Annotated in this window: 49 protein-coding genes and 2 tRNA genes (2 of these 51 only partly in view); 41 read left to right on the top strand and 10 right to left on the bottom strand. The window is 61.6% G+C overall.

What is annotated here, in order from left to right; all coding sequences use genetic code 11:
• The 6 genes from HU719_RS13715 to HU719_RS13690 form a co-directional block, all read left to right on the top strand.
• Positions 1-2,027, top strand: partial view of an AsmA family protein gene (locus HU719_RS13715; RefSeq protein ID WP_186535661.1) — the 3' portion only. Its footprint begins 223 nt before the window's first position; the window shows 2,027 of its 2,250 coding nt (coding positions 224-2,250); its start codon lies off the left edge, out of view; it ends in the stop codon at positions 2,025-2,027.
• Positions 2,024-3,091 (top strand): A/G-specific adenine glycosylase, encoded by a 1,068-nt coding sequence (mutY, locus tag HU719_RS13710; RefSeq protein WP_186535662.1) that lies wholly within the window; start codon positions 2,024-2,026, stop codon positions 3,089-3,091. The genes HU719_RS13715 and mutY overlap by 4 nt, the downstream gene beginning before the upstream one ends.
• Complete coding sequence (locus HU719_RS13705) at positions 3,088-3,360, top strand: oxidative damage protection protein (RefSeq protein WP_186521282.1); 273 nt, start codon at positions 3,088-3,090, stop codon at positions 3,358-3,360. Before mutY ends, HU719_RS13705 begins: the two co-directional genes overlap by 4 nt.
• A 90-nt stretch (positions 3,361-3,450) precedes the next feature.
• A tRNA-Phe gene (locus HU719_RS13700) sits at positions 3,451-3,526 on the top strand.
• Positions 3,527-3,700: 174 nt separating this feature from the next.
• Positions 3,701-4,702, top strand: coding sequence for a polyphosphate kinase 2 (gene ppk2 / locus HU719_RS13695; protein WP_225917228.1), 1,002 nt, complete (start codon positions 3,701-3,703; stop codon positions 4,700-4,702).
• 68 nt (positions 4,703-4,770) lie between these two features.
• The gene (locus HU719_RS13690; protein WP_186535663.1) at positions 4,771-5,214 is read left to right on the top strand and encodes a hypothetical protein; all 444 of its coding nucleotides are present in this window, start codon (positions 4,771-4,773) and stop codon (positions 5,212-5,214) included.
• A gap of 206 nt (positions 5,215-5,420) precedes the next feature.
• On the opposite strand, the gene gabP is transcribed toward HU719_RS13690, so the two are convergent.
• Entirely contained in the window at positions 5,421-6,806 is a 1,386-nt protein-coding gene (gene gabP, locus HU719_RS13685; protein ID WP_186535664.1) for a GABA permease, read from the bottom strand.
• A 734-nt stretch (positions 6,807-7,540) separates the two neighbouring features.
• Here gabP and HU719_RS13680 point away from each other — a divergent pair.
• The 11 genes from HU719_RS13680 (at position 7,541) to HU719_RS13630 (ending at position 20,274) form a co-directional block, all read left to right on the top strand.
• On the top strand, positions 7,541-8,314 hold the full coding sequence (locus tag HU719_RS13680) for an ABC transporter ATP-binding protein (RefSeq protein ID WP_186535665.1): 774 nt from the start codon (positions 7,541-7,543) through the stop codon (positions 8,312-8,314).
• An 11-nt stretch (positions 8,315-8,325) separates the two neighbouring features.
• On the top strand, positions 8,326-9,078 hold the full coding sequence (locus HU719_RS13675) for an ABC transporter substrate-binding protein (protein WP_186535666.1): 753 nt from the start codon (positions 8,326-8,328) through the stop codon (positions 9,076-9,078).
• Between the two features lie 55 nt (positions 9,079-9,133).
• A complete protein-coding gene (locus HU719_RS13670; protein ID WP_186521842.1) occupies positions 9,134-9,826 on the top strand; it encodes an ABC transporter permease in 693 nt (230 codons plus the stop codon).
• The gene (locus HU719_RS13665) at positions 9,827-10,516 is read left to right on the top strand and encodes an ABC transporter permease (protein WP_186521844.1); all 690 of its coding nucleotides are present in this window, start codon (positions 9,827-9,829) and stop codon (positions 10,514-10,516) included. It begins immediately after the preceding gene.
• A 516-nt stretch (positions 10,517-11,032) separates the two neighbouring features.
• Complete coding sequence (locus tag HU719_RS13660; protein ID WP_186535667.1) at positions 11,033-12,247, top strand: methyltransferase; 1,215 nt, start codon at positions 11,033-11,035, stop codon at positions 12,245-12,247.
• 574 nt (positions 12,248-12,821) lie between these two features.
• The gene (locus tag HU719_RS13655) at positions 12,822-13,070 is read left to right on the top strand and encodes a hypothetical protein (RefSeq protein ID WP_186521848.1); all 249 of its coding nucleotides are present in this window, start codon (positions 12,822-12,824) and stop codon (positions 13,068-13,070) included.
• Between the two features lie 97 nt (positions 13,071-13,167).
• Positions 13,168-13,243 (top strand) — tRNA-Thr (locus HU719_RS13650).
• Positions 13,244-14,482: 1,239 nt separating this feature from the next.
• The gene (locus HU719_RS13645) at positions 14,483-15,463 is read left to right on the top strand and encodes an integrase domain-containing protein (protein WP_339600247.1); all 981 of its coding nucleotides are present in this window, start codon (positions 14,483-14,485) and stop codon (positions 15,461-15,463) included.
• A complete protein-coding gene (locus HU719_RS13640; protein ID WP_186535670.1) occupies positions 15,460-15,735 on the top strand; it encodes a hypothetical protein in 276 nt (91 codons plus the stop codon). The genes HU719_RS13645 and HU719_RS13640 overlap by 4 nt, the downstream gene beginning before the upstream one ends.
• Positions 15,736-16,156: 421 nt before the next feature.
• Complete coding sequence (locus HU719_RS13635; protein ID WP_186535671.1) at positions 16,157-18,391, top strand: ATP-dependent nuclease; 2,235 nt, start codon at positions 16,157-16,159, stop codon at positions 18,389-18,391.
• Positions 18,373-20,274, top strand: coding sequence for a UvrD-helicase domain-containing protein (locus tag HU719_RS13630; protein ID WP_186535672.1), 1,902 nt, complete (start codon positions 18,373-18,375; stop codon positions 20,272-20,274). The genes HU719_RS13635 and HU719_RS13630 overlap by 19 nt, the downstream gene beginning before the upstream one ends.
• A gap of 350 nt (positions 20,275-20,624) precedes the next feature.
• Here the strand turns inward: HU719_RS13630 and HU719_RS13625 are convergent, their stop codons facing one another.
• Entirely contained in the window at positions 20,625-20,864 is a 240-nt protein-coding gene (locus HU719_RS13625; protein WP_186535673.1) for a type II toxin-antitoxin system RelB/DinJ family antitoxin, read from the bottom strand.
• Between the two features lie 204 nt (positions 20,865-21,068).
• On the opposite strand from HU719_RS13625, the gene HU719_RS13620 reads away from it, so the two are divergent.
• From HU719_RS13620 to HU719_RS13605, 4 genes are all read left to right on the top strand, one after another.
• Complete coding sequence (locus HU719_RS13620; RefSeq protein ID WP_186535682.1) at positions 21,069-22,421, top strand: Fic family protein; 1,353 nt, start codon at positions 21,069-21,071, stop codon at positions 22,419-22,421.
• Positions 22,422-22,536: 115 nt separating this feature from the next.
• Positions 22,537-23,679: a copper-containing nitrite reductase gene (gene nirK, locus HU719_RS13615; protein ID WP_186535674.1), complete on the top strand. Its 1,143-nt coding sequence runs from the start codon at positions 22,537-22,539 to the stop codon at positions 23,677-23,679.
• A gap of 79 nt (positions 23,680-23,758) precedes the next feature.
• The gene (locus HU719_RS13610; protein WP_186521858.1) at positions 23,759-23,974 is read left to right on the top strand and encodes a DUF3079 domain-containing protein; all 216 of its coding nucleotides are present in this window, start codon (positions 23,759-23,761) and stop codon (positions 23,972-23,974) included.
• 57 nt (positions 23,975-24,031) lie between these two features.
• Positions 24,032-24,832, top strand: a complete 801-nt coding sequence (locus tag HU719_RS13605; protein WP_186535675.1) for a suppressor of fused domain protein — start codon at positions 24,032-24,034, stop codon at positions 24,830-24,832.
• A gap of 337 nt (positions 24,833-25,169) precedes the next feature.
• Here the strand turns inward: HU719_RS13605 and HU719_RS13600 are convergent, their stop codons facing one another.
• Complete coding sequence (locus tag HU719_RS13600; RefSeq protein WP_202883364.1) at positions 25,170-27,467, bottom strand: TonB-dependent siderophore receptor; 2,298 nt, start codon at positions 27,465-27,467, stop codon at positions 25,170-25,172.
• 138 nt (positions 27,468-27,605) lie between these two features.
• On the opposite strand from HU719_RS13600, the gene HU719_RS13595 reads away from it, so the two are divergent.
• Positions 27,606-28,325, top strand: coding sequence for a response regulator (locus HU719_RS13595; RefSeq protein ID WP_186521869.1), 720 nt, complete (start codon positions 27,606-27,608; stop codon positions 28,323-28,325).
• 58 nt (positions 28,326-28,383) lie between these two features.
• Complete coding sequence (locus HU719_RS13590; protein ID WP_189659853.1) at positions 28,384-29,706, top strand: ATP-binding protein; 1,323 nt, start codon at positions 28,384-28,386, stop codon at positions 29,704-29,706.
• 582 nt (positions 29,707-30,288) lie between these two features.
• Here HU719_RS13590 and HU719_RS13585 read toward each other — a convergent pair.
• From HU719_RS13585 to HU719_RS13570, 4 genes are all read right to left on the bottom strand, one after another.
• On the bottom strand, positions 30,289-31,608 hold the full coding sequence (locus HU719_RS13585) for an OprD family porin (RefSeq protein WP_186536696.1): 1,320 nt from the start codon (positions 31,606-31,608) through the stop codon (positions 30,289-30,291).
• Between the two features lie 489 nt (positions 31,609-32,097).
• Positions 32,098-32,295, bottom strand: coding sequence for a hypothetical protein (locus HU719_RS13580; protein ID WP_186522590.1), 198 nt, complete (start codon positions 32,293-32,295; stop codon positions 32,098-32,100).
• A 178-nt stretch (positions 32,296-32,473) separates the two neighbouring features.
• Positions 32,474-33,580, bottom strand: a complete 1,107-nt coding sequence (gene aguA / locus HU719_RS13575; RefSeq protein ID WP_186522592.1) for an agmatine deiminase — start codon at positions 33,578-33,580, stop codon at positions 32,474-32,476.
• 204 nt (positions 33,581-33,784) lie between these two features.
• On the bottom strand, positions 33,785-36,685 hold the full coding sequence (locus HU719_RS13570) for an aminotransferase (RefSeq protein WP_186536695.1): 2,901 nt from the start codon (positions 36,683-36,685) through the stop codon (positions 33,785-33,787).
• A gap of 165 nt (positions 36,686-36,850) precedes the next feature.
• Here HU719_RS13570 and rfbB point away from each other — a divergent pair, with 165 nt between their 5' ends.
• Genes rfbB through HU719_RS13535 form a run of 7 tightly spaced genes read left to right on the top strand, consistent with a single transcriptional unit; the run spans position 36,851 to position 43,924 of the window.
• Entirely contained in the window at positions 36,851-37,936 is a 1,086-nt protein-coding gene (gene rfbB, locus HU719_RS13565; protein WP_186536694.1) for a dTDP-glucose 4,6-dehydratase, read from the top strand.
• Positions 37,933-38,808 (top strand): glucose-1-phosphate thymidylyltransferase RfbA, encoded by an 876-nt coding sequence (gene rfbA / locus HU719_RS13560; protein ID WP_186536693.1) that lies wholly within the window; start codon positions 37,933-37,935, stop codon positions 38,806-38,808. Before rfbB ends, rfbA begins: the two co-directional genes overlap by 4 nt.
• Positions 38,805-39,353: a dTDP-4-dehydrorhamnose 3,5-epimerase gene (gene rfbC / locus HU719_RS13555; RefSeq protein WP_186522600.1), complete on the top strand. Its 549-nt coding sequence runs from the start codon at positions 38,805-38,807 to the stop codon at positions 39,351-39,353. Before rfbA ends, rfbC begins: the two co-directional genes overlap by 4 nt.
• Positions 39,350-40,210: a dTDP-4-dehydrorhamnose reductase gene (rfbD, locus tag HU719_RS13550; protein WP_186536692.1), complete on the top strand. Its 861-nt coding sequence runs from the start codon at positions 39,350-39,352 to the stop codon at positions 40,208-40,210. The genes rfbC and rfbD overlap by 4 nt, the downstream gene beginning before the upstream one ends.
• Before the next feature lie 38 nt (positions 40,211-40,248).
• A complete protein-coding gene (locus HU719_RS13545) occupies positions 40,249-42,063 on the top strand; it encodes a sensor histidine kinase (protein WP_186522604.1) in 1,815 nt (604 codons plus the stop codon).
• Positions 42,060-43,469 carry a sigma-54-dependent transcriptional regulator gene (locus HU719_RS13540; RefSeq protein ID WP_186522606.1) on the top strand — a complete coding sequence of 470 codons (1,410 nt, stop codon included), beginning with the start codon at positions 42,060-42,062 and terminating at the stop codon, positions 43,467-43,469. Before HU719_RS13545 ends, HU719_RS13540 begins: the two co-directional genes overlap by 4 nt.
• Entirely contained in the window at positions 43,469-43,924 is a 456-nt protein-coding gene (locus HU719_RS13535; protein WP_186536691.1) for a thioesterase domain-containing protein, read from the top strand. The genes HU719_RS13540 and HU719_RS13535 overlap by 1 nt, the downstream gene beginning before the upstream one ends.
• A 130-nt stretch (positions 43,925-44,054) precedes the next feature.
• On the opposite strand, the gene cysQ is transcribed toward HU719_RS13535, so the two are convergent.
• Together cysQ and nudE are read right to left on the bottom strand one after the other, a co-directional pair.
• Positions 44,055-44,888, bottom strand: coding sequence for a 3'(2'),5'-bisphosphate nucleotidase CysQ (gene cysQ / locus HU719_RS13530; RefSeq protein ID WP_186536690.1), 834 nt, complete (start codon positions 44,886-44,888; stop codon positions 44,055-44,057).
• The gene (gene nudE, locus HU719_RS13525) at positions 44,885-45,451 is read right to left on the bottom strand and encodes an ADP compounds hydrolase NudE (RefSeq protein WP_186522613.1); all 567 of its coding nucleotides are present in this window, start codon (positions 45,449-45,451) and stop codon (positions 44,885-44,887) included. The genes cysQ and nudE overlap by 4 nt, the downstream gene beginning before the upstream one ends.
• Positions 45,452-45,515: 64 nt before the next feature.
• On the opposite strand from nudE, the gene yrfG reads away from it, so the two are divergent.
• The gene (gene yrfG, locus HU719_RS13520; protein ID WP_186536689.1) at positions 45,516-46,178 is read left to right on the top strand and encodes a GMP/IMP nucleotidase; all 663 of its coding nucleotides are present in this window, start codon (positions 45,516-45,518) and stop codon (positions 46,176-46,178) included.
• Positions 46,179-46,330: 152 nt separating this feature from the next.
• On the opposite strand, the gene lysM is transcribed toward yrfG, so the two are convergent.
• On the bottom strand, positions 46,331-46,771 hold the full coding sequence (gene lysM / locus HU719_RS13515; protein ID WP_186536688.1) for a peptidoglycan-binding protein LysM: 441 nt from the start codon (positions 46,769-46,771) through the stop codon (positions 46,331-46,333).
• Between the two features lie 173 nt (positions 46,772-46,944).
• Here lysM and fdhD point away from each other — a divergent pair, with 173 nt between their 5' ends.
• The 10 genes from fdhD to HU719_RS13465 form a co-directional block, all read left to right on the top strand.
• On the top strand, positions 46,945-47,772 hold the full coding sequence (gene fdhD / locus HU719_RS13510; protein ID WP_186536687.1) for a formate dehydrogenase accessory sulfurtransferase FdhD: 828 nt from the start codon (positions 46,945-46,947) through the stop codon (positions 47,770-47,772).
• A gap of 8 nt (positions 47,773-47,780) precedes the next feature.
• Positions 47,781-50,126 (top strand): FdhF/YdeP family oxidoreductase, encoded by a 2,346-nt coding sequence (locus HU719_RS13505; RefSeq protein ID WP_186536686.1) that lies wholly within the window; start codon positions 47,781-47,783, stop codon positions 50,124-50,126.
• A gap of 365 nt (positions 50,127-50,491) precedes the next feature.
• Positions 50,492-50,971 (top strand): YMGG-like glycine zipper-containing protein, encoded by a 480-nt coding sequence (locus HU719_RS13500; protein WP_186522319.1) that lies wholly within the window; start codon positions 50,492-50,494, stop codon positions 50,969-50,971.
• Between the two features lie 320 nt (positions 50,972-51,291).
• Complete coding sequence (locus tag HU719_RS13495; RefSeq protein WP_186536685.1) at positions 51,292-52,380, top strand: methyl-accepting chemotaxis protein; 1,089 nt, start codon at positions 51,292-51,294, stop codon at positions 52,378-52,380.
• Between the two features lie 19 nt (positions 52,381-52,399).
• Complete coding sequence (locus tag HU719_RS13490; RefSeq protein WP_186522316.1) at positions 52,400-52,765, top strand: response regulator; 366 nt, start codon at positions 52,400-52,402, stop codon at positions 52,763-52,765.
• Entirely contained in the window at positions 52,765-53,094 is a 330-nt protein-coding gene (locus tag HU719_RS13485) for an STAS domain-containing protein (protein WP_186522314.1), read from the top strand. Before HU719_RS13490 ends, HU719_RS13485 begins: the two co-directional genes overlap by 1 nt.
• Before the next feature lie 4 nt (positions 53,095-53,098).
• Positions 53,099-55,099, top strand: a complete 2,001-nt coding sequence (locus HU719_RS13480; protein ID WP_186536684.1) for a chemotaxis protein CheA — start codon at positions 53,099-53,101, stop codon at positions 55,097-55,099.
• Positions 55,078-56,700 (top strand): methyl-accepting chemotaxis protein, encoded by a 1,623-nt coding sequence (locus HU719_RS13475; RefSeq protein WP_186536683.1) that lies wholly within the window; start codon positions 55,078-55,080, stop codon positions 56,698-56,700. The genes HU719_RS13480 and HU719_RS13475 overlap by 22 nt, the downstream gene beginning before the upstream one ends.
• A gap of 12 nt (positions 56,701-56,712) precedes the next feature.
• Positions 56,713-57,225 (top strand): chemotaxis protein CheW, encoded by a 513-nt coding sequence (locus tag HU719_RS13470; RefSeq protein WP_225917224.1) that lies wholly within the window; start codon positions 56,713-56,715, stop codon positions 57,223-57,225.
• A 3-nt stretch (positions 57,226-57,228) separates the two neighbouring features.
• Positions 57,229-57,671 carry the 5' portion of a CheR family methyltransferase gene (locus HU719_RS13465; RefSeq protein WP_186536682.1) on the top strand. Its footprint extends 358 nt past the window's final position, so only the first 443 of its 801 coding nucleotides appear in the window; it begins with the start codon at positions 57,229-57,231; the stop codon falls past the right edge of the window.

Genomic DNA, 57,671 nt, shown 5'->3' with positions numbered 1-57,671 from the left:
CCACGCTGAACAACCCAAAAGTGCCATTTGCCGACCTGCAGATGCTCGGCCTGTCGGTGCGTGTGCTGCCGCTGCTGCGCCGCGAAGTGCAGATGAGCGATGTGCGCGTCGAGGGCCTTAACCTCACCCTTACCCGTGATGCTTCCGGCCACGGCAACTGGGAAGACATCGGCAAGCCGCTACCCGGCCCGAACGTAGCCAACGCGCCCCCGGCAGGTACGCCGGGTGAGCCTGTAGACAAGGCCCCGAGCAAGCCTGAAGGCAGCGAGCGCTCGGTCAAGCTGGACATCGACAGCCTCACCGTGAACAACGCGCGGGTGCTGTACACCGACGAAAAAACCGCGCAAAGCTACACCGCCGAGAGCATTCAGCTGAGCACCGGCGCCGTGCATGAAGGGGTGAACATCCCGCTCAAGGCCAGCGCGTTCATCAGCGCCAGCCAGCCGAACATGAAGGCACGCACCGAGCTGACCGGCGAGCTGCGTTTCGACCGCAAGCTCAAGCGCTACAACCTCGAAGACATGCGCCTGTCGGGCGAAACCTCGGGCGAACCGCTGGCCGGCAAGACCGTCACCTACGCAGCCCAAGGCCAGGTGCTGGTAGACCTGGCAGCCAATGTCGCCTCGTGGAGCAGCCTGAAGGTCTCGGCCAACCAGCTGCGCGCCCTGGGTGAGCTGAACCTGCGTGACCTGGACAAGCAACCGCAGCTCAGCGGCGCACTGTCCATCGCCCAGTTCGACCTGCGCACCTTCCTCGAAGGCGTTGGCCAGCCGCTGCCGGCCACCGCCGATGCCAACGTGTTCAAAAAGCTCGAGCTGGTCACCCGCCTTGAAGGCACGCCCAATAGCCTTGCGCTGGAAGACCTGGCAGTGAAACTGGACGACAGCAGCTTCAGCGGCCGCGTGGCCGTGGCCGACTTTGCTAAGCAAGCCTTGCGAGTCAGCCTCAAAGCCGACACGTTCGACGCCGATCGCTACCTGCCAGCCAAAAGCGACCAGGCCAAGGGCGCCACCGCGGCGCGCCAGGCCGAAGTGCAGCAACAAGAGGCTGCCGTCGCCGGTGCCGGCACCACGCAACTGCCGGATGCACCCACCAAGCAAGCCTGGAGCACCGACAAGCTGCTGCCAGTCGAACGCCTGCGCACCCTCGACCTGCAGGCCGAGCTGGCGTTCGGCGCCCTGGTGCTGGACAAGCTGCCAATCAGCGACGCGCAGCTCAGCGCCACCGGCCAGAACGGCCTCCTGGCCCTGAAAACCCTGCGCGGCGGCCTGTACAACGGCACCTTCGAAGCCAAGGGCACGGTCGATGTACGCCCAGCGGTCCCGCAAATTGGGGTGAATACCAAGATCAACCGCGTGCCGGTGGAGCACTTCATCAAGCGCGACGGCCCGGACAAAACGCCACCGGTCAAAGGCCTGCTGACCTTGAACAGCGACCTCACCGCCACCGGCAACAGCCAGAAGGCGCTGGTCGACACCCTCAACGGCACCGCCAGCTTTACCATCAACGACGGCGTGCTGGTCAATGCCAACCTTGAACAGCAACTGTGCCAGGCCATCGCAACCCTCAACCGCAAGCAACTCAGCGGTGAGCAGCGCGGCAAGGACACGCCGTTCCAGGAGCTACGCGGCAGCCTGGTGATCCGCAATGGCGTTGCCAGCAACCCCGACCTCAAGGCACGTATCCCGGGCCTTACCGTCAACGGTAATGGCGACCTCGACCTGCGCGTGCTGGGCATGGACTACAACGTCGGCATCGTCGTCGAAGGCGACCAACGCGCCATGCCCGACCCCGCCTGCCAGGTCAACGAGCGCTATGTCGGCGTGGAAGTGCCGCTGCGCTGCCGTGGCCCGCTGGAGCTTGGCGCCAAGGCCTGCCGCCTGGACAAGGACGGCCTGGGCAAAGTGGCCGCCACCCTTGCCGGCAACCGCCTCAAAGACAAGATCGACGAAAAGCTTGAAGAGAAGCTCGGAGACAAAGTGAGCCCGGAACTTAAAGATGCGCTCAAGGGGCTGTTCAAACGATGAGCCCCGAGCAGTTCTCCAGCGCAGTGCTGGAGTGGTACGACCAGCACGGCCGCCACGACCTGCCCTGGCAACAGGGCATCACCCCGTATCGGGTGTGGGTGTCGGAAATCATGCTGCAACAGACCCAGGTGAGCACCGTGCTCAACTACTTCGACCGCTTCATGCAGGCCCTGCCCACCGTGCAGGCCCTGGCGGCGGCGCCAGAAGACGAAGTGCTGCACCTGTGGACCGGGCTTGGCTACTACACCCGCGCGCGCAACCTGCAAAAGGCTGCGCAGATCGTGGTGGCCCAGCATGGCGGTGAGTTTCCGCGCAGTGTCGAGCAGTTGACCGAACTGCCCGGCATCGGCCGCTCGACTGCCGGCGCCATTGCCAGCATCAGCATGGGCCTGCGCGCGCCGATTCTGGACGGCAACGTCAAGCGCGTACTGGCCCGCTTCACCGCCCAGGCCGGCTACCCCGGCGAGCCGAAGGTGGCCAACCAGTTGTGGGCCTTCGCCGAACGGGTGACGCCGATGACGCGGGTCAACCACTTCACCCAGGCAATGATGGATATGGGCGCAACGCTGTGCACGCGCAGCAAGCCCAGTTGCCTGATCTGCCCGTTGCAGCGCGGCTGCGAGGCGCACCTGCACGGCGAGGAGACCCGCTACCCGGAGCCCAAGCCGCGCAAGGCCCTGCCCCAACGCAAGACGCTGATGCCGCTGCTGAGCAACCATGAAGGCGCCATTCTGCTGTACCGCCGGCCCTCCAGCGGGCTGTGGGGCGGTTTGTGGAGCCTGCCGGAGCTAGACAGCCTGGAGCAGCTCGACGACCTTGCCTACCAGCACGGGCTGCGCCTGGCCGAACGCCGCTCGCTGCCGGGGCTGACCCACACCTTCAGCCATTTCCAGCTGGCCATCGAGCCGTGGCTGGTGCGCGCCGAGCCGCTCGGGACGCACGTGGCCGAGGCCGACTGGCTCTGGTATAACCTCGCCACCCCACCGCGCCTGGGCCTCGCCGCCCCGGTCAAGAAGCTGCTGCAGCGCGCGGCCGACGAATTGAATGCAGGAGAACCCTCATGACCCGCACCGTGAAGTGCCGCAAGTACAACGAAGAACTGCCAGGCCTGGAGCGCCCGCCGTACCCAGGCGCCAAGGGCCAGGACATCTTCGAGCACATCTCGCAGAAAGCCTGGCAGGAATGGCAAAAGCACCAGACGCTGCTGATCAACGAGAAGCGCCTGAACATGATGCAAAGCGAAGATCGCAAATTCATCCAGGCCGAGATGGACAAGTTCTTTGCCGGTGAGGATTACGCCCAGGCCGAAGGCTACGTTCCACCAGCAGAATGACCGCAGAAAACGTAAGCGACGGAATTAATTTAAAAAATTTTCAAAAAGTCGTTGACGCAAGGTCTGAAAACCTTTTTAATTCGCCCCGTCGCCCAGATAGCTCAGTCGGTAGAGCAGAGGATTGAAAATCCTCGTGTCGGCGGTTCGACTCCGTCTCTGGGCACCACCATTAAGCATCGGGTGGTTCCAAAGTCACCCGAAGCGACACAAGAAACCCGCCCAGTGCGGGTTTTTTGTTGTCTGCGATTTTTCGTCGGGGCCGGTTGATCGATATCAAAGCGCCACCCATTGCCGCTGCTTAGCATGGAACTGGACACTTGAATCGACCCAAAGGACCTCCATGAGCGACGAACCCACCTTACTGCTCGCCTCCTCCCCCGAGGCCACCTCTTCCAGCGCAGCCCCAGCCGCCCGCACGCGCCGCCCGCGCACCCGCAAGCCCGCCGCCAAGCCGAACACCATCACCCAGGTCAGCCAGCAGCCTGCCGCCCTGGAAGTGGCCACTGCGCGCAAGGGCAGCAGCGAAGACAGCACCTCGGCGCATCTGCCGGCCAGCTACCCCTACCGCACGCGCATGCGCCGCCAGGAATACGAAAAAGCCAAGCACGCGCTGCAGATCGAGCTGCTGAAGGTGCAGAACTGGGTCAAGGAAACCGGCCAGCGCATCGTCGTGCTGTTCGAGGGCCGCGATGCGGCGGGCAAGGGTGGCACCATCAAGCGTTTCATGGAGCACCTCAACCCGCGTGGCGCGCGCATCGTCGCACTGGAAAAGCCCTCAGAGCAGGAAAAGGGCCAGTGGTACTTCCAGCGTTACGTGCAGCACCTGCCTACCGCAGGGGAGATGGTGTTCTTCGACCGCTCCTGGTACAACCGCGCCGGCGTCGAGCGGGTGATGGACTTCTGCTCGCCGCACCAGTACCTGGAATTCATGCGCCAGGCCCCGGAGCTTGAACGCATGCTCAGCAACAGCGGCATCCTGCTGTTCAAGTTCTGGTTCTCGGTCAACCGCGAAGAACAGTTGCGCCGGTTCATCTCGCGCCGCGACGACCCGCTCAAGCACTGGAAGCTGTCGCCCATCGACATCAAGTCGCTCGATAAGTGGGACGACTACACCGCCGCCAAACAGGCGATGTTCTTCCACACCGACACGGCCGATGCGCCCTGGACGGTGATCAAGTCCGACGACAAGAAGCGCGCGCGGATCAACTGCATCCGCCATTTCCTGCACACCCTGGACTACCCGGACAAAGACCACAGCGTCGCCCACGCACCCGATGCATTGCTGGTTGGCCGGGCCTCGCGCGGGTTCGAAGAAGACGAGGTGGTGCAGGCTGTCAGCTAAGGCCTTGGGTTTCGCCGGTAACTGCGCTTCAATACGCGCCTTTACCGACCCCCGAAGGACCCGCGCCCATGGCCACCAACAGCAAGCAACAGAAACGCGCCAAGCGCGCCGCCACCAAGGCCAAGCAAAACCGCATGGTGCGCAGTGGCCAGGCGGTCAAGGCCAGCACTGGCGAAAGCGCAAGCGTGGAGCAGGTGTTCAACAAGGCCATGGAATCGGGCAGCTACGACAGCTTGTTCGAGAAAATGAAGCAGGCCCAGGAAGATGGCCTGGTGCCGATGATTTCGGTGTTCCTGGTTGACCCGCTGCTGGCCTTGGTGCTCAAGGGCCACAAGGAAGAGCACGCCACCGACTACATCGTGCTGGTGTTCACTGCCTACCGCGCCTGGCTGGACGGCACCGACGAAGACACCACCATGGCCTGGCTGGAGAGCGATGAGTTCCAGGACGCCTACATCACCGCCTCCGAAGTGGTCGCCCGCCAGCAGCAACAGCAGAAACAGTTTGGCTGATAGCCCGGTGTAGCCAGGCCCGCCCCTATCGCAGGCTGTCGCCAGCTCCCACAGAGCTCGCCCACAGTCGCAATGCTGAGGTCTGGCCCAGGTTTCTGTGGGAGCTGGCGACAGCCTGCGATGAGGCCCGCAAAGCCCACAAAAAAGGCCGCACCCTTAACCAGGTGCGGCCTTTTCATTTCAATGGCAGCAAGCGTGCCCCGCGATCAGCTATCCAGCGCAACGCGCCCGGCAGCGCCGCGCTTGCGGTGCAGCAGCAACCCAGTCGCCACCACCGCAATGCTCAACAGCGCCGTGGCAATGATCTCGGCCCGGTGGTCCTCACGCAGCCCCATCACCACCAGTACAGCAATGATGAAAGCAATGGTCGCCCAGGTCAGGCCAGGGAAGAGCCACATCTTGAACGAGATCTTCTCGCCACGCGCCTCACGCTGAGCACGCATGCGCAGCTGCGAAACCGCGATCACCAGGTACACCAGCAACGCGATGGCGCCGGAGCTGGCCAGCAGGAACTCGAACACCGCAGCCGGGGCCACAAAGTTGGCAAACACGGTGAGGAAGGCCGCCGCAGTCGACAGCATCACCGCCCAGTGCGGGGTGCCCGCCTTGGTGGTGCGCTGGGCCAGAGCCGGCGCATCACCACGCTTGCTCAGCGAGAACAGCATGCGCGACGAGGTGTACAGCGCCGAGTTCAGGCAGCTGGTCACGGCAATCAACACCACGATATCGACAATCAACTTGGCATTCGGCACGCCGATCAGGCTCAGCACGGTCTGGTAGGAGCCCTTCTCGGCCAGCGTCGGGTCGTTCCACGGCACCATGGCCACCACCAGGAAGATCGACACCAGGTAGAACAGGCAGATACGCCAGATCACCGAGTTGGTCGCCTTGCTGATCTGCTTGCCGGGGTTCTTCGATTCGGCGGCAGCGATGGTGACGATTTCGGTCCCCATGAACGAGAACATGGTGGTCAGCATGGCTGCCAGCACCGCGCCCAGTCCGTTGGGCATGAAGCCCTGGGTATCGAACAGGTGGCTGACACCGCTCACCTGGCTACCCGGCACCATGCCGAACATGGCCGCGCAACCGACGACGATGAAGCCGATGATCGCCAGCACCTTGAGCAGGGCGAACCAGAACTCGAACTCGCCGTAGTTCTTCACGCTGAACAGGTTGGTCACCGTCAGCACCAGGGTGATGACCAGCGAGAACGCCCACAGGTCTACAGCCGGGAACCAGGCATGCAGAATGGCCGCCGCGGCATTGGCCTCCAGCGGGATGACCAGCACCCAGAACCACCAGTACAGCCAGCCGATGGTAAAGCCGGCCCAACGCCCGATGGCGCGGTCGGCATAGGTGGAAAACGAACCGGTGTCAGGCGAGGCGACCGCCATTTCGCCGAGCATGCGCATCACCAGCACCACCAAGGTACCGGCGGCGGCATAGGCCAGCAGCACAGCAGGGCCGGCGGCAGCGATGGCGTGGCCGGAGCCTACGAACAAGCCGGCGCCGATCACGCCTGCGATGGACAGCATGGTCACATGCCGTGGTTTGAGCCCCTGAGCGAGGTCATTGGAATTGTTACCGCTCATAAAACTACCTTTGTAAGGAGTGGACTACCCGAATGAAAGGAAAACGAAGCGAGCCTGTAGGCACCGCCGCATTCGGCCTGTGGTTACTGGCAATAACTGCGCCACTCATGTGCCAGGCGATTCAGAAACCCCTTACAGCCACGGCTGCCGGGGGCTCGCAGGCATCGCGCCAAACCCTGGCCGAATAATCGCCAACCCCCATGCCAACTCTGGATTACTGAAATACTCACTTACAAACGCACCAAAGGTGCTCCTCGGTAACACCTTCGCACCAAGGCAATGCATTTGAGTGCAACCCGAGGTACAACCTATGCACGGGCATCGCACGGTTTGTGTAGGAGCGGCCTTGTGCCGCGAAAGGGCTGCGCAGCAGCCCCGGCGATCGTGGATGACGCCAAGATTTTTGGGGCCGCTGCACAGCCCTTTCGCGGCACAAGGCCGCTCCTACGCCGAGAACGCGCCGCTGGGGCGCATCTGGATAAGCCAAAAGCGCTTCCCTGCTCCGGCCAAAACTGGCACCATCGCGCCTTTTTTCATCAAGGCTCCGCTGCTGGGCAAAACGCTATTGCGGACATCCTCGCGACAGTCCACTGCAACGATGCGACAAACTGCCCCAGCGACTACCGAAGCCCCTTGCGACCTGGTTGGCCGCCGTTGTGCCGCTATGCTAGCTTGGCGTCCGCCAGGAAGGCCGCCAACAGCTGGGAACGCACCCGAATACATGAGGACCGCACATGGCCCAGGCCACGCCCGCGCTTGAAATCCGCAACCTGCACAAACGCTACGGCGAGCAGGAAATTCTCAAGGGCATTTCGCTGACCGCACGCGACGGTGACGTGATCTCCATCCTCGGCTCGTCCGGCTCGGGCAAGTCCACCCTGCTGCGCTGCATCAACTTGCTGGAGCACCCGCACCAGGGCGAAATCCTCGTCGCCGGTGAAGCCCTCAAGCTCAAGGCGCAGAAAAACGGCGACCTGATCGCCGCCGACAACCGCCAGATCAACCGCCTGCGCAGCGAAATCGGCTTTGTCTTCCAGAATTTCAACCTGTGGCCGCACATGTCGGTGCTCGACAACATCATCGAGGCGCCACGCCGCGTGCTTGGCCTGAGCAAGGCCGAGGCCATCGAGCATGCCGAAGCGCTGCTCAACAAGGTCGGCATTTTCGAACGCCGCCACGCCTACCCCGCACAGCTTTCCGGTGGCCAGCAGCAACGCGCCGCCATTGCCCGTACACTGGCCATGAAACCCAAGGTAATCCTGTTCGATGAGCCAACTTCGGCGCTCGACCCGGAAATGGTCCAGGAAGTGCTTAATGTCATCCGCGCGCTCGCCGACGAAGGTCGGACCATGCTGCTGGTGACCCACGAGATGAACTTCGCCCGCCAGGTGTCCAGTGAAGTGGTGTTTCTGCACCAGGGCCTGGTCGAAGAGCAGGGATCGCCGCAACAGGTGTTCGAAAACCCGACCTCGGCGCGTTGCAAGCAATTCATGTCCAGCCACCGCTAACGGAGCAATACATGCAGACTTACAAGAAGTTTCTCCTGGCAGCTGCTGCCACGCTGGTGATGTCGGCCAACGCCATGGCCGCAGAAAAACTGCGCATGGGTATCGAAGCCGCCTACCCACCGTTCAACAACAAGGATGCCAGCGGCCAGGTCGTCGGCTTCGACAAGGACATCGGCGACGCCCTGTGCGCCAAGATGAAAGTCGAATGCTCGGTGGTCACCTCTGACTGGGACGGCATCATCCCGGCCCTGAACGCCAAGAAGTTCGACTTCCTGGTGTCGTCGCTGTCGATCACCGACGAGCGCAAGCAGGCCGTCGAGTTCACCGACCCCTACTACTCCAACAAGCTGCAGTTCATCGCCCCGAAAAACGTCGACTTCAAGACCGACAAAGCGTGGCTCAAGGGCAAGGTCATCGGCACCCAGCGCGCCACCCTGGCCGGTACCTACCTTGAAGACAACTACCCTGATGTCGAAAGGAAGCTGTACGACACCCAGGAAAACGCCTACCTCGACCTGGTCTCCGGCCGCATCGACGGCATCCTGGCCGACAAGTACGTGCAGTACGAGTGGCTCAAGAGCAAGGACGGCATGAACTACGAGTTCAAAGGCGAGCCTGTGCTGGACAGCGACAAGATCGGCATCGCCGTGCGCAAGGGTGACACCAAGCTGCGCGACGAACTGAACAAGGCCCTGGCCGAAATCAAGGCCGACGGCACGTACAAGAAGATCAACGACAAGTACTTCCCGTTCAGCATCGAATGATTCACCTCGACCGGTACCGCCTTGCGCGGTGCCGGTCCCTTGAACACAGCAGCCCATGAATATCGACCTGCACGGATTCGGTCCGGCCATGATGGCCGGCACCCTGATGACCGTAAAACTGGCGCTTTGCGCCTTGCTGCTGGGGCTGGCCCTGGGCCTGCTCGGCGCATTGGCCAAGACCTCCCCGATCAAGCCGCTACGCTGGCTTGGCGGCACGTATTCGACATTGGTGCGCGGCGTACCCGAACTGCTTTGGGTGCTGCTCATCTATTTCGGCACCGTCGGGCTGATGAGCAGCCTGGGCGATGCCCTGAACATGCCTGGCCTTGAACTCAGCGCCTTTGCCGCCGGGGTGATCGCCCTGGGGTTGTGCTTCGGCGCCTACGCCACCGAAGTGTTCCGCGGCGCGATCCTGGCCATCCCCAAGGGCCACCGTGAAGCGGGCCTGGCCCTGGGCCTGTCCAAAGGCCGCATCCTGTCACGGATCATCCTCCCGCAGATGTGGCGCATGGCCCTGCCGGGCCTGGGCAACCTGTTCATGATCCTGATGAAGGACACCGCGCTGGTGTCGGTGATCGGCCTTGAAGAAATCATGCGCCACGCGCAAATCGGCGTGACCGTCACCAAGGCGCCGTTCACGTTCTATGCAGTGGCCGCTTGTATCTACCTGGCCCTGACCGTGATCGCCATGACTGGCATGCACTTGCTGGAAAAGCGCGCCGCTCGCGGCTTCGTGAGGGCCGAATAAATGAATTGGGAAGTCATCATCAAGTGGCTGCCACGCCTGGCCCAGGGCGCGACCCTGACGCTGGAGCTGGTCGCCATTGCCGTCGTTGCCGGGCTGATCATCGCCATCCCGCTGGGCATCGCCCGTTCGTCGCGGCGCTGGTACGTGCGCGCGCTGCCGTTCAGCTACATCTTCTTCTTCCGCGGCACGCCGCTGCTGGTGCAGCTGTTCCTGGTCTACTACGGCCTGGCCCAGTTCGACGCGGTGCGCGCAAGCTCGCTGTGGCCGTACCTGCGCGACCCGTTCTGGTGCACCGTACTGACCATGACCCTGCACACCGCCGCGTATATCGCCGAGATTCTGCGCGGCGCCCTGCAGGCGATCCCCCAGGGTGAAATCGAGGCGGCGCGGGCGCTGGGCATGTCCCGCACCAAGGCGCTGATCTACATCATGCTGCCGCGCGCGGCGCGCATCGGCCTGCCGGCCTACAGCAACGAAGTGATCCTGATGCTCAAGGCCAGCGCCCTGGCCAGCACCGTGACGCTGCTGGAGCTGACCGGCATGGCCCGCACCATCATCGCCCGCACCTACCTGCCGGTGGAGATCTTCTTTGCCGCCGGGGTGTTCTACCTGCTGATCTCGTTCGTGCTGGTGCAAGCCTTCAAGCTGCTGGAGCGCTGGCTGCGCGTAGACGCCAGCCAAGGCCGCTGAGACCTGAACCCAGCGCCCGCCAAAGGGCGCTGGGGGGCGTGGGAGATTCCATGGCTTTGTACACCTGCCCTGCCCTCATCGCAGGCTGTCGCCAGCTCCCACAAGAATTGAGCCAGACACCAATATCGCAGCTGACGCGGTGTCTGTGGGACATTCCATGGCTTTGTAGAACCTGTCTTGGCCTCATCGCAGGCTCCCACAGGAATTAAGCCAGACACCAATATCGCAACTGACGCGGTGTCTGTGGGACATTCCATGGCTTTGTAGAACCTGTCTTGGCCTCATCGCAGGCTCCCACAGGAATTAAGGCAGACACCAATATCGCAACTGACGCGGTGTCTGTGGGACATTCCATGGCTTTGTAGAACCTGTCTTGGCCTCATCGCAGGCTTCTACAGGAATTGAGCCAGACACTAATATCGCAGCTGACGCGGTCTCTGTGGGAGCTGGCGACAGCCTGCGATGAGGCCGGAACAGATCTGCACATAACTGTGCCCACCAACACTTCGGCGCCCCATGTCCCACCTCCAAACCCAAGACCTGCTCCCCCGCTTCCAAGCCCTGGACCAGTTCCTCTGCGCCCACCAGCACCTCTGGCGCCCACGCCCTTTCACTGCCCTAAGCCTCCCGTGGGAAGCCGAACACCCAGAGCTGTCCACCTGGCTGCGCCAACGCACCCTGCAACAAGCCGAAGCCGCAGACCCAACCGGCGCCCCCGCCCCCTTCGCCCAACTGGCCGCCCAAGCCGGGCAGCTATCACACGTCAGCGAACTCCCCGACGCCGGCCTGCACCCCGCCAGCCATCGCCTGGACGTCAACGTCCCCGGCCGCAAATGGCAACAGATCGAAGCCTTCAGCCGCCGCCTGGCCTTCGCCCACCCTACCCAGCACTGGCTGGACTGGTGCTCCGGCAAAGGCCACCTCGGCCGCCGCTTGCTACAGCCCAGCCAGCACCTGACCTGCCTGGAATACGACCCCGAACTGGTCGAAGCCGGCCAGGCCCTGAGCGACCATCACCACCTGCCCGCCACCCATATTCAGCAAGACGTGATGGCCGCAGGCAGCGCCGACCACCTGGGCCAGCACACCAGCGCAGTCGCCCTGCATGCCTGCGGCGACCTGCACGTGCGCCTGCTGCAACTGGCCAGCCAGCGCGGCTGCCGCCAACTGGCCATCGCGCCCTGCTGCTACAACCGCATCGCCGGCGACAGCTACCAGCCGCTGTCCAGCGCCGCCCAGGCATCCAGCCTGCGCCTGAGCAAAGACGACCTCGGCCTGCCGCTGAGCGAAACCGTCACCTCCGGCGCCCGCGCCCGCCGCCAGCGCGACACCTCGATGGCCCGGCGCCTGGGCTTCGACCTGCTGCAACGCCAGCAACGCGGCAGCGACAGCTACCTGCCCACCCCATCGTTGCCCGTCAGCTGGCTGGAAAAACCCTTCGAGCACTATTGCCGCGACCTCGCCGAACTACGCCAGGTCGAACTGCACGGCACCCCCGACTGGCAAGCCCTGGAAGCCGCCGGCTGGCAACGCCTGGCCGAAGTCCGCAATCTGGAGCGCGTCCGCAACCTGTTCCGCCGCCCCCTGGAACTGTGGCTGGTGCTCGACCGCGCACTGTTCATGCAGCAAAACGGCTACGCCGTGCACGTAGGACTTTTCTGTGATTACCCGCTGACTCCGCGCAACCTGATGCTGCTGGCCGAACGCGACACAGAGTCGCAGGGCGCTTGAAAACCTGTGGATAAGTCTGTGAACAAGCTTGTGATGAAAATCGTCACACGTTGGATCCAGTCGCTATTTAAAGCCCGGTGCTTATTCCGCCACACCCTTTAAAACCAGCAAAAACAGGCCTTTGCGCAAAGACCGGTGGTACGCCCACCCGGCATGCCTTTCGCGCACAACGCCGATGCCAATTGTGCATAAGCTTTCCGACCCGCCACGCCAACCCCCGCCCAGCAAGCAGCAAAAGCGCCAGAATCACGCACCGCCTGGCAGCTTCCCGAAACAATGGATATCATTAGGCCACTACCAAAATTGCAGCCACGGCGCAGCGAACGGTGTATTATCGCCGCCCCCTGCCCAGACGATCCCCCACAGCGCGCCCAATGCGTGTTGGAAGGACCGTGAACGGCAGCCGCCCTGCTGGCCAGCAATGGAAACGGGAAACCCGTCACAGCAGGCGCGTGCCGCGCTACCGTTAGCCCGGCACCGACAGTTAAAATCGCGCCCCCGGCCAAGCAGTGCTTCAGGCCCGCGGCAAAAAACCGCGTATTTGAATACAGACCCTGGAACGGATTCGAACATCGTGAACAACGCCAAGCCTTTCGCCTTGCTGACCCTCGCCCTGGCCCTGACCGGCTGCGCCAGCAGCGCCCCGCCCGCCAAGCCAGCGTCCCTGGACTGGAACACCCCCGGCATGCAACTGGGCGGCGACCGCGGCCTGCCGCTGCACGCCGACAGCCCCTGCCGCAAGCGCGGCTGCGACAACGACAAGCTGTTTTTCAACCCTGGCAAATCCGAACCAGGCATCAACACCATCCACCGCGGCTGGTAGGAATTTTCTCCTTTTGCCTCGGTGACTTAGGGCGAAGTGGATTGTTTGCACGATGGGGTTTACACGGGTGAATCCATCGCTATAATGACGCCCCTGTGCCGGTATAGCTCAGATGGTAGAGCAACTGACTTGTAATCAGTAGGTCCCGGGTTCGATTCCTGGTGCCGGCACCATCATTAGGTTTCAGAGATGGGTTTCATGATCTCTGAGACAACCGGAAAACCCGCCTTTTGGCGGGTTTTTTCGTTTCTGGGGGTTGGTGGGGCCGCCGGAAGTCCCGATCTCAGCGCTACCACACAGGTAGCCGCGTTAACCTGCGCCAAGAAGTCGGACACCACTTTGTGGAAGCAACTGTCCTGCTCAGTCTCCATAATCTAGCGCATCCCCTGTAGGAGATCACCCAGCCCTTCCAGGCTGCGTTGTCCCACAAAGAACTGAGCAACGTGGGAGCGGGCTTGCCCCGCGATACCGGCAAAGCCGGTGCCATCCAGTGCAAAGCCGATAGCACGCAAGTTTGAGCAGATCCACGCGATCCGGCAAGGTCGAGCTGGTGTTCGCTGGCGATGCCAAGCCTTAGAAGCCGATGTCCGAGAACACGGTGAATGCCGCGCTCAGGACGATGGACTACGTCTGTGAAAAACCACTGATGTCCACCGGCGGATAGTTTTATCCACAGGCGGTAAATCGCTGGTATCGCGCTGCTTGACGAATATTGTCCACAAACGTAGACCGGGAGTCGCAAGAGCTGTCGATGACAGCACCCCTAGTGACCCGAACCCTTAAGGTCACGCCGCTCCCGCGGTGGTTCATCCGCAAGTACGATTCGCGTCCGGCAGCTCGTACAGTCACTACCCATGTGATGGATGCCAACTCAATATCGTTGCCCCTGCGGCAACCACCCTACCTATCTGCTCAGCAGCAACCTATCCGCTTGGCCATTTCGCGTGCGCCAACCTGCGCCCGTCTCTTTCACTGGAAAGAGACGGGCGCTCCTGACACTGCTGCAGCCCTTATCGCACATGGCTCAGCGGCAATTCCTCTCGTGACAATTGGCGTGACAAACGCCGATGCCACCAGCAACAGCCATGCAGGTGATGGTGCCACAGACCAGGGAATGGACTGCACCTGACTGACAGTCAGGCATGCCCCGGTCATCGCATTGCTGCGTTCACCAGACTCAGGATCTCGCGGCACTGGTCTCGTCAGCCAATGCAGCCTCTACCCGCCCACCGGTAACGGTGCTCAGGAGGCCAGATCATGAGATGCCCTTGCTCTTGGACATAAAGAGCCGCCAGTCCCGCGTTAGAGGACATCCCCACAGGTCGCAGGGGCCTTGATCCCTGATAACACTCAACATTCTTGGCGGGATGACGTGGGGCGAGGTTCGGAGGACAGTAGATGAGGTGACTGACATAGCATTGGTAGGTAGACGCAATAGCCGCAATTTCGGTTACGGCAGGCAACTGAGCTACGCAGGACCGCAGGCGCTGAAAGACATGTTTGGCGGTGGCCATTACGGCACGGTCAAAGCGCATTGTGATCGATGGCAGTCATTCGTGAAGTGGTGCCGCTCAGAACAGGGGCCCGGTATCAATGATGCGCGGCAGATTGATCGAAAGGTGTTGGCCGACTATGCGGCGTACCTGCGCGACGTGGTTAAGCGCGGTGACCTCGCGGTCAGCACCGCACAAAACCGACTGTCCAGCGTTAACAGGACCATGGCTGCGCTTCGCGGTGATCAGTACGTGAAGTTGCCAAGTCCGAGCAAGGCGTTGGGTATGCAGCGCACCGGGGTTCGCCAGTCGGTGCCGCAGGGCCAAAACCGCGAACAGGTTAAGCAGGTCGTCAATGCGCTTTGCCGCCATCATCAGCTACGGGCTGCTGCGATTGCTCTGCTGGCGCGAGCCACCGGCATGCGCTTGCGTGAGGCCATCTTGGCTGACCTGCGACGGTTGAGCTGTGAGGCTAACGCCCTAGGCAGGATTAATATTCAGGATGGCACCAAAGGCGGTCGCGCCGGTGCCTCGGCGCCGCGTTGGATTACGGTGGACGACCATATTCGAGGTGCTCTTGGGTTTGCACGGCAGGTGTCGCCTGCGGGCAGCCGCAACCTGATCGCACCCCACCAAACCTACCTGAATGTCCTGAAAGAAATCATCCGCCCTGCGCGGGACATCCTGCATGCACACAACCTCAAAGGCTTCCATGAGCTGCGAGCGGCATATGCTTGTGAGCGCTATGAGCAAATCACCCAACACCAGGCGCCTATCAACGGCGGCCAATGTTGCCAGTTAGATAGAAACCTTGATCGTGAGGCGCGGAGGCAAGTCAGCTATGAGCTGGGGCACGGTCGAATCGATGTTGTCGCTGCCTATATTGGAAGACGGGCATGAATAAGACCTTCGATATGGAGCTGTTCCTGGCTGGCGTCCTGACCGGCTCGCACGCAACTCGGCTACGCCATGTGCGGCAAGCGAAAATCATTCAGGCTGAAATCGCAGAACGCTGGCAGCGAGAAACGCCTTGGGCCTGGCAGAGAAAGCATGTGGCTTGGTTTCTCGAGTACCGCATGAGCCAACGCAGTAAGGCGACCCAGTACTACTACGTGCTGACGGCCCGGCTTCTGGCTCGACGCCTAGAAACATCTTGGGTTTTCAATCTATGAGTGGAATCGGATACCGACAATCTCAACCGGCAGCAGTAGGTCAGAAACGATCAATGCTCAACATACTGATTTTCAAGCATAAGTGATGGCTAGTGGAGTGCGTAAACGCATTTGCCAGCTATTAGGGGTGATTTAGCCTGAAGCCCCTGATTCCCTGTCTACGGAAAGACTAGCAATGGGGCACTGCTCTGCAGTGTATAGACTCGGCTTGCCTTGAATTTCTCATAGGTCTAATGTGCCATCACCATGCCACTAACCTGGCGAGGCCTCTATGGGACGGATCTGACATTTACCTTAAAAATACTCGGTTCTTCTAGTGCGTATCTTTAGTGAAACTGACCTACAGGTCAGTCTCCTGCTGACTAAGAAAGACGCGAGGTCAGTTCTGTAAATAAATGTGTCGCTGATGAAAGGAAGCTGTATGCGAGTTACAAAAATCAAAATCGAAAATTTTAGGCTACTAAAGAATATAACGGTAGACATTGAGAAAAATCTATCTTTAATAATCGGCAAAAACAACTGTGGGAAAACCTCATTTCTTTTATGCCTAGAAAAATTCATTGGCGGAAGCGCAACAAAAAATCAATTTACATTTGAAGATCTAAATAGCGACATAAAAGATTTGCTATTAAAAGTGATCGAAGGAACGCTACCGAATGATCAACAGATTGCAATATCATTAAAGATATTTATTCAATACGATGAAAAGGATGACCTTGAGCACATAGGTGACAAGGTTATAATGGATTTAGACCCTGACAACCAATACATTGTTCTAGCTTTTGAATATAGAGCAAACCAAGAGGATATACAGCGTCTTGCAACTGATTTTCACAACATCAAAGCCAAGAAAATAGCCGAAGGAAAAGCTTATAAAAACCTATTCGACTACTTGAAGGAGTCCCATGGGAAATACTTCTCAACAACAAGGCGTAGTCTGCGATTTGACACAACATCAAATATGGAAGATGAAAACGATTTCGTAGACTTAGATGCAGAAGGTGTCAACTTATCGAAAATAATAAACTTCAAATGGATTAGCGCACGTAGAAATGTCTCCAACAAAGACACTGACAACTCACTGTCTCTGCTGTCCGCTAAAATATATAAAAAGCTTGAGGCTACCAATCCAGACCAAAACATCGTAGAAGACTTCAAAGATACGTTAAGTACGACTGACACAAAACTAAACTTAGTGTATGAGAAAATCTTTGAGGACGTGATTGTCGATGTTAAGAAATTCGGGGGTGTCAACCAAAATGAATCAATAATAAAAATCGTATCTTCGCTGCAACATCGAGACCTCCTAGAAGAGAACACCACCGTTATGTATGGATTGGGCAGTGGCGAACACGACTTGCCCGAAAACTACAATGGATTGGGGTACTTAAACCTCATAAGTATGATCTTTGAAATAAAGCTCAAACTTCATGACTTTCAAAAAGACATCAGCGAGTCCCCTTCTGATGTCAATTTGTTATTTATCGAGGAGCCAGAAGCTCATACACACCCTCAGCTCCAAAGAATTTTTATAAAAAACATCAAGTCGTTGCTGAGTCCAGGAATCAGTCGTACTGACGGAGTCAGCAGGTCGCTTCAGACAATACTAAGCACTCATTCCTCATACATAGTGTCCGAAAGCGATTTTGAAGACATTAAATACTTCAAAAAATTGGACGGGTGCGTAACCTCCAAAAACCTAAAAGATCTTAAAGACTATTATGGGGATTCCCAGCACTACACTTTTCTTAAACAGTACCTGACAATACATAGATCTGAGCTATTCTTTGCAGATAAAGCAATTTTCATCGAAGGAGACACCGAGCGAGTTCTTCTTCCTGCCATGATGATGAAAATTGACCAAGAAGATTTGGTAGAAAATATAAAATCTGGAACGACAAGCCAAATCCCACTGCTTTCCCAAAACATCTCAATGATTGAAGTAGGCGCTTATTCACATATTTTTGAGAAGTTCGTCAGCTTTATTGGTGTCCGGTCACTAATCATCACTGACATTGATTCGGCTAAAGAATTTCCGGACTTAGACGATAAAGGCAATCAAAAATTTAACAAACAAGGCGACCCCAAAACTGAATTAAAAAAATGTCGCGTTATAGAAGGCACCCATACCACAAATGCCTCCTTGGTCTTTTTCTATAAAACAAATGAGTTAGCTTTTTACAGCGCGCTTGAAATGGCAAACAAAAGGCTAACAAAGAAAATCAATTCCCCATGGAGCCAATGCGAAAAGGGAGAACTCCTTTGCGCCTATCAAACATTGGAAGCAAATCAGCTTGGTGAGGGATATCACGCCCGTAGCTTCGAGGACGCATTCTTCCATATAAACAGAGACTTTATAAAAAGTCTAACATACGACGACAAGAATGAGTTTATCGGAAAGTCAACGCTACCATCACTAGGTCAAAAACATCTAAAAGATTTTGCCGATTCCACCACCGACGCTTACACATGTGCTGAAAAAGCAATAGGTAGCAAACCATCATTCGCTATGGAAGTACTGTTAAATAGTTCGAGCCATGAAGTCACACTCACAGACGCACAATCTGGCAATTCTAAGACAGTTTCCATGGAGTTTGCCAACTGGAACACCCCTAGCTACATCAAGGAGGCTCTAAAATGGCTGAAGCAAGACTAATCCTAGAGCCTGAAGTCCAGGAAATATTTAATCTCATTGATGAAGGAAAAAACTTCTTGCTCAGTGGAGGGGCAGGTAGCGGTAAGACATATTCGTTGGTGCAGTGTATAAGACAAGTGTTAAGCGAGAATTTAAACTGCAAGATTGCTTGTATGACTTATACAAATGCAGCTGTCGCAGAGATTCGTAGCCGGGTAAGCGATCATAGGCTGAACGTAGGCACTATCCATGAATTCTTATGGGACTTGATACGCCCTTATAGAGTGGAGCTTATGGATGTGCTAATACGGTCTCTGGAGAGTGAAGACGAAAGTTCTATCGTTAATCCGGACGAAGATTTTGACCCCTCAGTATTGAAGGGGCAAGAGGTAAAATACAAAGAATACACGTTGATTCGGGAAGGAATTATATCTCATGACGAATTATTGATCGTCGCTCATGACATGTTCAAGTCTCACCCAAAGCTTTGTGACATAGCTAAAGACAGATACAAATTCATATTCGTCGACGAGTACCAAGATACATCGGCAGCTGTGATAGAGATATTTCTCGATCACTTCCAACAAGGAGTGAAAAAAAATATTGTAGGCTTCTTTGGGGATGCGATGCAGTCAATATATGATGACGGCGTGGGAAACCTAGACAAGTACATCAAGCAGCAATATGTTTACGAGGTAAAGAAAGAACAAAACCGAAGAAATCCAAGATTAGTCTTTGAGCTTGCCAACAGGCTAAGAACCGACAGTCTACAACAGACTGCATCGCTCGACGAAAATGCTCCTAACATGTTGAATGGCGTTGTTATAGATGGTGAAATACGGTTAATTTATACCGAAGGACCAGATGATAGACTGCAGCACGTTAAAGACTCACTGGGCTGGGACTTTAGTCACAGCAAAGAGAACAAAGAATTAAATCTAACACATAACTTAATTGCACCTAAAGCTGGATTCCCAGAATTGATGCTTATTTATGATGGAGATAAAGTACTAGAATACCGCGATCGAATTAAAAGATTTATCAAAAGTCGCAAACTACTTACTGATTTCTCGGGCTTCACTTTCGGACAGGTCATAGACAACCTAATTGATAATTTTCCAGCTGAGAAACCCAATCTATCCCCTACAGCGGGGATGCAGCAGTTCATAGATCTTCATCCTGAGCTGTACGACCGTGCACTTGCGGAGCCGTACGAAATTTTCAAACGCATATATTTGTCCAAAGATGCCCTTATAGACGATAAAAAAGATGATCCTGACGGATCCTCAAAGGCTGGTAGTAAACGTGATGCGTTGATTAAGCACTTATTCAAAATTCAACACATAATTAGTCTTTATGAGGATAAGAAATTCAATGAATTTCTTAAGCGCACGGAATTTAAAATACGCTCGGTCGATGATAAAAAAAGACTTAGAGACATCATCGATGAGTTGAGAGAAATGTCAAACGCTTCGATCGGCACAGTCATCGACAGAGCAGACGAGCTTGGCATTTGCAGAAAGGACGACAAGCTTTCAATTTTTATTGCACGCAACCGTTATGTTTATGACAGAGTGATAAACGTAAAATTTATCGAATTTAAAAAATTATATCAATACCTAGAGGGGTATACCCCATTCTCAACTCAGCACAAAATAAAAGGTGCCGAGTTCGAGAACGTACTTGTCGTACTGGATAACGGAAAATGGAACAAATACAACTTTAATTATCTTTTCGAAGAAGCTGGAACCCCATCTGTCCTTGAACGGACAAAAAAACTCTTCTATGTTTGCAGTACGCGTTCTAAAAAAAGCTTAGTCGTCTACTATCGCAATCCTAGCCAGAAAGCGTTAGCAACAGCCAAAAAATGGTTCGGAGATGCCGCTGTATCAAGACTTAGTTAATTCATTTATCACTCTAGGTGCGCCGCACTTTCTGTGCGGCACACCAACCTAGCAAAGCTCAATACACGCAAGTTTTGCAAAGCTCAAAGTTTACTGATGCTCAAAAATCGGAAAATCGTACCCTCACACGACAATTACGAGATTGCAGGAATTCATCCGGACCAAACTAGTTGAAACTTGTCGCCCCCCCCAGATCCGTCGATCATCAAAGGATAGTTTTAGAGATAGACTCAGCATCTTTGCACTAAATAGTTGATATAAATCATGACGTTATAATTTTTTTCGACTCCTGGTGCCGCCCCCCCGTTTCGAGCCATACCTGACAACCCGCTAGCACTCCTCCCTTAAACCTAAAAATCTTCCAGCAAAACCTTTATCCGCTGTGGCCGTGCCAGCCGTTCACGAATAGTAGCCAGAGGCCCTTCGTCCTCTTCCACAACCTGCCCCAACTCCAAGGGCAACTCGCCACGCTCAGCCACATACCTCAGTAGCTCCCGCACCAGCTCCGATGGCGTAACCCCTAACCCTTCCAACCGTTCAAAAGCCCGAGCCTTGAGGTCGTCGTCGACCCGGAATTTAACAACAGCCATCCCCCAACCTCCCTCCCCTGACTTCCCAACCACACTGCATGCTCCGCCCCTCGCAAAGCAAGCGCCCAGCACCAACACGAAAACCCGACCTCAACGCCCCTACGTAAGGAAACCTTCCGCCCTCCATTTCAATTCGTCTAATAATTGAAACCCCCACTCCCATCCTGTAGCCTCATTTCAAACCAAGGGATTTTTGAAATGAGCATGATCACCCGCCCCCCTCAAGCTATCCCAAACCCTTTTTCGGTCATCCTTCAGACCCATAAGGACAAAATCGCTGAATACTTGGAGCTGTCGCACCCTCTGGATCCCAAGGGACGCTACCTGCACTATGACAAATGGCGATTCCATCTGCCCAAAGGCCTGGATATAGCCCTCGCGTGGTCGGTGGTCAAATTCGCCCGCTCCCGGCAGTTGTCACCCGCCATCACCCTAGGCGACCCGGCCGTCTGCTGCCGCTACCTCTATACGCCAGCCATGCACCTGGCTGTCTCCTCCTGCGACCAACAAACCACCACAGCCGCCCTGGAGTGGATGTGCAGCAACATCGGTGAAAACAAGCACCTGCAATATCTCCTGAACGACCTGATCGAAGACGAGGCCATCAGCAGCAGCCAACTGGAAGGCGCGGCCACCACCACAAAGGCCGCCAAAGAACTGCTGAAAAAGAAAAAAGGCCCGCGCTCTGTCGATGAAAAAATGATCATCGGCAATTTCCGCATGATGAGTTTCGCCTGGGACAACCGCGACAAACCTCTGACCCCAGAGCTGATCCAGGAACTGCACCAAGTCGGCGTAGAGGGCATCGACGATGACAAATACTGCCCCGGCGCCTTCAAAAACTCCGACGATGTGGTCATCGAGGGGCTCGGCGAGATCGTGCATCAGCCGCCGCCCGTGGCTGGGCTGGAAACTCGGCTGCAAGCCTTGTGCGATTGGATCAACAAGAACAACACCGATGCCTTGAGCAAGGACTACATGCACCCGCTGATCAAGGCGATCATCCTGCACTTCGCCATCGGCTTCGAGCATCCGTTCCAGGACGGTAATGGCCGGGTGGCGCGGTCGTTGTTCTATTGGTTCATGTTCAAGAAGGGCTTCAGCGCCTTCCGTTACATTGCCATCAGCACCTTGCTCAAAGCTGCGCCCATCCAGTACGGCAAAAGCTACCTCTACACCGAAACCGATGATATGGACCTGACTTACTTCCTGGATTACCAGTGCCGGGTCATCACGCGCTCGATCAGCCGCTTCAAGGACACCTACGACAAAGCCATTGCGTCGATTGCGCAGTTCAATGTGTTCCTCTACCAAACAGGGCTGTTCGCGAAGCTGTCGGAAAAGCAGCGGGTGGTGTTCAACGTCGCGAGGCAAGGTGTGGCCAGTGAGTTCACGGTTACCAACGTCAAGGACAACCTGAAATGCGCCTACAACACCGCCGCCGCTGCGCTTAACGGCTTGGTCGAGCTGGGCCTTTTCCAGAAGCAAAAGCTTGGCAACGAATGGGTCTACAGCATGAACAATACCGACCACATCATGAAAAGCTGGAAACCCTGACCCAACCCCCCCCCTCCCCTCCCCCAACCCCACTCCTTGCCCTCCCTCAATAAACCCTTCGTTCATTGCGGTTATCCCTAAGCACGACGACTCCCGTCACTTTCGGAGATGCAGCATGAGTGAGCAATCAGGCCTGTCCCTAACCCGTCGCGGCATCCTTGCCGGTGGCGTGTTGCTGGGCGTCGGCAGCACGGTAATGGCCAGCGGGCTGGCACGGGCTGCGGCGCCGGATAACAAGCAGGCAAGCGTCGATATTGCGCAGATGGAGCGGGTCAAGGTGGAGCTGGTCGCGCCGCCGCAAGTGCATGCACACACCCAGCGGGCGCCGGGGAAGCCGCGGATCGTCGAGTTTCGGATGGTCATCGAGGAGAAGGAGCTGGCGGTCGATAACGAAGGTGCCTACATCCATGCCATGACGTTCAACGGGTCGGTGCCGGGGCCGTTGCTGGTGGTGCATGAGGGGGACCAGGTGGAACTGACGCTGGTGAACCCGGCCAGCAACAGCATGATGCACAACATCGACTTTCACGCCTCCACCGGCGCCCTTGGCGGCGGGGAGTTGACCCATGTGCAGCCGGGGCAGCAGGTGAAGCTGCGCTTCAAGGCGGACCGGGCGGGGGTGTTCGTTTACCACTGTGCGCCGGGCGGGGTGATGATCCCGTGGCATGTGGTGTGTGGCATGAACGGCGCAATCATGGTGCTGCCGCGTGATGGGCTCAAGGATGATGCGGGGCGTGCGCTGCGGTACGACAAGGTGTGGTACATCGGCGAGCAGGACTACTACATCCCGCGTGATGCGGCGGGCAAGTTCAAGCGCTACCCGACGCCGATGGCGAGTTTTGGCGACATGCACCAACTGATGAAGGGGCTGGTGCCGTCCCATGTGGTGTTCAACGGTGCGGTGGGGGCGCTGACGGGGCAGCATGCTTTGACCGCGAACGTTGGCGAAACGGTGCTGATCGTGCATTCCCAGGCTAACCGTGACACGCGGCCGCACTTGATCGGCGGGCATGGCGATTATGTGTGGGCGTCGGGCAAGTTTGCCAATGCGCCGCAGCGCAACCTCGAAACCTGGTTCATCCCCGGGGGTGCGGCGGGGGCGGCGTTGTATACCTTCCGTCAGCCGGGACTCTACACCTACCTCAACCACAACCTGATTGAGGCGGTAATGCTGGGCGCGGCGGCGCATGTTCAGGTGCAGGGGCAATGGGACGATGAGCTGATGAGCCAGCTCGAGGCGCCCGGCCCGATTCGTTGATGGGTTGACCTCGATCAAGCGCCTTGGCCATGGGCGGCATACCTTCAATACAGGCATCGGCTGCCAGGGAGCACCACGCATGGCCAAGAAATTCCCGCAAAACCCCGCCCACCCCGAGCGCATCTGCTGGGGCTGCGACCTGTACTGCCCGGCCAAGGCCATGGCCTGTGGCAACGGGTCGAGCCGCACCATGCACCCGGCCGAGCTGTTCGGCGAAGACTGGGACAGCTTCGGCGAGGCGCAGGAAACCGCGCTGGATGACAACCGCATCACGGTGCAACAGCCCGGCGGTTGAGCCCCCGGCGCAATGACGGCACCATGGCGGTCGCCCGTTTTTCAGCAAGGATCGCCCATGGACTTTTTCAAGAAGCTGTTCGGCTCGAAGCACGCTGAACCTGCCGCTGCGCCCGCGCCAGATGAACCCCCAATGAGCCCCACCGAAGCGGCCAACCAGGCTGCCCGTGAGGCGGGTTGTGCGCGCCTGGACCGTCATTGGCAGAGCGTGGGCGAGGTCGAGCAGGATGTGCTCGGCTATATGATCAGCCCGAGCCTGATGGGCGGCCCGCATTGGCCGTCGACCCGCCAGGCTTATCGTGTGGTGCACCGCGCTGGCGGCATTGTGCTGGCGACTGACGGCATGAGCGACCCGTTCGATGATGTCGATGGGGGCGGGAATGGTTTCGAGCTGGAGCTGTTCATTGAATCGCCGGACTTCCCCGAGCCGCTGCGCGGCGCGCGGGGTGATGTCAGCCCGTTCATGCGCACCTGGGCGTTCGATGTGCTGCGTACCGTGGCGGCGACAGTGGCCGATGCGGGTGGGATCGGGCCGCAGTTGGAGCGCTATGGGGTGCTTTCGCTGGAGTTGCCTGGGGTTAGCCAGTCGCCTTGCATGAGTGAGGAAATCCCGGCGCATTTCATTAGTGCGGACGATGCGGTCGGGGTGCTGGTGGGCGGGCCGGCGCCGGACTTTGCAACGCGGCTGGACGATATGCCGCTATCGCCGGTGGCCTTGGTGCCGGTGGTGTTGATTACTGCAGCCGAGCTGGATTATGTGCGCTCGGGTGGGGGGCAGGCGCGGATGGATCTGGTGCAGCGGCTGCAGGAAGCCGGGCACGGGCATGTGAGCAGGCTTGGGCGCGAAAGCGTGGTGTGAGGGATGGCACCGGCTGCGCCGGTGTTCGCGGGGAAAGCCCGCTCCCACGCAGGCCATGCGCAACCGCAACATTGCTGGTTGGACCCAATCCTGTGGGAAATGATAGACAGTTGTGGTGAGCGGGCTTGTCCCGCGTTGGGCTGCGCAGCAGCCCTGAAAACCCAAGGGGCTGCTGCGCAGCCCAACGCGGGACAAGCCCGCTCGCCACAAAGGAGCTCGCCACAAGGAGATATGTCTGCCGGGAACAGGTTTGTACAAAACCATCGCGTCTGGCGCGGTCCGTGTGGGAGCGGCCTTGTGCCGCGAAAGGGCCGCAAAGCGGCCCCGGCGGTGTCACTCAAAACGTCGTGCTCAACGTCACCTCAAGGTTACGCGGGTCGCCATAAATCGCCCCGGCGTAGAACCCGTAACGGGTGTAGTAGTGCTTGTCGAACAGGTTGTTGGCGTTGAGGCTCACCGTGGTGTCGTCGGTCAGCTGGTACTTGGCCATGGCATTCCAGATGGCATACCCCGACCAGTTCACATCACTGGCGCTACGGCTGACGCCATTGGTCGGCTGCCCGGCTGGGCTGGACAGCGCGCGGATGTTGCTTTGCGCCGTCACACCCGTGCCCACGGTCAGGCGATCGAGCGGGCCGGACAAACGGTAAGTCGTCGAGGCCTTGAACAAATGCGACGGGTCGCTGCGGCCATCGGCGTCGACACGGCGGAAGTGCAGGTAGGTGTAGCCGGCGTAAACATTCCAGTTAGGCGTCAGCGCGCCGGCCACTTCCAGGTCGATGCCGTCGGTTTCCTGGCCAGTGCCGGCCTTGTAGGCGTCGGCGCCGGTTGGGGTGGACGCGCTGCCATCACGCACCGCCTTGCCGTCCTGTTGGGTCAGGAAGTACGCCGCCGATGCATTCAACCGGCCATCGAACCACGCACCCTTGATACCGCTTTCGTAGCTCTTGCCACGGATCGGCGCAACCTTGCTGCCGCTGCTGGTTTCCTGGGTCTGTGGGTTGAAGATGTCGGTGTAGCTGGCGTACAGCGAGTAGGTGTCGTTGAGGTCGTACACCGCGCCCAGGTAAGGGGTGACGATGCCGTTGTTCTGCTGGTTGCTGCGGGCACCGGTCAACGCCAGGGTGGTGGCCGAATAGTCCGTCACGCGCGCGCCGACAATCACCGACAGCGGGTCGGTAATCCTCAGGCGGGTGGCGGCGTACATGCCTTGCAGGCGAGTGGTGGTCTTGGTGTGGCGGCCGGTGCGCGAGGCCAGCAACTGGTAGTCGTCGTCCACGCCGTTATGCCAGTCGCTGATCGGCAGGCCGTTGTTGGCGCGGAACTGGCAGCCTCGGGCGCCGGGGCGGGTGATGCCGTCGCCGACCATGGTGCAGTTGTACTCTGGCGACCAGGCTACGCTGCGGCTGTCGTTGTAGCCGACCATCGCCTGATGGGTGCGGCCAAACAGGGCGAACGGCCCCGACAGGTCGATCTGCGCCGATTGCTGGGTGGTATCGGTCGAGCTGTGCAGACCGTTGAGCACAGCGCCGCTGCCGTCGGGGTTCCAGTAGCCGCCATAGTTGCCGCCGCTGGTGGAGTTGACCTTGGCCAGGCCGCGGTGGTTGAGCGCTTCGGTTTCGCTCTGGGCCAGCTTCAGGTCCAGGCTCCAGTCGTTGTCGAACTGGTGCGCCAGCGAGCCGAAGGTGGTACGCGTGACGGTTTCACCAAAGCTCCAGCTTGGCGCCACGTTGGTGCTGCGCGGCAGGTTGGTCTTGCTGCCGTCGGCGTACCAGATGGGGATGTTGGCACCCCAGCCGGCGCCGATCACCTTGCTGTATTCGTATTGGTAGCCGGCGCCCAGGGTGGTGGCGTCGTCGAGGTCGAACTCGAAATTGGCCAGGGCTGCGCGGGAGCGCTCGGACTGGTTGTCGCGGAACGAGTTGGCGTCCTGCTGGGTCATCACGAAGCGCGAACGCAGGCGGCCATCTTCAGACAGCGGCAGGTTCAGGTCGGCGCCCAGGCGGCGCTTGTCCCAGCTGCCGTAGGTGGCGTAGGCACTGCCGCCGAAGGTGCGGGTGGGCGCCTTGCGGATCAGGTTGACCGTGGCCGAGGGGTCGCCGGTGCCGCCCAGCAGGCCGTTGGCGCCGCGCACGATGTCGATGCGCTCATACAGGTCCATGTTCAGCGCGCTGCCGCCGTTGCTGAAGTCCGAGCCACCGGGGAACTGCAGGCCGTCGATCTTCCAGTTGCTCACCGAATAGCCACGGGCGCGGAAATCCGTGCGCCCGCCCACTTCGCTCTTGCTCACGCTCACACCGGGCGTGGTTTCCAGCGCTTGCTCGATGCTGCGCACGCCGCGGTCATCCATCTGTTCGCGGGTGATGGTGGTGACCGACTGTGGGGTCTGGCGCGGGGTCAGCTTGAGGCCGGTGGAACTGCGGGTGCTTTCGACGGTGTAGCCGATCTGCCCTGTATCATCGGCCACCGGCAGCGCACTGCTGTCGATGTTGGTGGCGTCCAGTTCCAATGGCTGGCCATCGGCGGCGATGGCGGTAGCAGAAAACCCGAAGGCGACGAAGAGAGCAAGCGGGGTGAGGCGGCTGACGCCTCGGAGCATGGGGGTTGCGTCGGTCATGATGCGCTGGGCTACCATTTGGGAAGGTTTCGTATTCGCAGATGATTTTTTGTTACGATTCTAGGCATCCGCCTTCGGCGCTCCATGTCCGGCTTGTACGGGGATGTAATCGAACGTAATGGGCGCCAGCGCCCCTCTTCACAGGTACACCCAAAGATGAGCATTACCCTGTTGGTCGTCGACGATGACGACGAGATCCGCGAACTTCTGTGCGATTACCTCAGTGATGCCGGCTACCAGACCTTGGCCGCAGCCGATGGCGCACAGATGCGTGAGCAGCTCGCGCGCAACAAGGTCGACCTGGTGGTGCTCGACCTGATGCTGCCCGGCGAAGACGGCCTCAGCCTGTGCCGCCAGTTGCAGGCGCAGCCGGGGTTGGCGGTGGTGATGCTGTCGGCCAAGGGCAGCACGCTGGACCGCATCATTGGCCTGGAGGTGGGCGCCGATGACTATGTGGCCAAGCCGTTCGAGCCGCGCGAACTGGTGGCGCGGATCAAGGCCGTGCTGCGCCGCCCCCAGCGCCTGGACAGCCAGGCCGATGAGAGCGAGCGCGAAGCCCAGGTGTTTGCAGGCTTTCGTCTCGACCACGTCAAGCGCCTGCTGACCCTGCCCGATGGCCAGGCGCTGACCCTGCCGCGCTCCGACTACCGGGTGCTGCGCGAGCTGCTGGAGGCCAACAACCGCGTGCTCTCGCGTGATCACCTCACGCGCAGCGCGTTCGGCCGTGACCATTTGCCCGACGACCGCTCGGTAGACATGTGCATCAGCCGCCTGCGCCAGCAACTACGCCGCGCGCCGGGCGATGCCGCGCAAATTCTCACCATTCGTAACGAGGGCTACCTGCTGAGCCTGAGCCGCGCAGCGTCAGGCGCCTGAGGTGCGCCTGCTGCGCAAGCTGTGGCCACGCACGTTGTTCGGCCAACTGCTGCTGATCATGGTCAGCGGCACCTTGGTGATTCAGTTGATGTCGAGCAGCATTTGGTTTGATGTGCGTTTTGCCCAGGTGCTGGAGGCGCCGGTGCGGCTGATGGCGGCGCGCAGCGCCCCGTTGATCGCCCAGGCGCAGTGCCATGCCGGCCGCTTGCAGGTGCCGCGCCATTACCAGGTGCGCTGCGCAGAGTCGCTGCCAGCGGTCGATGCAGACGAGCGCCGTGGCCGGCGTCGTGTCGAGCTGCTGCTGCACCAGGCGTTGGCCTACGAACTGGGCGGCAACCCTCAGGTGCGGCTGCTCAAGGTGCAACTGACCGATGAACTGGGCCAGCCGATCATCTGGCGCAGCCTGTTCGGCCTGCGCACGGCGCAGGCGCATATCCAATTCGCCGTGCCGCTGCCCGATGGCCACTGGCTGACCGTCGATGGCCAGGAGCTGCAAGGCTGGAGCGGCGAGTCGGCCTGGGTGCTGATCAGCGATTACCTGCTGCGGGTGTATGCCTTGCGAATCGTCGCCGTGCTGCTGGTGTGCCTGGTGGCGGTCCGCCTGTGCCTGCGCCCGGTGCGCCGCCTGGCTGAAGCGGCCCGTGGCCTGGGCCGCAACCTGGAGCAGGCACCGCTGCCGCTGGACGGCCCGGAGGAGGTGCGCCAGGCCGCCCAGGCGTTCAACGCGATGCAGCAGCGGCTGATTGCCATGGTCAACGACAAGGCCTACTTCCTCGCGGCCGTCTCCCACGACCTGCGCACCCCGCTGACACGCATGCGCCTGCGCCTGGAGCGGCTGGAGGACGGCGAACACAAGGAGCGCCTGCGCCAGAACATCGTGCAGATGGACGGCATGATCGGCCAGGTGCTGGACTACCTGCGCACGGGCGAGCAGCAGAACCTGCAGTTGGTGGACGTCGACCGCCTGGTCGCCCGCCAGTGCGCCGACCTTGCCAGCGCCGAAGAGCCGCTGCCGGTGCAGGGCCAGGCGGGCAAGGTGCGGGTCGATGCCTTGCTGTTGCAGCGTTGCTTGCAGAATTTGCTGGTCAATGCGCTGCGTTATGGCCGTGAGGTGTCGGTGAGCCTTGAGCGTACGCCAGGCGGGGTGGGCATCCATGTGGATGACCGGGGGCCGGGTATCGACCCTGCCCTGCTAGCCACGGTGACCGACCCGTTTGTGCGGGGTGAGGGTTCGCGCAACCACACCTCTGGTGGGTATGGGCTTGGGTTGAGCATTGCTCAGCGTATTACGGCGAGCCACGGCGGGGAGTTGTTGCTGGCCAACCGTGAGGGTGGCGGGCTGAGGGTGAGTGTGTTGTTGCCCGATTCGTGTGGCAGATAACTGGTGGTGGCCTCATCGCAGGCTGGCGTCAGCTCCCACGCAGGCCGTGCTCAACCGCAACATTGCTGGTTGGACCCAATCCTGCAGGAAATGATAGAGAGTCGTGGCGAGCGGGCTTGTCCCGCGTTGGGCTGCGCAGCAGCCCCTGGGGTTTTCAGGGCTGCTGCGCAGCCCAACGCGGGACAAGCCCGCTCGCCACAAAGGAGTTCGCCACAAGGAGATATGTCTGGCGGGAACAGGTTTGTACAAAACCATAGAATCTCCCACAGGTTCAAGCCGAGCCTTCGATGCTGCGGCTGTGCGCGGTCCCTGTGGGAGTTTCTATGGTTTCGGGCAAGTCGCTTTTGATTGTGTAGGAGCGGCCTTGTGCCGCGAAAGGGCTGCGAAGCAGCCCCAGCGATTCTGGTGGGTGCTCAGATCCTGGGGCTGCTTCGCAGCCCTTTCGCGGCACAAGGCCGCTCCTACACTGACCGCGTAGACGGCATCGATATGGGGATGGGCGAGCTCTGTGGATACCTGCTTTGCAGCCGCAAAAAAACAGCCCCGGCATAGGCCGGGGCTGCTTGAGACGCCAGGTCAGTATCAGAAGATGCTGATCGGGTACTCGACGAACACACGCACTTCGTTGCCGTCGTCGTTGTACTCGCTCTGACGGACCGCAGTGTTGGTCCGCAGGAACGAGCTACGCAGCTTGATCGAAAGGTCCTTGGCTGGGCCTTCCTGTACGACGTAACGCACCTGGTTGAAGATCTCGCGCTCTTTACCTTCGCCGAAGCCTTGCGGGGTGCCGACGGTGCGGGTGTTGATGTTGTCACCCACCACGTACGCGACCTTGTAGCTCAGGCCCGGTACGCCGAACGCGCTGAAGTCCAGGCCGTAGCCCAGCTGCCAGGAGCGCTCGTCCTCGGCGTTGAAGTCCGACCAGTAGGAGTTCGCCAGGTAGATGGTCGAACCACCGTCACCGACACCGCCAGCGCTCTGGTAGCCGCTGTAGTTGTAACCGGTGCTGCCGGTGCTGCGCTGGTGCGCCAGGGTGAACGAGTGCGGGCCGTAGGCGTAGGTAGCAGCCAGGCTCCAGATGGTGTTGGAATCACCGGTCAGCGAGGCGCTGCGCTCGAACTTCTTGTCGATGTCGGTCTTGTAGCCGTTGAAGTCCAAGGTCAGGGACTGGTCAGCCGCGATCGGGAAGACGTAGTTCAAGCCCAGGTAGTGCTTCTTCATGACATCTTCGTTGTCAGCGGTGTACAGCGACGCTGTGAAGTTGTCAGTGAACTTGTAGCTGCCGCCCAACACGTTGATCGACTTCAGGCCACCGCTGTCACGGCCTTCAGCGCTCTTGCGCGCTTCCTGGGTGAAGCGGCCGGCGTTCAGTTCCAGGCCCTTGATCTCTTTGGAGGTGATCAGGGTACCGGTGAAGCTTTCTGGCAGCAGACGGCCGTCGTCGTAGTTCAGCACCGGCAGAGCTGGCATCTGGTCACCGTACTTGAGCACGGTGTTGGAGATGCGGAACTTGACCGCCGCGCCAGCGCGGGCCAGGTCGTGCGGGCTGCTGGCATTGTTGTCGGCGTTCTTGGTGTTGTACGGCTTGAAGAAGTCAACGCCACCCCCACCGTTGTGGCCTTTGCCGCCATCCAGGCGCACGGCGTACAGGCCGAAGGCGTCAACGCCTACACCGACGGTGCCTTGGGTGAAGCCGGAGGAGAAGTTACCGATGAAAGCCTGGCCCCATTCGATCTGGTCGTCGGTGCCGTGCTTCTTGTCACGGTTGATGTAAGCGTTGCGCAGAAGGACGTTGGCGTGGCTGTCCTCGATGAAACCTTTGCTGTCGGCCTGCTCGTTGGCCTGTGCCTGGGTCGCGGCGATCATCGCCAGGGCGACCAGGCTGATCCTGGTTTTCAACATGTTATTTTCCTTATTTCTTGATCAAAAACGCGCTGCATATAAACGCCAGGAACCAACGCCCCTACGTAGGTTCGACGCTATGCGGATCCGGGTTTGAAGGGCTGCACACAGTCTGTTGCAAGCCTTTCAACCCCATGGCCATCTCATGGCCAGCAGGCGTAGAGGCCGAATCCTATCCGTGCATGCTCATACATGTCAAAAAATCGTGAAAGGCAGGTTGATATAACCAAAAATGAGGTCAGGCATAGTGCAATCTCACGTGCCTCTGCCCTGAGTCAGCGCAAATCTGTCTCTTTGTGAAAATGAAGAAGATGACCGCACAGTCGTCATATACATCGGGCAGACAGGGGTTGGTGAAACTGCTAGGCAACCCTGCTAACGGCGGAATGTTCACTTACAAGCAGATACACATCAGCGCTCAATCGGCCGCAAACAAAAACGCCACCGCAGAGGCGGTGGCGTTGCTGGTAGCCCAAGGCGGTTGGCGGCTTAGTGCCACACCGCCAGCAAGGCCTCTAGTTCAGCATCGCTGATCAAGCCTTGCGGGTATCGCCCGTCGAGCAGGCGGCGCGGGTCGGTCGTCCTGACCCGGATATTTCCATGGTGCTTCAGCCACTGCGCCAGCACTTTGAGCGAATCCTGGTTAACCGCCGAACGCGGCATCGCCAGCTCATTTGCTGCATTCATTTCACACGCACTCCCCTGGGCCCGTGAGTGGCTAACTTACGTAAGGTTTGTTACAGAACGACTTACTGGTATCCCTCTGAAACACAATGGAAAAACAATACAAGAGCTGTGCCAGCTCGCTGCGAGCACACACAAAAAAGCCCGTCACAAGGACGGGCTGTTGAGCCGGCGCAACGCCTCAGCGCTTGATCGGCGCCGGCTGCTGCTGGGTCAGGCAATGGATGTTGCCACCGCCCAACAACAGCTCGCGGCCAGGAATCATCACCACTTCATGGTCCGGGAAAATCTTCTGCAGAATCTCCCTGGCCTGCGCATCCGCCGGGTCATCGAAGCTTGGCGCAATGATGCCGCCATTGACGATGAGGAAGTTGACGTAGGACCCCGCCAGCCGCACCGACGGATCCCGCTCCTGGCTGCCCACTACCTGATCGACGCCGTCGCACTCTTCGGCGGTGGCGAACAGCGGGCCCGGGATCGGCATCTTGTGCACCACGAACTCACGGCCTTTGGCGTCGCGGCTGTTTTTCAACACCTCGAAGGCTGCGTGGCAGCGCGCATAGTTGGGGTCGTTGGAATCATCGGTCCAGGCCAGTAACACTTCGCCGGGGCGTACGTAACAGCAGAAGTTGTCAACGTGCCCGTCGGTCTCGTCGTTGTACAAGCCATCGGGCAGCCAGATGACGGTATCGACCGCCAGGTGCTCGCGCAGCACGTCTTCGATCTGCTCGCGGCTCAGGTGCGGGTTGCGGTTACGGTTGAGCAGGCATTCTTCGGTGGTGATCACCGTGCCTTCACCATCGACGTGGATCGAGCCGCCTTCGAGCACGAAGCCCTCGGTTTGATAGCGCTGTACGCGCTCCATCTCCAGCACCTTGCTCGCCACCGCCTCATCGCGATTCCACGGCGCGTACAGGCCGCCGTCAAAACCGCCCCAGGCATTGAAGCCCCAGTCCACACCGCGCACTTCGCCGTTGTGGTTGATCACGAAGGTCGGCCCGGTGTCACGCACCCAGGCATCATCGCTGCTCATTTCGACCACGCGGATGTTGGGCAGGTCGAGCTGGCGCCGGGCGTTTTCGTACTGGCCGGCAGACACTGCCACGGTAACCGGCTCGAAACGGGCGATGGCCTTGGCCAGGGTCACATGCGCGGCTTGCGCAGGCTTGCCGCCCAGGCGCCAGTTGTCCGGGCGCTCTGGCCACACCATCCACACCTGGGCCTGCGGGGCCCACTCGGCAGGCATGTGGAAGCCGTCGGCGCGCGGGGTCGAATTCAGGGTCTTCATGGGTAACCTCTGCAAAGGCCCGGAACCAAGGGCGCCAGGTCGTTGAACGAATGGTGAAGCAGGCCAGCCAGTATAGGCAGCGTACGATACGGGGGCATATTACAACCGATAAATATCGGCTTTAAAGTGCTTTTTCGAAAATAACCGCCGATAAAAAAGCCTGCCAAACCGATAACAATCGGCAAGCAGGCGGTACGTAGCGCGTTAGAGCCCTTCGTTGAGGATGCGCTCCACGCTGTCGACAAAGTAATCCACGCTGGCTTTGCTGGTGCACATGGGCGGCTTGATCTTGAGAATGTTCAGGTAGTCGCCGGTCGGCTGCATGAAAATCCCCAGATCGCGCAGGCGGTTGCACAGCGTCATGGTTTCCTCGCTGGCAGGTTCGAGCGTCTGGCGGTCGCGCACCAGCTCAAGGCCCAGGTAAAAGCCCGAGCCATGCGCTGCACCGGCAAGCGGAGACTTATCCACAAGCCCTTGCAGGCGCGCCTTGAAATAGCGCCCCACGTCACGGGCGTTGTCCCACAGCCCTTCGTCGCGCATCACATCCAGCACCGCCATGCCAATGCGGCAACTGACCGGGCTGCCGCCCGCCGACGAGAAGAAGTAGCCCTCCGCCTCCAGCGCCTCGGCAATTTCACGCCGGGTGATCACCGCGCCCAGTGGCTGGCCGTTGCCCATGCCTTTGGCCATGGTGATGATATCCGGCACCACACCCTGCTCTTCGAAGCCCCAGAAGTACTCACCCAACCGGCCATAGCCCACCTGCACTTCATCGGCGATGCACACCCCGCCGCGCTGGCGCACCTTGGCGTAAGCCTCGCGCAGGTAACCTGGCGGCAGCGAGATACCGCCGGCATTGCCGTACACCGGCTCACAGATCATGCCGGCCAGTTGCCGGCCACGGGCGTCCAGGTCAGCGAGCTTGGCATCGACATCCCGCAGGTAGTCGGCCGCGCTGTCGGCGCCACGGAAGCGGCCGCGGAAGGTGTTCGGTGCCTCCACCGGGTGCACCCAGTCGGGGCGGGTTTCAAGGGCCTTGGGGTTGTCGGCAATGGAGGTCGAGATAGCGTCGGTAGCGACCGACCAGCCGTGGTAGGCCTCCAGCACGCTGAGCAGGTCGCGCCCGCCGCTGTAGGCCCAGGCCAGGCGGATCGCCAGGTCGTTGGCCTCGGTGCCGCTATTGACCAGAAATACCCGGTCAAAACCTGGCGGGGCGACTTCGAGCAGGCGCTCGGAAAACTCGGCGATGGCTGCGTAATGAAAGCGCGAGTTGGTGTTGACCAGTGACCACTGGCGCGCCGACTCGGCCGCCATGCGCGGGTGGCCGTGGCCGAGCACCGCGACGTTGTTGAGCATGTCGAGGTACGAGCGGCCCTGCATGTCGATCAGGTAGTTGCGCCAGCCGCGCTCGATGTGTGGCGGCTGTGCGTAATAGTGTTTCTGCGAACGGGCAAAACTTGCCTCGCGGCGCGCCAGCAGGGCCTGCGGGTCGGCCAACGGCGGGGCATCACAGGCGAAGCCCAGCAAGGCCTGCGGCGACGGGCACAGCGCCAGCCAGGCAGCGGCATGCGATGGCACGGCAAAGAATGGCGGGCGCAGGTGGCTGTCCAGGCACAGTTGCACGCGCAAGAAGCCGCAGCTGGCGCCCAGTGCCTGGCCGCGTTGCAGCGTCTGGCCATCGTCGGGGGCGGCTTCAAGGCCGTCCAGCCACAGGCTCCAGTGCGCCGTACGCAGGCAGCCGCGCTGGGCGTCGATGCGCTGCCACACGCCGGCCTCGGGCGCCTGCACGGCGGTGCCTGGCAGCACATGCAGTTCTACACCCAAGGCACAGGTAGCAGGCTCTTCAGGGCGGTCGATATGGGTTTGCGACAGCCGGTATTGGCCGTGCAGGGTGCTGGCGGGCGCGGGCTGTGCGGCGAGCAGGCGTTGATCGAAGCCGGGCTGCTCCCAGTTGCCCGCCTCGCAGTGCGGGCTGAGCACGCCAAGGTCGACCAGGCTCACCGGGTGGCCAGCAATAGCCGGCAGCAGGGGCAGGCTTGTGCTGAAGTCGGCGCTATGGGGTGTCACACCCGCGGCGTGCAGGATCGCCGCCTCCACCAACGCCGCCGGCAGCGCGCTGGCGGTATCGAATATCTCCCACTCATGGGTAATGTTGTTGCGGATGTAGTCATTGTGCGGATCGATCGCCAATTGCTGCTCGCCGCTCAACACCAACACTGCCGCGCGCAGTTGCATCAGCGGCCACAATGCGCGCAGCTCGGCTTCGAGCAATGGGTTATGCGCCTGGTAGGCGGCAATGGCCGGCAGAATACGCAGCGGGTCACCTTCGACATGGTGCAGCAGCGCGGTGCAGGTCACCGACAGGTCGGCGATGCGCCAGGTGCGCAGCAGGTCGCCAAAATCGATCACCCCTTGCAGTTGCCATTCGCGTTGGGCATCGCGGGCCCACACCACGTTGTCGTCGGTGATATCCAGGTGCACGGCCTGCTGCGGCAACGTGTCGACCAGCGGCGCCAGCGCCTGCGCGGCCTGTTGCGCAAGGGCGGCCACCTGTTCGCGGCGCTGCGGGTCGGTAAGCAGCGGCAACAGGTGCTCGACCAGCGCCACGGCGTGCTGCGGGTCCCATTGCAGGGTGCGCGCAAGGCCTGGGTGGTCGAAACCGGCCAGGGCTTTGTCGACCTGCGCGCACAACCCACCCAGCTCGGCCATCAGCCGTGCCGGCATGTGCTTGAGGCGGGTCAGCGGCTCACCGTCGATGTAGTCCAGCAACCGCACTCGCAAGGGCTGGCCGTCGATTTCCAGCGCCAGCAGGTCGGCGCCATTGTTTGCAGGGCGCACCTTCGGCACGGGCAAGCCGTGCTCGCGCAGGTAGGCCAGCGCCGCATGCTGGGCCTGCAACTCCACCTCGGCATAGCTGCCGTGGCACGCTTTGAGCACAAACCGCCCCTGCTCGCTATCGACCCGCAGGTTAAGGTCCTGCTGGCTGCCCAGCGCCTGCAGCCCACCCTGCAAATCGTAGTGCGAACGCAGCAAGGCGTGGGCCTGGGCTTCACTGAGTGAAGGGCTTGGCTGGCTCGAACGTTGGATCAGGGTACTCAGGGGCATTTGCAGGGACCTCGTTTTTTTCGCTTATATCGCCACTAGTGCCGCCGACAAACAAGTGGGCGCTCGAAATTTCCGATCGCCCGAGCGATGTCGCCACACTTGCCATAGATGGCTACAGCCGACAAGCTACGCTATTGCCATAACTTTCTGACAAGGCAACCGTTCATGCGCATTCTCGTTACCGGCGGCGCCGGTTTCATCGGTTCGGCCCTGATCCGCCACCTGATCGAAAACACTGACCATGAGGTTCTCAACCTCGACAAGCTGACCTACGCCGGCAACCTGGAGTCGCTGCAACCCATCGCCAGCAACAGCCGCTACGAATTCGTCCAGGCCGATATCGCCGACACGCCGGTGGTCAGCGCGGTACTGCAACGCTTCCAGCCCGACGCGATCATGCACCTGGCCGCCGAGTCCCACGTCGACCGCTCCATCGATGGCCCGGCTGCGTTCATCCAGACCAACATCGTCGGCACCTATGCGTTGCTCGAAAGCACCCGCGCCTGGTGGAGCACCCTGCCGGATGCACAGCGCACCGCGTTCCGCTTTCACCATATTTCCACCGACGAGGTCTATGGCGACCTGCACGGCGTCGATGACCTGTTCACCGAGACCACGCCCTACGCGCCCAGCTCGCCTTATTCGGCCAGCAAGGCGGCGTCCGACCACCTGGTGCGCGCATGGCAGCGTACCTATGGCCTGCCGGTGCTGATCACCAACTGCTCGAACAACTACGGCCCGTACCACTTCCCGGAAAAACTCATTCCGCTGACCATCCTAAACGCCCTCGCCGGCAAGCCGCTGCCGGTGTATGGCAATGGCGAACAGGTGCGCGACTGGCTGTACGTCGAAGACCACGCCCGCGCCCTGCTGAAGGTGGTCAGCGCAGGTACGGTTGGCGAGACCTACAACATTGGCGGCCACAACGAGCAGAAGAACATCGATGTGGTGCGCGAGCTCTGCGCGTTGCTCGAAGAACTCGCCCCTGAGCGCCGCCCAGCCAGCATTGCGCACTATGCCGAGCTGATCACGTTCGTCAGGGACCGCCCTGGCCACGACCTGCGCTACGCCATCGATGCGAGCAAGATCGAGCGTGAGCTGGGCTGGGCCCCCGATGAAACCTTCTCCACCGGCCTGCGCAAAACCGTGCAGTGGTACCTGGCCAACCTGGACTGGTGCACCAACGTGCAAAACGGCAGCTACCAGGGCGAACGCCTGGGCAACTCTGATATCAAGGACCTGATCGCATGAGCAAAGGTATCGTTCTGGCCGGTGGTTCCGGCACCCGGCTGCACCCGATCACCCTGGGTGTGTCCAAGCAATTGCTGCCGATCTACGACAAGCCGATGATCTACTACCCGGTTTCGGTGCTGATGCTCGCCGGTATCCGCGACATCCTGCTGATATCGACGCCGCAAGACCTGCCGCAATACCGCCAGCTGTTCGGCGACGGCAGCCAGTTCGGCATCAACGTAAGCTATGCCGAGCAGCCCTCCCCGGATGGCCTGGCCCAGGCATTCCTGATCGGTGAGGAATTCATCGGCGATGACCCGGTATGCCTGATTCTGGGTGACAACATTTTCCACGGCCAAGGCTTCAGCGAACAACTGCAGCGCGCCGCCGCGCACCCCAGTGGCGCGACCGTGTTTGGCTATTGGGTCAAGGACCCGGAGCGTTTCGGCGTGATCGAGTACGACGCCGAAGGCCGCGCCCTGTCGATCGAAGAGAAACCCCAGCAGCCCAAATCCAGCTACGCCGTCACCGGCCTGTACTTCTACGACAACGACGTGGTGCAGATCGCCAAAGGCATCCGCCCCTCGGCCCGTGGCGAGCTGGAAATCACCGACGTGAACAATGCCTACCTGCAACGCGGCGACCTGCGTGTCGAGCGCTTTGGCCGTGGTTTCGCCTGGCTCGATACCGGCACCCACGAAAGCCTGCTGGAAGCTTCGCAGTACGTGCAGACCATCGAGAACCGCCAAGGCCTCAAAGTGGCCTGCCTCGAAGAAATCGCCTACCAGAATGGCTGGATATGCCGCGACCGCCTGCTGACCAAGGCTGCGGACCTGAAGAAAACCGGATACGGCCAGTACCTGCTGAAACTGGCTGAAGAGAACACATGAAAATCGTTGCGACCGCTCTGCCCGATGTACTGATTATCGAACCCCAGGTGTTCGGCGACAGCCGTGGCTTCTTCTGCGAAAGCTTCAATGCCCGCGCCTTTGCCGAGCACGCCGACATTGCCTTGGATTTCGTCCAGGACAACCACTCGCGCTCCCAGCGCGGCGTGCTGCGCGGGCTGCATTACCAGTTGCAGAACCCACAGGGCAAGCTGGTGCGCGTGGTGCAGGGTGAGGTGCTGGATGTGGCGGTGGATATACGCCGCCATTCGCCAACCTTCGGCCAGTGGGTCGCCGAGCGCCTGTCGGCCGACAACCACCGGCAGATGTGGGTCCCGCCGGGGTTCGCCCATGGTTTCGTGGTGCTGAGCGAATCGGCCGATTTTCTCTACAAGACCACCGACTACTACAACCCTGCCGCAGAACGCAGCATCCGTTGGGATGACCCGCAGTTGGCCATTGACTGGCAACTGGGCGGTCTACAGCCGCAGCTGTCCGCCAAGGACCAGGCCGCCGTGGCATTCGCCGATGCCGAGCTGTTCCCATGAGGGTTCTGGTATGCGGCCATAACGGCCAGGTGGCGCAGGCGCTGGGCCATAGCCTTGAGGGGTTGGGCGAGGTGCTGTTGCGCGGCCGCGACCAGCTCGACATGGCCGACCCCGAGCAACTGCGCCAGCCGCTGCGCGACCTTGCCCCCGACCTGATCATCAACGCCGCTGCGCACACGGCGGTGGACCAGGCCGAAAGCGAGCCCGAGCTTGCCTTCGCGATCAACGCCCAGGCCCCTCGGGTGCTGGCCGAAGAAGCCGAGCGCCTGGGCGTACCGCTGATCCACTACTCCACCGACTACGTGTTCGATGGCCGCAAAGCCGCGCCTTACAGCGAAGACGATGCGCCGAACCCACTGGGCGTGTACGGCAACAGCAAGCTGGCCGGCGAGCTGGCCATCACCGAGGTTGGCGGCCAGCACCTGATACTGCGCACCAGCTGGGTGTACTCACAGTCTGGGCGCAATTTCCTGCTGACCATGTGGCGCCTGCTGCAAGAGCGGCCACAGCTCAAGGTGGTCAGCGACCAGATTGGCGCGCCCACCTGGGCCGGCACCATCGCTGCCAGCACCGCTGCGCTGGTCCAGCGTTGGCAGGGCGGGCAAGCCGGGCAATGGGGCACCTACCACCTGACGGCCCAGGGCGAGACCTCCTGGTACGGGTTTGCCCAGGCCATCGGCGAGCAACTCAAGGCCCGTGGCCTGCCCTGCGCCGAGCTGCTGCCCATTCCTTCCAGCGAATACCCGACCCCTGCACAGCGGCCGCTGAATTCGCGCCTGGACTGCACACGGCTTGCGCGCAACTGGCAGGTCAGCCAGCCGCACTGGCAACAGGCGCTGATCGACTGCCTCAAGTAGCGCATAATTGCGCCAGACTTTTCTGGCGCACTTAAGCGATGATTCCGAAACCCACGCCTCCCCGCCGCCCTCGCTGGCGCAGCCTCGCCCTGCTGGCCCTGTGCCTGGCCCCGTTGCTGTGGCCGCTGCACCATTTGGCCGAGCGCTATTACCAGGAGGAGCTGGCCTCGCAGAACCGCCAGACCCTCGACCTGTATGTGGCCAACCTGCTCGGCACCCTGCACCGTTACGAAGTGTTGCCACAGATCCTCGGCGACCTGCCGGCACTGCGCGGCGCGCTGGCCGACCCGTTCAAGCTGGAGGCGGTCACCAACGCCAACCGCCTGCTCAAGGACATCACCCAGCAGAGCGGCGCCGAAGTGATGTACCTGATGGATGTGCGCGGCAATACCTTGGCCGCCTCCAACTGGGACAAGCAGGACAGCTTCGTCGGCCGCAACTTCGCCTTCCGCCCGTACTTCAACGAAGCCATGGACGGACGCCTGGGGCGCTTCTTCGGCCAGGGCACCACCTCGGCCAAGCGCGGCTACTTCTTTGCCGCCGCCGTGCGCGACCGCGAGCGCGTGATCGGCGTGCTGGTGGTGAAGGTCGACCTCGACCACACCGAAACCCTCTGGGGCCGCACGCCCGAGCAACTGCTGCTGACCGACCAGTTCGGCGTGGTGGTGCTCACCTCGCGCCCGGACTGGCGGTTCCGCGCCACCCGCACCCTGACCGAGGCCGAGCGCCAGGCGATCATCGCCATCCAGCCCTACCCCACCCAGGCGCCGCAACCGCTGAGCCTGAGCGCCGACGCCTGGCTGACGCAAAGCCGCGACATCAAGGAAACCGGCTGGCAGGTGAGCATTCTGGCGCCGCGCATCCTGGTCGACCGCTCGGTGCAGACCGTCATGGCGATTGGCGCCGGCGCGTTGCTGGTGTGCATGTTGCTGGCCGGGCTGGTGATGCAGCGGCGGCGCCACTATATCGACCGCATCGACTTCGAGGCGCGCGCCCGCCAAGAGCTCGAAAAGCGCGTGATGGAGCGTACCTCCGACCTTGAAGGCCTCAACACGCGGCTCAAGAGCGCCGTGCTTGAACGCGAAAACGCCCAGCAAGAGCTGGTGCGCGCCCAGGATGAGCTGGTGCAGGCCGGCAAGCTGTCGGTGCTCGGCACCATGTCGGCGAGCATCAGCCACGAACTCAACCAGCCGCTGGCGGCGATCCGCAGCTATGCCGAAAACGCCGAGATTCTGCTCGACCATCAACGCACCGAAGACGTACGCGGCAACCTCAAGCTGATTGGCGAGCTGACCGGCCGCATGGCCTCGATCATTGCCCACCTGCGCGCCTTCGCCCGCCGCGACCGCCACGCCCCGGAAAGCGTGGCGCTGCAACCGGCGCTGGACGATGCCCTGGCGCTGCTGGCCAAGCGCCGCCGGGCGATGGCCGTGGAGCTGGTGCGCGACCTGCCCGAGGCCACCTTGTGGGTGCAGGCCGGCGAAACCCGCCTGCGCCAGGTGCTCGGCAACCTGCTGGCCAACGCCCTCGATGCGCTCACCGAAAAAGCCAACCCGCGCAGGCTCATGCTCAGTGCCGAACGCCACGATGACTGCGTCTACCTGTACATCCGCGACAACGGCCCAGGCTTTAGCCGCCAGGCACTGGAGCAGGCCAAGGAGCCGTTCTTCACCACCAAGACCCGCACCCAGGGCCTGGGCCTGGGCCTGGCCATCTGCGAAAGCCTGATGCTGGCCTTGGGCGGTGAGCTGCTGCTGGCCAACCACCCGGAAGGCGGCGCCCTGCTGACCCTGAAACTGCGCGTGGCCAAGCCCGGCGCCAACCTGCAATCTTCGGAGGATTCCTCGGCATGAGCACCGAGACACTGATCGACAGCCGCGCCCAGGTGATCCTGGTCGATGACGACCCGCACCTGCGCCAAGCCCTCAGCCAGACCTTGGACCTCGCCGGCCTGCGGGTCGAGGCCTTGGCCGACGCGCAAGGGCTGGCCGAGCGCATCGAGGCCGACTGGCCGGGTGTGGTAGTCAGCGATATCCGCATGCCAGGCATCGACGGCCTGCAGCTGCTCGAGCAACTGCACGCCCGCGACAGCGAGCTGCCGGTGCTGCTGATCACCGGCCACGGCGATGTGCCGCTGGCGGTGCAGGCCATGCGCGCAGGCGCCTATGACTTTCTGGAAAAACCCTTCGCCAGCGACGCCCTGCTGGACAGCGTGCGCCGCGCCCTGGCCTTGCGCCGGCTGGTGCTGGACAACCGCAGCCTGCGCCTGGCGCTGAGCGACCGCCAGCAACTGGCCACGCGGCTGGTGGGCCAGTCGGCATCGATGCAGCGCCTGCGCGAGCAGATCGGCGCCCTGGCCGGCACCCGCGCCGATGTGCTGATTCTGGGCGAGACCGGCGCAGGCAAGGAGGTGGTGGCGCGTGCGCTGCACGACCTGTCCAGCCGGCGCGATGGGCCGTTCGTGGCAATCAACGCCGGCGCGCTGGCCGAATCAGTGGTGGAGAGCGAGCTGTTCGGCCACGAGCCGGGCGCCTTTACCGGCGCGCAAAAGCGCCGTATCGGCAAGTTCGAATTCGCCAACGGCGGTACGCTGTTCCTCGATGAAATCGAAAGCATGAGCCTGGATGTGCAGGTCAAGCTGCTGCGCCTGTTGCAGGAGCGAGTCGTCGAGCGCCTGGGCGGCAACCAGCTGATCCCGCTGGACATCCGCATCGTCGCCGCCACCAAGGAAGACCTGCGCCACAGCGCCGATCAGGGCCGTTTTCGCGCCGACTTGTACTACCGGCTGAACGTCGCCTCGCTGCGCATTCCGGCGCTGCGCGAGCGCGGCGATGACATCCTGCTGCTGTTCCAGCACTTTGCCGATGCCGCCAGCCAGCGCCACGGCCTGCCCCCGCACAGCCTGCAACCGGCGCAGCGGGCACTGCTGCTGCGCCACGACTGGCCAGGCAACGTGCGCGAGTTGCAGAACGCCGCCGAGCGGTTCGCCCTGGGCCTTGAGCTGGCGCTGGACGGCCAGTTGCCGGCCGCCAGCCGCGAGCTGCCAGTGAGCGTGGCCAGTGGCAATTTGAGCGAGCAGGTCGAGCAGTTCGAGCGCTCGCTGATTGCCGCCGAACTGGCCCAGCCGCACAGCTCGATGCGCAGCCTCGCCGAGGCGCTGGGGGTGCCGCGCAAAACCCTGCACGACAAACTGCGCAAGCACGGCCTGAGTTTCGAGGGCGGCAGCGGCGGGCATGACGAACACGAGGAGCACCGTTGATGAGCAGCGACAGCCACTACCTGCAGAGCGTATTGCACAGCGATATCCCGCTGACCGCAGAAATGGGCATGCAGGTGCTCGACTGGCAGGCGCAGTGCCTGCGCCTGCAATTGCCGTTGGCGCCCAACGTCAACCACAAGAGCACCATGTTCGGCGGCAGCCTGTATTGCGCGGCGGTGCTGGCGGGTTGGGGCTGGCTGCACCTGCGTTTGCGCGAGCTGGGCATTGATGATGGGCACATCGTCATTCAGGAAGGGCAGATCAGTTACCCGCTACCGGTGACTGGCGCGGCGGTGGCCAGTTGCCCGGCGCCGGACGAAAAAGCCTGGGAGCGGTTTCTGGCGATGTACCAGCGCCGCGGGCGGGCGCGGTTGACGCTTGAGACAGTGGTGAGCAATGCCGGCAGCGATGAGCCGGCGGTGCGCTTCAGCGGGCAGTATGTGTTGCACCGGTGAGACTGCGCTTGTGTGGATGGCACCGGCTACGCCGGTATCGCGGGGCAAGCCCGCTCCCACTGAGGCCATACTCACTCCCTGTGTAGGAGCGGCCTTGTGTCGCGAAGGGCCGCAAAGCGGCCCCAATTTCTCAGCCCTTGATCGCCCCAGCCAGCTCAACCAAGCCCTGCCGCCAGCCAGCCGCCTTCGGCAACGCCAGGAAAAACTCATTAAGCAATGACTCCCGGGCCGGATACCGAAACGCTTGCCCGTCCAGCCCGATCACCTCACCGCCAGCCCCTTCCAACACCCCTTGCGCCGCAGCCGTGTCCCACTGCGACGTCGGCGCCAGGCGCGGATAGCAATCGGCACTGCCCTCAGCCAGCAAGCAGAACTTCAGCGAGCTGCCGATATTGGCCAGCTCCAATTCCCCGACGGCGTCGCCCAGGCCGGCCAACAGCGCCTCCTGGGCCGGGCTGGTATGCCGACGGCTGGCAACCACGGTGAAGCGCTCACCGGCAGGCGGTGCGCTGCGCACCTTGATGGGCTGCGCAGCTTCGCCACCTTGTACACGCCAGGCACCCAATGCCCGGCCACCGAAGTAGCAGCGGCCATTGGTCGGCATTGCCACCACGCCAAACACCACTTCGCCGCGTTCGATCAGGGCAATGTTGACGGTGAACTCTTCGCTGCCGGCAATGAATTCCTTGGTGCCATCCAGTGGGTCGACCAGCCACCAGCGCTGCCAGCGCGCGCGCTCGGCCAGGGGGATGTCGCAGTCTTCTTCGGACAACACCGGAATATCCGGCGCCAGCGCCTGCAAGCCATCGGCGATGACGCGATGCGCAGCAAGGTCTGCAGCAGTCACCGGCGAATCATCGGCTTTGTTGGTCACCGCCACATCGGCGCGCCAGAACGGCAGAATCGCCTGGCCCGCCAGGTGCGCAAGCTTCACCGCTTCGTGCATCAAATGCAGATCGTTCATACGCTCAGTACCCCGCGCTGGATCAACAGGTCACGGGCCAGGTACAGCGCCGCCAAGGCACGGCCCTCCGAGAACTGCGGGTGCATGGCCAGGGCTGAAAGCTCGCGCAGGTTGACCTTGTCTACCCGCATCGGCTCAGGCTCGTCGCCCTCCAGATGCTCTTCGTACAAGTCAGTGGCCAGCACCACCTGGATTTTCTGGCTCATGTAACCGGGCGACAGCGAAAGCTCGGTCAGGTGCTCCAGTTGCCGCGCGCCAAAGCCGGCTTCTTCCTTGAGCTCGCGGTCAGCGGCGGCCAGCACGTCTTCACCGGGCTCGATCAGCCCCTTGGGCAGCGACAGCTCGTATTCGTCGGTACCGCCGCAGTATTCCTCGACCAGCACCGCATGCTCGGCGTCGAGCATGGCGACGATCATCACCGCGCCATAACCGTTGCCGCGACCGACCAGGCGTTCGTAGGTACGCTCGACACCATTGGAGAAGCGCAACTGCACCGCCTCGACCCGGAACAGGTGGCTGCTGGCAACGATTTCGCGGCTGAGGACGGTGGGTTTCTGGCGCATGGTGCGGCTCCTTGGCGTGAACGGGTTACTATACCGTGGCTTGCCGACTGATCGAGAGTTTCCCATGCCCGTTCTTCCGTGGTCTGCCATCGACACTGTCCTGCTGGACATGGACGGCACCCTGCTCGACCTGCACTACGACAACCGCTTCTGGCTCGAACACCTGCCGCAACGCTATGCCGAGCTGCATGGGGTCAGCCGCGCCATGGCCGAGCTGGAGCTGCAGCCGCTGTTCGAGCGCCATGCCGGCACGCTGAACTGGTACTGCCTGGACTTCTGGAGCACCGAGCTGCGCCTGCCGATCCGCGAGCTCAAGCAGGAAATCGCCGACTTGATCGCCTTGCGCCCAGACGCCGACACCTTTCTGGCCGCTATCCGCCAGGCCGGCAAGCGCGTGGTGATGATCACCAACGCCCACCGCGATTCGCTGTCGCTCAAGCTTGAGCGGGTGGAGCTGGCGCCGTATTTCGAGCGGCTGATCAGTTCCCACGACTATGGCTACCCCAAAGAGAGCCCGCACTTCTGGGATGCGCTGCACGCCGACATCGGCTTCGACCCGGCGCACAGCCTGTTCATCGATGACACCCTGGCCATCCTGCGCAGCGCGCAGCGGTTTGGCGTGGGGCATCTGCTGGCAGTGCGCCAGCCGGACAGCAAGGCACAGCCGCGCGATACCCAGGAGTTTGCGGCGGTGGAAGATTACCGGGAGTTGTTGGTGGGGCTGTAGTGCCCTATCGCAGGCTGTCGCCAGCTCCCACAGGATTACTGGCCAGGCCTCGATATTGTGGCTGTGCGGGGTCTCTGTGGGAGCTGGCGCCAGCCTGCGATGAGGCCCCTACCGGCTTGCACAAACCTTAGCGTCTCCCACAGGGCTGGCGATCACTCCGGAATACGCAACACCTGCCCCGGATAGATCTTGTCCGGGTGCGAAAGCATCGGCTTGTTGGCCTCGAAGATCTTGTTGTACTTGTTGCCATCGCCATACTCGGCCTTGGCAATGGCGCTCAGGGTGTCGCCTTTCTTCACCGTCACAAAGCGCGCCGCCTGGGCGACCGGGCCGGTAACAGTGATCTGGTCTTCCACTGAAGCCACTCCGGCGATGTTGCCGGCGGCCAGAATGATCTTTTCTTTTTCTTCCTGGCTGGCGACCTCGCCCTTGAGAATGACCTTGTCACCCTCGACCGTGGCCGAGATATTCGGGTTGCCCAGGCCGACTTTCTCGACGTGTTGCTTCAACTGCTCCTCGGCGTTGGCGTTGCCAGGGGTCAGCAGGTCGATCAATTTTTCGCCGGCTTCCTTCACGAAACTGAACAGGCTCATGTGGCGCTCCTCGGGTATGGATTCCATGGGAAGCAAAAGTCTAGGCCAGCTTTGGCCAAACCGCCGCTCTGCGACCAATCGACGCGGTCTATCACGGCATAGAACCTAGCGATTAGACGCCGCCGTTCTACAAGCCTAGGCTTGTGACGTTGAACAGCCGCCGGTATACCCCGATGAACAGCAAGCCTCCGGTCTGCGCGGCACCGTCAAACCTGGCCTTGCCCGCTGCCAGCAACACCTATCAATACGCCCAGCTCACTGACGCGGCGCCCGAACGCACGCCGCTGGCCGAAGAAGTGGCCCTGGCCATTGTCTACAACGGCCTCAACCAGGCGGTGATGCTGGTCAGCCCCACCGACCTCGAAGACTTCGCGGTGGGCTTCAGTGTGGGCAGCGGCATCGTCACCAGCACCCACGAAATCTACGATGTGAAGCTGTCCGGCAGCGGCTCGGCGCTGTACGCCGACGTGGAAATTTCCAGCCGCGCCTTCTGGGGCCTGAAAAACCAGCGCCGCCAGTTGGCCGGCACCAGCGGCTGCGGGCTGTGCGGCGTCGAGGCGCTGGAGCAAGCCCTGCCCGAACTGCAAGTGCTGCCCGGCGCACCGCTGCCACCGCCCCACTGGCTGAATGACCTGCGCCGGCGCATCGACGCCTTCCAGCCCCTCGGCCAGCACTGCGGCGCCGTGCATGCAGCACTGTTCATGGACAGCGATGGCCAACTGCTGATGGGCCGTGAAGACATTGGCCGGCACAACGCACTGGACAAGCTGATCGGCGCCCTGCTGCGCCAACGCATCGACACCCAAGGTGGCCTGGCTATCGTCACCAGCCGCTGCAGCCTGGAGCTGATCCAGAAAGTGCTGCGCGCCGGCATCCAGACCCTGGTCAGCCTTTCGGCGCCCACCGGCCTTGCCCTGCAATGGGCACGCAAGCACAACCTCAACCTTATTCATTTGCCTAAACACAGTGCACCGCGGGTTTTCAGCCCAGCGGCGGAGTAGCAACAGCCGTGACCTCTTACGAAAAGCTCCCCGATAACGCCCCCGCCTCCACCCCGCGCTACAAGCCCTACCCTGGCCCCGCTGGCGGCTGGGGCGCGCTGCGCAGCGTGGCCAAGGCGTGGGTCGGCAGCGACAACGCGCTGAAGAACATCCGCGCGCTGCTCAAGACCAACCAGAACGGCGGTTTCGACTGCCCGGGCTGCGCCTGGGGCGACTCGCCGGAAAGCGGCATGGTCAAGTTCTGCGAGAACGGCGCCAAGGCGGTGAACTGGGAAGCGACCAAGCGCCGCGTCGATGCCGCATTCTTTGCGCGTTACAGCGTCACTGCGCTGCTGCAGCAAAGCGACTACTGGCTCGAATACCAGGGCCGCCTGACCGAGCCGATGGTCTACGACCCGCTCAGCGACCGTTACCAGCCGATCGAGTGGGACGCCGCCTTTGCGCTGATTGCGCGCCACCTGAACGGGCTGTCGAGCCCGGATCAGGCCGAGTTCTACACCTCCGGGCGCGCCAGCAACGAAGCGGCGTACCTGTACCAGTTGTTCGTGCGCGCCTACGGCACCAATAACTTCCCGGACTGCTCGAACATGTGCCACGAGGCCAGCGGCGTCGCCCTTGGGCAGAGCGTTGGCGTCGGCAAGGGCACCGTCACCTATGACGACTTCGAGCACGCCGATACCATTTTTGTCTGGGGCCAGAACCCCGGCACCAACCACCCGCGCATGCTCGACCCGCTGCGTGATGCCGTGAAGCGCGGCGCCCAGGTGATTTGCGTCAACCCGCTCAAAGAGCGTGGCCTGGAGCGCTTCCAGCACCCGCAGAACCCGCTGGAGATGCTGACCAACAGCGACCGCCCGACCAACACGGCGTTCTTGCGCCCGGCCCTGGGCGGTGACATGGCGTTGCTGCGCGGCATGGCCAAGTTCCTGCTGCAATGGGAGCGCGAAGCCCAGGCCGCTGGCCAGCCGGCGGTGTTCGACCACGCATTCATTGCCGAGCATGGCCATGGTGTGGACGAGTACCTGGCGGTAGTCGACGCAACGCCATGGGCGCACATCGAAGCGCAGTCAGGCCTGACCCTGGCCGACATCGAACTGTCGGCGCGCATGTACTGCAAAGGCAAGCGCGTGATCATGTGCTGGGCCATGGGCATCACCCAGCATCGCCACTCGGTGCCGACCATCCAGGAAATCGTCAACCTGATGCTGCTGCGCGGCAACCTCGGTGCGCCGGGCGCGGGCCTGTGCCCGGTGCGCGGCCACAGCAACGTGCAGGGCGACCGCACCATGGGCATCAATGAACGCCCACCGGTCGCGCTGCTCGATGCCCTGCAAAAGCGTTTTGGTTTCGACGTACCACGGCACAACGGCCACAACACCGTCGAGGCGATCCACGCCATGCTCGAAGGCCGCGCCAAGGTGTTCATCGGGCTGGGCGGCAACTTCGCCCAGGCGACCCCGGACACCGAGCGTACCGCGCAGGCGCTGCGCAACTGCGAGCTGACCGTGCACATCAGCACCAAGCTCAACCGCAGCCACCTGGTGCATGGCAAGCAGGCGCTGATCCTGCCGTGCCTGGGCCGCACCGATATCGACCTGCAGGATGACGGCCCACAGGCGGTCACCGTGGAAGATTCGTTCAGCATGGTCCACGCCTCCAACGGCCAGCTCAAGCCGCTGTCGCGCCAGATGCGTTCTGAGCCTGCGGTGGTTGCAGGTATCGCCGCCGCCACGCTGGGCAAGCAGCCGGTGGACTGGCAATGGCTGGTGGCCGACTACGGGCGTATTCGCGACCTGATCGCCGACACCATTCCGGGCTTTGCCGACTTCAATCAGCGCCTGGAACTGCCGGGGGGTTTCTACCTTGGCAACAGCGCCGGCAGCCGACAGTGGCAGACTGCAAGCGGGCGCGCCAACTTCAAGGCCAACCTGCTGCCCGACAGCCTGCTCGATGAGCGCGTGCGTGCAAGCGGCCAGTTGCCCGACCTGATCATGCAATCGATGCGCTCGCACGATCAGTACAACACCACCATTTATGGCATGGACGACCGTTATCGCGGCGTGCGCGGCCAGCGTGACGTGCTGTTCGCCAACGAAGCCGACATCATCCGCCTGGGCTTCCAGCCGGGGCAGAAGGTCGACATCGTGTCGCTGTGGGGCGACGAGCACGTGCGCCGGGTGCACGGCTTCACGCTGCTGGCGTTCGACATTCCTGCAGGGCAGGCGGCGGCTTATTACCCTGAGGTGAACCCGCTGGTACCGCTGGAGAGCATTGGCGAGGGCAGCCACACGCCGACCTCCAAGTTCATTGCCATCAAGCTTGAGCGGGCGCGGGATGACGGGCGCATCATCTAATCCCCACCGCCAGCCGGCGCGGCCCTTCCTGTAGGAGCGGCCTTGCGTCGCGAAAGGGCTGCGAAGCGGCCCCATCGGTTCTGCATGACGCGCAAATCCTGGGGCCGCTGCGCAGCCCTTTCGCGGCACAAGGCCGCTCCTACACACAGGTTTATGCACCTGGCTCACGCCCACAAAAAAGCCCTGTCCGCAATGGATCAGGGCTTCGTCACAAATACCTCAGACAGCCGAAAACAGCGAAAGTTTCATACACAATTCAACAACTTACAGAATTGTGTACAACTCGTGCTACTCGTCGGATTTCGATTGCCAGCAGCACGGTCCAGCCTCAAATTCCGCTTCGTCATCCCTCTGAGGCTCTCTCGATGAAGAAGTACTCCTCGATTCTGTTGTTGTCTTTCAGCTTGCTCAGCGGCGTTGCCATGGCAGGCGGCACCACCGAAGCCGGCATTGGCGGCGCGCTAGGTGGGGTACTGGGCTCGGTGGTCGGTCAGCAGATCGGCGGCAGCACCGGCGGCGCGATTGGCGCAGGCCTGGGCGGCGCGGCCGGTAGTGCGGTGGGTGCCGACAAACGCCAGCGCGGTGAGGCAGCCATCGGTGGCGCCTTGGGCGCAGCCGGCGGTAACGTGGTCGGTCGCTCGCTGGGCGGCACCAACGGCAGCTACATCGGTGCAGCAGCAGGCGGCGGCGCCGGCGGCGCACTGGGTAACTACATGGGCAACAAGGCCGACGAAGACGAGCGCCGCGATGATCGCCGCTACCGTCGCGGCTATGATGACCGCCGTCACTACGACCGCGGCCACCACTACGGCCACCGCAAGCACAAGCGCCACGGTCGTCACTAAAATACCCCTGGCCTGCGGCGCCCGCCGCAGGCCACCCCCTTAATGGCTTAGGCAAATTGCCACCACGCCATTGGCTTACGCCATACTCCTAACCCTTAAGCATTCCCGCCTCCTACCCTGCGACAAAACGCGTCGGCCCACACTCGGCTGTAAACGGCGCCCCGCCCGGTTTTAGCTGACTGGTCAATCAAAAAAATGGCGATACCCGCGACTACCGCTCGGCCATGACTCCATGGTCGGATTAAGGGCTGTCCCGATTTTGACGTCAAAACTCGGCCTGTACCATCTGCGCTCGTAACCTGGAAAAGGCGCGCAGCGGAATGCGGATGTATCTCGTCATATGGGCCGGCATAGCGGTATGCGCCACGGCATTGTTCACCGGTATCGTCTGGTTGGGCCTGCTTGCGCTCAGCGCCATCGCACTCGCCACCCTGCTCCTACGCCCCCGCCCTATTGCCAGCCCTGCACAGGCCCTGGCCGAAGCCCTGCCGGAAGCTACCCAACCGCGTGATCGCGACCTGTCGCTGCTGTTGCCGCACGCCGCCACCGCCTGGGCCGACGGCCTGCAGCAAAGCCGCTTGCTGGTTGCCGAGAACATCGGCGGTTTGCTCGAGCGCTTTGCCGCCATTCACCAGCGCGTGGGTGTGTCGCTCGATGCCGCCGAACGCACCCTGGAACAAGACGGCGTCGGCCAAGGGCTGCGCCACTGCACCGAACAACTGCATCAGGTCACCGAAGCCTTCGCCAGCCGTGGCCAGCGCCAGAGCGCGGTGCTGGAAAGCATCAGCCACCTGGACAGCTACACCGGCCAGTTGCAACAGATGGCCCGGCACGTCCAGGAAATCGCCAACCAGACCAACCTGCTGGCGCTCAACGCCGCCATCGAAGCAGCCCGTGCCGGCGAGTACGGCCGCGGCTTTTCGGTAGTCGCCGACGAGGTGCGCAAACTCTCGCAACTGTCGGCCACCACCGGGCAGTCGATGGATGCCAAGGTTGGCGAGATCAACCATGCCATCCAGTCCAGCATCGAAACCGCCCAGGCCCTCACGATCCACGACCAGACCGACCTGGCGCGCATGCAGCAATTGCTCGATGAGGTAATCGACGGCCTTGGCGGCAACCTCAAGGCCCTCGACCAGACCTCCCGCGAGCTGCAGCAGGACGCCCGCACCACCCAGCACCATATCCAGGCGATTCTGGTCAACCTGCAGTTCCAGGACCGAGTCGACCAGATGCTTGACCATATCGCCATCGACCTTGCCGAGCTGCTGACCGCCATCGCCACCGATGACCCGGCCCTGGGCGACATAGACGCCTGGCTGCGTGGCCAGCGCGAGCGCTTCACCACCCGCGAAGAGCGCAGCGGCCAGCGCGAGCCGGCCGATGCTGGCGAACTCACCTTCTTCTAACCCCTCAGGTACTCCCCCAATGGCCAAAACCATTCTGATCGTCGACGACTCGGCCTCCATGCGCCAACTGGTGCGCATCAGCCTTGCCAGCGCGGGCCACACCATCATCGAAGCCTGCGACGGGCAGGATGCCCTGGCCAAACTGACCGGGCAGAAGGTCAACCTGATCATCAGCGACGTGAACATGCCCAAGCTCGATGGCATCGGCCTGGTCAAGGCTCTCAAGGCCCGCGCCGAGTACCGCTTCACGCCGATCATGATGCTCACCACCGAAAGCGAGCAAAGCAAGAAGGCCGAGGGCCAGGCAGCCGGTGCCAAGGCGTGGATGGTCAAACCATTCCAGCCTCAGCAGTTGCTGGCTGCCGTAGAAAAGCTGGTGGGCTGATGGCCAGCCTGACGCTACGGCCCAGCGCAGCAGACACGCCTGCATGCCTGTGCCTGGCGGGCGACCTGACCATTTTCGAGGCGCGCGACACCCACGCCGCGCTGCTCGAGTTACTGGCTGAAAACCCCGGCCCCTGGGCGCTCGACCTCAGCGCGCTGGGCGAGCTCGACAGCGCCGGGCTGCAACTGCTGCTGGCCCTGGGCAAGCAGTTGGGCGGCGCCAACACGCCACTGCAAGTGCTGGCTGTGTCCAGCGAGGCCGCCGCACTGATCGAGCTGCTACGCCCGACCGGGCTGTTGCTTGACCTCCAATCCGTCTGTGCAGGATGACCCCATGCTCGACGCAGAACAGTGGCAGCAGTTACTCCAAGGTTTTCTAGAAGAAGCCAACGACCTGCTGCGCGAAGCCGAAGACTGCCTGCTGGTACTGGAGCGCAGCCCCACTGACAGCGAGGCGATCAACGCCTTGTTCCGCTCGGTGCACACGCTCAAGGGCTCGGCCGGGATCTTCTCGCTGGAGCCCCTGGTCGCCCTGGCCCATCACCTGGAAAACCGCCTGATGCAGGTGCGCGACGGGGAGTGCGCGCTGGATGACGCGCTGACCTCACTGATGCTGCAGTGCATGGACGAACTCAACGTCATGGTGCGCAGCATCGACCCGCACACCGCAACCCTGGCGCCGCATACCCCGCGCCAAGCCGAGCTGCTGGCCGCCCTCGAAGCCTTCACCAGCAGCGCGCCACACGCCGCGCAAGGCCCAGCGGTCTGGCAACTGGCCCTGCGCCTGGACGCAGAGTTGCTGCGCAACGGTTTCGACCCCTGCGCGTTCATCCGCTACCTGGCCCGCCTGGGCGACATTCTGGCCGTGGATACCCTGACCGACGCCCTGCCTGCCCTTGAGCAGATGGACCCCGAGCAGTGCTACCTTGGCTTCGACATCACCCTGAGCACCGAGGCCAGTCGCGAGACCCTCGAAGAGGTGTTCAGCCTTGCCGATGGTTTCTACCATCTGACCCTCACCTGCCAGACAGCACCGGATGACGCCCCCGCAACGGCCAGCCTGCGCCCGGCGACGCAAACGTTGGCGCCCACCCCGGCAAGCGACGAGCCCCGCGTGGTGCACACCGCCAGCAGCCTGGTGAAGGTGGCGGCGCACAAGCTCGACGAGCTGATCAACCTGGTCGGCGAGCTGGTGATCAGCACGGCGGGTGCGCATATGCAGGCCATGCAGACCGGCGATAGCGAATGCATCGAGCGGGTCCAGGCCGTGCATCAGCATGTCGAGCAGATCCGCGAGCGCGCGCTGAAGCTGCGCATGGTCGAGATCGGCGAAACCTTCAACCGCTTCCACCGTGTGGTGCGCGACGTCAGCCTGACGCTGAACAAGCAGATCCAGTTGCACCTGCACGGCGGTGACACCGAGCTGGACAAGACCCTCACCGACCGCATTGCCGACCCGCTGATCCACCTGGTGCGCAACGCCATCGACCACGGCATCGAAAGCGCCGAGGAGCGCCTTGCTGTCGGCAAGCCGGCGCAAGGCAACCTGAGCCTCAGTGCCGGGCATGACTCGGGCATGATCGTGCTGGAAATCCAGGACGACGGGCGCGGCCTGAACACCGCCAGAATCCGCGAGAAGGCTATCGCCCGCGGCATGCTCGATGCCGACAGCCTGCTGCCTGACAGCGATATCCACATGCTTATTTTCGAGGCTGGGTTTTCCACCGCCGAGCAGGTCTCCAACCTGTCCGGGCGCGGCGTTGGCATGGACGTGGTGCGCAGCGCCATCGACGAGCTGCGCGGCACCATCGAGATCGAATCAGAGCCCGGCAAAGGCTGTATTTTCCGCATCCGCCTGCCGCTGACCCTGGCCATCATCGACGGGTTTCTGGTCGGTGCCGGCGCTGACCGCTTCGTCATCCCACTGGACATGGTCACCGAGTGCATGGAGGCCCCAGCCACCATCAACGGCCCGCTCAACCTGCGAGGCAAACCGCTGCCGTGCATCGACCTGACCACGCACTTTGCCCTGGGCGTGCCCACCACCAGCCGGCGCAACATCGTGGTGGTCAGCCAAGCCCGCCAACAGGTCGGGCTGATCGTCGACCGCCTGCTCGGCGAGCTGCAAACAGTGATCAAGCCGCTCGGGCAGTTGTTCCGCCACCTCAACGGCATCAGTGGCTCGACCATCCTCGGCTCAGGCCAGGTGGCGCTGATCCTGGATATCGCCAGCCTGTTCCGCGACCTGCAACAGCGCAATGACACCAAGCATCGTCCTTCTGCGGCGATACCCAACCTTTCCGGAGAACAGACATGCAATGGATCAGCAATATGAAGATCGGGGTACGCCTGACCCTCGGTTTCATCGTGGTAGTGGCGCTCACCGCTATCATCGGCCTTATCGGCATTCGTAACCTCGACCGCGTCGACCAGCTCTCCGACCGGATGTACGACATGGACATCCAAGGTTTGAGTACTCTGCAAGAGGCCAATATCCAGCTCATCAGCGCCGGGCGTTCGATGCGCCAGAGCCTGCTGGCAACCAGCATCGAGCAGCGCGACCAAGCCGCCGGCGATGCCCGCAAAGCCCTGGACAACACCCGCGAGCTGGTGCTCAAGGCCAAGGACTACCACATCACCGCTGCGGGCAAGGGCGACCTCGACAAGGTCGCCACGCTGCTGAACGACTACGTCAACGCCGCCACCCTGCTGCTCGCCACGCACCGCCAGTCCGGCGAGCTGCAAGCCACCAGCCCGACCCTCGATATGCTGCCGCGCGCAGTCGCCGCTGCCGACGAAGTCGACCAGTTGCTGGGCCTTGCCAGCCAGCATAAACAGGCCCGTGCGGGTGAAGCCAACAGCGACATCACCGCCATTGCCGACAGTTCGCGCACACAGATGATCATCCTGGTGATCGCCGCCACGCTGTCCGGCCTGCTGATTGGCGTGCTGGTCACCCGCAGCATCACCCGCCCGCTGGCCGGCGCTGTACAAGCTGCCGACCGCATGGCCGCTGGCGACCTGAGCCACGACCTGGTGGTCAACCGCCGCGACGAAACCGGGCAACTGCTGGGCTCGATGCAGAACATGGCAGTACGCCTGCGCAGCATCCTCGGTGATGTGCGCAGTGCTGCCGATGCATTGTCCTCGGCGTCTGCCGAAGTCAGCTCGACGTCCCAGTCGCTCAGCCAGGCGGCCAGCGAGCAGGCCGCCAGCGTCGAGCAGACCAGCGCCTCGATCGAGCAGATGTCGGCATCCATCGCGCAGAACACCGAAAGCGCCAAACTCACCGACAACATCGCAGCCAAGGCCGCCGATGATGCCGGCCAAGGCGGCACGGCGGTGGGCGACACGGTGCTGGCCATGAAACAGATTGCCGACAAGATCGGCATCATCGACGACATTGCCTACCAGACCAACCTGCTGGCGCTCAACGCCGCCATCGAAGCCGCCCGCGCCGGCGAGCACGGCAAAGGCTTCGCCGTGGTGGCCGCCGAGGTGCGCAAGCTGGCAGAACGCAGCCAGGTGGCCGCCCAGGAAATCGGTCAGGTGGCGTCGAGCAGCGTGCAACTGGCCGAAAAAGCCGGCGTGCTGCTGGGCGAAATCGTCCCGAACATCCAGCGCACCTCGGACCTGGTGCAGGAAATCACCGCGGCCTCGCAAGAGCAAAGCAGTGCCGCCGGCCAGGTCAACATCGCCATGGGCCAGATGAACCAGATCACCCAGCAGAACGCCTCGGCCTCCGAGGAGCTGGCGGCCACCGCCGAAGAGATGAACGCCCAGGCCGGCCAGTTGCAGGAGCTGATCGCGTTCTTCCGCTTCCAGCAAGATGGCATGACCCGCGTTCATCGGCCTGTGGAGACGCTGACCAGCGAGCCGCTGCAAGCCATGCGCAAGGCCAGCCTGGACGACAGCCAGTTCGTCAACTTCTCCTGACCGGGGCGCCCCATGACCGCTATGCAAGCCTCATTCGGCAGCCTGGCCGAAGCACAATGCATCCAGCACCTGAGTTTTCGGGTGCGCCAGGCCGGCTACGCGCTGCCCATCGACCTGGTGCGTGAAATCATCGAGTACGACGAGGTCACGCGGGTGCCGATGATGCCGGACTACATCCACGGCGTGATCAACCTGCGCGGCAACGTGGTGCCCGTGCTGGACCTCGCCGCCCGCTTTGGCCTGAGCCGCACCGAACCCGACAAGCGCACCTGCATCGTGATCACCGAGCTGACCCTGGAGGACGCCAGCCAGCGCCTGGGCCTGGTGGTCGATGCGGTGGACGCGGTGCATGACATCGACACCCGCCAGGTGCTGCCGCCGCCGCCGTTCGGTGCCAGGATCCGCGCCGACTTCATTGCCGGCATGGCGCAGCAGGAACAGGGGTTTCTGATCATTCTCAACCTGCTGCAAGTGTTGTCGACCCAGGACCTGCTCGACCTGGCCCAAGTCCGGGCGGCGGACTGACCCATGCTCAACTTGCCCAAGCTTGGCGAAGTGCAGTTTCAGCAGTTGCAGCGCCTGATGCAGGACGCCTCGGGCATTCACCTGGCCAGCAACAAGCGCACCTTGGTGGCTGGCCGGCTGATGCGCCGGTTGCGGCATTTCCAGTTGAGCAACTACGACCAGTACCTGGCGATGATTGCCGACCCCGCCCACCAGCGCGAACGGCGCCTGGTGATCGACCTGCTGACCACCAACGAAACCTACTTCTTCCGCGAACACCCGCACTTCGAGTTTCTCGGCCAATGGCTCGCGCAGCAGCGCGGGCCGGTACGCATGTGGAGCGCGGCCTGCTCGTCGGGGGAGGAGCCCTACAGCCTGGCCATGGTTGCCGCCGAGCACCTGAGCGGCGATTGGTCGGTGACGGCCAGCGACCTCAGCCAGAGCATGCTGGCTGTGGCAGAACGCGG

Origin of the sequence: Pseudomonas farsensis (assembly GCF_014268805.2) — a bacterium.
Taxonomy (GTDB): domain Bacteria; phylum Pseudomonadota; class Gammaproteobacteria; order Pseudomonadales; family Pseudomonadaceae; genus Aquipseudomonas; species Aquipseudomonas farsensis.
This window is presented reverse-complemented; position numbering and strand designations above follow the sequence as displayed.

What these genes read in the sequence shown, in the direction of transcription:
- HU719_RS13660 (WP_186535667.1), top strand. Translation starts at nt 11,033, where the DNA reads ATGTCCCACCTCCAAACCCAAGACCTGCTCCCCCGCTTCCAAGCCCTG.
- HU719_RS13495 (WP_186536685.1), top strand. Translation starts at nt 51,292, where the DNA reads ATGCGGATGTATCTCGTCATATGGGCCGGCATAGCGGTATGCGCCACG.
- mutY (WP_186535662.1), top strand. Translation starts at nt 2,024, where the DNA reads ATGAGCCCCGAGCAGTTCTCCAGCGCAGTGCTGGAGTGGTACGACCAG.
- HU719_RS13665 (WP_186521844.1), top strand. Translation starts at nt 9,827, where the DNA reads ATGAATTGGGAAGTCATCATCAAGTGGCTGCCACGCCTGGCCCAGGGC.
- HU719_RS13545 (WP_186522604.1), top strand. Translation starts at nt 40,249, where the DNA reads ATGATTCCGAAACCCACGCCTCCCCGCCGCCCTCGCTGGCGCAGCCTC.
- HU719_RS13610 (WP_186521858.1), top strand. Translation starts at nt 23,759, where the DNA reads ATGGCCAAGAAATTCCCGCAAAACCCCGCCCACCCCGAGCGCATCTGC.
- aguA (WP_186522592.1), bottom strand. Translation starts at nt 33,580, where the DNA reads ATGAAGACCCTGAATTCGACCCCGCGCGCCGACGGCTTCCACATGCCT.
- HU719_RS13535 (WP_186536691.1), top strand. Translation starts at nt 43,469, where the DNA reads ATGAGCAGCGACAGCCACTACCTGCAGAGCGTATTGCACAGCGATATC.
- HU719_RS13585 (WP_186536696.1), bottom strand. Translation starts at nt 31,608, where the DNA reads ATGTTGAAAACCAGGATCAGCCTGGTCGCCCTGGCGATGATCGCCGCG.
- lysM (WP_186536688.1), bottom strand. Translation starts at nt 46,771, where the DNA reads ATGAGCCTGTTCAGTTTCGTGAAGGAAGCCGGCGAAAAATTGATCGAC.
- HU719_RS13590 (WP_189659853.1), top strand. Translation starts at nt 28,384, where the DNA reads ATGGTCAGCGGCACCTTGGTGATTCAGTTGATGTCGAGCAGCATTTGG.
- HU719_RS13570 (WP_186536695.1), bottom strand. Translation starts at nt 36,685, where the DNA reads ATGCCCCTGAGTACCCTGATCCAACGTTCGAGCCAGCCAAGCCCTTCA.
- HU719_RS13475 (WP_186536683.1), top strand. Translation starts at nt 55,078, where the DNA reads ATGCAATGGATCAGCAATATGAAGATCGGGGTACGCCTGACCCTCGGT.
- rfbD (WP_186536692.1), top strand. Translation starts at nt 39,350, where the DNA reads ATGAGGGTTCTGGTATGCGGCCATAACGGCCAGGTGGCGCAGGCGCTG.
- fdhD (WP_186536687.1), top strand. Translation starts at nt 46,945, where the DNA reads ATGAACAGCAAGCCTCCGGTCTGCGCGGCACCGTCAAACCTGGCCTTG.
- HU719_RS13480 (WP_186536684.1), top strand. Translation starts at nt 53,099, where the DNA reads ATGCTCGACGCAGAACAGTGGCAGCAGTTACTCCAAGGTTTTCTAGAA.
- nudE (WP_186522613.1), bottom strand. Translation starts at nt 45,451, where the DNA reads ATGCGCCAGAAACCCACCGTCCTCAGCCGCGAAATCGTTGCCAGCAGC.
- HU719_RS13620 (WP_186535682.1), top strand. Translation starts at nt 21,069, where the DNA reads ATGATCACCCGCCCCCCTCAAGCTATCCCAAACCCTTTTTCGGTCATC.
- HU719_RS13670 (WP_186521842.1), top strand. Translation starts at nt 9,134, where the DNA reads ATGAATATCGACCTGCACGGATTCGGTCCGGCCATGATGGCCGGCACC.
- HU719_RS13595 (WP_186521869.1), top strand. Translation starts at nt 27,606, where the DNA reads ATGAGCATTACCCTGTTGGTCGTCGACGATGACGACGAGATCCGCGAA.
- HU719_RS13540 (WP_186522606.1), top strand. Translation starts at nt 42,060, where the DNA reads ATGAGCACCGAGACACTGATCGACAGCCGCGCCCAGGTGATCCTGGTC.
- HU719_RS13490 (WP_186522316.1), top strand. Translation starts at nt 52,400, where the DNA reads ATGGCCAAAACCATTCTGATCGTCGACGACTCGGCCTCCATGCGCCAA.
- rfbA (WP_186536693.1), top strand. Translation starts at nt 37,933, where the DNA reads ATGAGCAAAGGTATCGTTCTGGCCGGTGGTTCCGGCACCCGGCTGCAC.
- rfbC (WP_186522600.1), top strand. Translation starts at nt 38,805, where the DNA reads ATGAAAATCGTTGCGACCGCTCTGCCCGATGTACTGATTATCGAACCC.
- ppk2 (WP_225917228.1), top strand. Translation starts at nt 3,701, where the DNA reads ATGAGCGACGAACCCACCTTACTGCTCGCCTCCTCCCCCGAGGCCACC.
- HU719_RS13640 (WP_186535670.1), top strand. Translation starts at nt 15,460, where the DNA reads ATGAATAAGACCTTCGATATGGAGCTGTTCCTGGCTGGCGTCCTGACC.
- HU719_RS13605 (WP_186535675.1), top strand. Translation starts at nt 24,032, where the DNA reads ATGGACTTTTTCAAGAAGCTGTTCGGCTCGAAGCACGCTGAACCTGCC.
- HU719_RS13675 (WP_186535666.1), top strand. Translation starts at nt 8,326, where the DNA reads ATGCAGACTTACAAGAAGTTTCTCCTGGCAGCTGCTGCCACGCTGGTG.
- HU719_RS13705 (WP_186521282.1), top strand. Translation starts at nt 3,088, where the DNA reads ATGACCCGCACCGTGAAGTGCCGCAAGTACAACGAAGAACTGCCAGGC.
- HU719_RS13680 (WP_186535665.1), top strand. Translation starts at nt 7,541, where the DNA reads ATGGCCCAGGCCACGCCCGCGCTTGAAATCCGCAACCTGCACAAACGC.
- gabP (WP_186535664.1), bottom strand. Translation starts at nt 6,806, where the DNA reads ATGAGCGGTAACAATTCCAATGACCTCGCTCAGGGGCTCAAACCACGG.
- HU719_RS13635 (WP_186535671.1), top strand. Translation starts at nt 16,157, where the DNA reads ATGCGAGTTACAAAAATCAAAATCGAAAATTTTAGGCTACTAAAGAAT.
- rfbB (WP_186536694.1), top strand. Translation starts at nt 36,851, where the DNA reads ATGCGCATTCTCGTTACCGGCGGCGCCGGTTTCATCGGTTCGGCCCTG.
- HU719_RS13630 (WP_186535672.1), top strand. Translation starts at nt 18,373, where the DNA reads ATGGCTGAAGCAAGACTAATCCTAGAGCCTGAAGTCCAGGAAATATTT.
- HU719_RS13500 (WP_186522319.1), top strand. Translation starts at nt 50,492, where the DNA reads ATGAAGAAGTACTCCTCGATTCTGTTGTTGTCTTTCAGCTTGCTCAGC.
- HU719_RS13470 (WP_225917224.1), top strand. Translation starts at nt 56,713, where the DNA reads ATGACCGCTATGCAAGCCTCATTCGGCAGCCTGGCCGAAGCACAATGC.
- nirK (WP_186535674.1), top strand. Translation starts at nt 22,537, where the DNA reads ATGAGTGAGCAATCAGGCCTGTCCCTAACCCGTCGCGGCATCCTTGCC.
- HU719_RS13600 (WP_202883364.1), bottom strand. Translation starts at nt 27,467, where the DNA reads ATGGTAGCCCAGCGCATCATGACCGACGCAACCCCCATGCTCCGAGGC.
- HU719_RS13580 (WP_186522590.1), bottom strand. Translation starts at nt 32,295, where the DNA reads ATGAATGCAGCAAATGAGCTGGCGATGCCGCGTTCGGCGGTTAACCAG.
- HU719_RS13690 (WP_186535663.1), top strand. Translation starts at nt 4,771, where the DNA reads ATGGCCACCAACAGCAAGCAACAGAAACGCGCCAAGCGCGCCGCCACC.
- cysQ (WP_186536690.1), bottom strand. Translation starts at nt 44,888, where the DNA reads ATGAACGATCTGCATTTGATGCACGAAGCGGTGAAGCTTGCGCACCTG.
- HU719_RS13625 (WP_186535673.1), bottom strand. Translation starts at nt 20,864, where the DNA reads ATGGCTGTTGTTAAATTCCGGGTCGACGACGACCTCAAGGCTCGGGCT.
- yrfG (WP_186536689.1), top strand. Translation starts at nt 45,516, where the DNA reads ATGCCCGTTCTTCCGTGGTCTGCCATCGACACTGTCCTGCTGGACATG.
- HU719_RS13485 (WP_186522314.1), top strand. Translation starts at nt 52,765, where the DNA reads ATGGCCAGCCTGACGCTACGGCCCAGCGCAGCAGACACGCCTGCATGC.